The sequence below is a fragment of the Pseudomonas sp. TUM22785 genome, from assembly GCF_028198105.1.
In the GTDB taxonomy this organism is placed as follows: domain Bacteria; phylum Pseudomonadota; class Gammaproteobacteria; order Pseudomonadales; family Pseudomonadaceae; genus Metapseudomonas; species Metapseudomonas solani.
Genome location: NZ_CP116239.1, coordinates 1,679,386 through 1,734,161 on the forward strand (window position 1 = coordinate 1,679,386; position 54,776 = coordinate 1,734,161).

Annotated in this window: 53 protein-coding genes and 2 pseudogenes (2 of these 55 only partly in view); 40 read left to right on the forward strand and 15 right to left on the reverse strand. The window is 68.2% G+C overall.

The window, feature by feature from the left end; genetic code table 11:
- The 16 genes from PI990_RS07910 to PI990_RS07985 form a co-directional block, all read left to right on the forward strand.
- Positions 1–130, forward strand: the 3' end of a protein-coding gene (locus tag PI990_RS07910; protein WP_271660298.1) for an ABC transporter ATP-binding protein. 722 nt of this gene lie to the left of the window's left edge; 130 of the gene's 852 nt are visible here — the last part of the coding sequence; the start codon falls outside the window, past its left edge; its stop codon occupies positions 128–130.
- Between the two features lie 31 nt (positions 131–161).
- Positions 162–1,157 (forward strand): ABC transporter substrate-binding protein, encoded by a 996-nt coding sequence (locus PI990_RS07915; RefSeq protein ID WP_271660299.1) that lies wholly within the window; start codon positions 162–164, stop codon positions 1,155–1,157.
- A 9-nt stretch (positions 1,158–1,166) separates the two neighbouring features.
- Positions 1,167–1,943, forward strand: a complete 777-nt coding sequence (locus PI990_RS07920; RefSeq protein ID WP_271660300.1) for an ABC transporter permease — start codon at positions 1,167–1,169, stop codon at positions 1,941–1,943.
- Positions 1,944–1,948: 5 nt separating this feature from the next.
- Positions 1,949–2,710 (forward strand): SDR family oxidoreductase, encoded by a 762-nt coding sequence (locus tag PI990_RS07925; RefSeq protein WP_271660301.1) that lies wholly within the window; start codon positions 1,949–1,951, stop codon positions 2,708–2,710.
- 13 nt (positions 2,711–2,723) lie between these two features.
- Positions 2,724–3,254 (forward strand): cupin domain-containing protein, encoded by a 531-nt coding sequence (locus PI990_RS07930; protein ID WP_271660302.1) that lies wholly within the window; start codon positions 2,724–2,726, stop codon positions 3,252–3,254.
- Positions 3,255–3,261: 7 nt separating this feature from the next.
- Complete coding sequence (locus PI990_RS07935; RefSeq protein ID WP_271660303.1) at positions 3,262–4,137, forward strand: alpha/beta fold hydrolase; 876 nt, start codon at positions 3,262–3,264, stop codon at positions 4,135–4,137.
- Positions 4,124–4,957 carry an IclR family transcriptional regulator gene (locus PI990_RS07940; protein WP_271660304.1) on the forward strand — a complete coding sequence of 278 codons (834 nt, stop codon included), beginning with the start codon at positions 4,124–4,126 and terminating at the stop codon, positions 4,955–4,957. The genes PI990_RS07935 and PI990_RS07940 overlap by 14 nt, the downstream gene beginning before the upstream one ends.
- Positions 4,944–5,741, forward strand: a complete 798-nt coding sequence (locus PI990_RS07945) for an SDR family oxidoreductase (RefSeq protein WP_271660305.1) — start codon at positions 4,944–4,946, stop codon at positions 5,739–5,741. Before PI990_RS07940 ends, PI990_RS07945 begins: the two co-directional genes overlap by 14 nt.
- Entirely contained in the window at positions 5,734–7,416 is a 1,683-nt protein-coding gene (locus tag PI990_RS07950) for a thiamine pyrophosphate-binding protein (protein ID WP_271660306.1), read from the forward strand. Before PI990_RS07945 ends, PI990_RS07950 begins: the two co-directional genes overlap by 8 nt.
- A gap of 10 nt (positions 7,417–7,426) precedes the next feature.
- Positions 7,427–8,230, forward strand: coding sequence for an aspartate dehydrogenase (locus PI990_RS07955; protein WP_271660307.1), 804 nt, complete (start codon positions 7,427–7,429; stop codon positions 8,228–8,230).
- Between the two features lie 10 nt (positions 8,231–8,240).
- A complete protein-coding gene (locus PI990_RS07960; RefSeq protein ID WP_184491507.1) occupies positions 8,241–9,725 on the forward strand; it encodes an aldehyde dehydrogenase in 1,485 nt (494 codons plus the stop codon).
- A gap of 13 nt (positions 9,726–9,738) precedes the next feature.
- Positions 9,739–10,710 carry a VOC family protein gene (locus PI990_RS07965; RefSeq protein WP_184491504.1) on the forward strand — a complete coding sequence of 324 codons (972 nt, stop codon included), beginning with the start codon at positions 9,739–9,741 and terminating at the stop codon, positions 10,708–10,710.
- Between the two features lie 75 nt (positions 10,711–10,785).
- Positions 10,786–11,004 (forward strand): recombinase-like helix-turn-helix domain-containing protein, encoded by a 219-nt coding sequence (locus tag PI990_RS07970; RefSeq protein WP_184491500.1) that lies wholly within the window; start codon positions 10,786–10,788, stop codon positions 11,002–11,004.
- A gap of 23 nt (positions 11,005–11,027) precedes the next feature.
- A complete protein-coding gene (locus tag PI990_RS07975) occupies positions 11,028–12,047 on the forward strand; it encodes an aromatic ring-hydroxylating oxygenase subunit alpha (protein WP_271660308.1) in 1,020 nt (339 codons plus the stop codon).
- Positions 12,048–12,097: 50 nt separating this feature from the next.
- Entirely contained in the window at positions 12,098–13,057 is a 960-nt protein-coding gene (locus PI990_RS07980) for a PDR/VanB family oxidoreductase (protein ID WP_271660309.1), read from the forward strand.
- A 147-nt stretch (positions 13,058–13,204) separates the two neighbouring features.
- The gene (locus tag PI990_RS07985) at positions 13,205–14,413 is read left to right on the forward strand and encodes a hypothetical protein (RefSeq protein ID WP_271660310.1); all 1,209 of its coding nucleotides are present in this window, start codon (positions 13,205–13,207) and stop codon (positions 14,411–14,413) included.
- A 184-nt stretch (positions 14,414–14,597) separates the two neighbouring features.
- On the opposite strand, the gene pdeM is transcribed toward PI990_RS07985, so the two are convergent.
- The 4 genes from pdeM to PI990_RS08005 are packed head-to-tail and all read right to left on the reverse strand — an operon-like array spanning position 14,598 to position 20,426.
- Entirely contained in the window at positions 14,598–15,260 is a 663-nt protein-coding gene (gene pdeM / locus PI990_RS07990) for a ligase-associated DNA damage response endonuclease PdeM (protein WP_271660311.1), read from the reverse strand.
- Positions 15,257–17,752: a ligase-associated DNA damage response DEXH box helicase gene (locus PI990_RS07995; protein WP_271660312.1), complete on the reverse strand. Its 2,496-nt coding sequence runs from the start codon at positions 17,750–17,752 to the stop codon at positions 15,257–15,259. Before PI990_RS07995 ends, pdeM begins: the two co-directional genes overlap by 4 nt.
- Entirely contained in the window at positions 17,749–19,413 is a 1,665-nt protein-coding gene (locus PI990_RS08000; protein ID WP_271660313.1) for an ATP-dependent DNA ligase, read from the reverse strand. The genes PI990_RS07995 and PI990_RS08000 overlap by 4 nt, the downstream gene beginning before the upstream one ends.
- Positions 19,410–20,426: a ligase-associated DNA damage response exonuclease gene (locus PI990_RS08005; RefSeq protein WP_271660314.1), complete on the reverse strand. Its 1,017-nt coding sequence runs from the start codon at positions 20,424–20,426 to the stop codon at positions 19,410–19,412. Before PI990_RS08005 ends, PI990_RS08000 begins: the two co-directional genes overlap by 4 nt.
- A gap of 191 nt (positions 20,427–20,617) precedes the next feature.
- On the opposite strand from PI990_RS08005, the gene PI990_RS08010 reads away from it, so the two are divergent.
- On the forward strand, positions 20,618–21,775 hold the full coding sequence (locus PI990_RS08010; RefSeq protein WP_271660315.1) for a sterol desaturase family protein: 1,158 nt from the start codon (positions 20,618–20,620) through the stop codon (positions 21,773–21,775).
- Positions 21,776–22,088: 313 nt separating this feature from the next.
- Here the strand turns inward: PI990_RS08010 and PI990_RS08015 are convergent, their stop codons facing one another.
- The 4 genes from PI990_RS08015 to PI990_RS08030 all read right to left on the reverse strand — a co-directional run bounded on the left by PI990_RS08015 (position 22,089) and on the right by PI990_RS08030 (position 26,167).
- On the reverse strand, positions 22,089–24,629 hold the full coding sequence (locus tag PI990_RS08015; RefSeq protein WP_271660316.1) for a penicillin acylase family protein: 2,541 nt from the start codon (positions 24,627–24,629) through the stop codon (positions 22,089–22,091).
- An 83-nt stretch (positions 24,630–24,712) separates the two neighbouring features.
- Positions 24,713–25,363, reverse strand: a complete 651-nt coding sequence (locus PI990_RS08020; protein WP_043242801.1) for a glutathione binding-like protein — start codon at positions 25,361–25,363, stop codon at positions 24,713–24,715.
- A 96-nt stretch (positions 25,364–25,459) separates the two neighbouring features.
- Entirely contained in the window at positions 25,460–25,660 is a 201-nt protein-coding gene (locus PI990_RS08025; protein WP_021219202.1) for an SEC-C metal-binding domain-containing protein, read from the reverse strand.
- A gap of 6 nt (positions 25,661–25,666) precedes the next feature.
- Positions 25,667–26,167, reverse strand: coding sequence for an LEA type 2 family protein (locus tag PI990_RS08030; RefSeq protein WP_031287599.1), 501 nt, complete (start codon positions 26,165–26,167; stop codon positions 25,667–25,669).
- A 112-nt stretch (positions 26,168–26,279) separates the two neighbouring features.
- Between PI990_RS08030 and PI990_RS08035 the strand changes: the two genes are divergently transcribed.
- Positions 26,280–26,852, forward strand: a complete 573-nt coding sequence (locus PI990_RS08035) for a hypothetical protein (protein WP_271660317.1) — start codon at positions 26,280–26,282, stop codon at positions 26,850–26,852.
- Positions 26,853–26,916: 64 nt separating this feature from the next.
- Here PI990_RS08035 and PI990_RS08040 read toward each other — a convergent pair whose 3' ends face one another.
- From PI990_RS08040 to PI990_RS08050, 3 genes are read right to left on the reverse strand one after another with little or no spacing between them, the layout of a single operon-like run.
- Entirely contained in the window at positions 26,917–28,011 is a 1,095-nt protein-coding gene (locus PI990_RS08040) for a hypothetical protein (RefSeq protein ID WP_271660318.1), read from the reverse strand.
- Between the two features lie 51 nt (positions 28,012–28,062).
- A complete protein-coding gene (locus PI990_RS08045) occupies positions 28,063–28,533 on the reverse strand; it encodes a YchJ family protein (RefSeq protein WP_043242799.1) in 471 nt (156 codons plus the stop codon).
- A 4-nt stretch (positions 28,534–28,537) separates the two neighbouring features.
- Entirely contained in the window at positions 28,538–29,035 is a 498-nt protein-coding gene (locus PI990_RS08050) for a DUF6231 family protein (RefSeq protein WP_184491463.1), read from the reverse strand.
- Positions 29,036–29,169: 134 nt separating this feature from the next.
- Here PI990_RS08050 and PI990_RS08055 point away from each other — a divergent pair, with 134 nt between their 5' ends.
- The 4 genes from PI990_RS08055 to PI990_RS08070 all read left to right on the forward strand — a co-directional run bounded on the left by PI990_RS08055 (position 29,170) and on the right by PI990_RS08070 (position 31,852).
- Positions 29,170–29,868: an OmpA family protein gene (locus PI990_RS08055; RefSeq protein ID WP_031287601.1), complete on the forward strand. Its 699-nt coding sequence runs from the start codon at positions 29,170–29,172 to the stop codon at positions 29,866–29,868.
- Positions 29,869–29,968: 100 nt separating this feature from the next.
- Entirely contained in the window at positions 29,969–30,706 is a 738-nt protein-coding gene (locus PI990_RS08060) for an OmpA family protein (protein ID WP_021219209.1), read from the forward strand.
- A gap of 113 nt (positions 30,707–30,819) precedes the next feature.
- Positions 30,820–31,095, forward strand: coding sequence for a DUF1145 domain-containing protein (locus tag PI990_RS08065; protein ID WP_043242798.1), 276 nt, complete (start codon positions 30,820–30,822; stop codon positions 31,093–31,095).
- Complete coding sequence (locus tag PI990_RS08070; protein ID WP_271660319.1) at positions 31,088–31,852, forward strand: collagen-like protein; 765 nt, start codon at positions 31,088–31,090, stop codon at positions 31,850–31,852. Before PI990_RS08065 ends, PI990_RS08070 begins: the two co-directional genes overlap by 8 nt.
- A 27-nt stretch (positions 31,853–31,879) precedes the next feature.
- Here PI990_RS08070 and PI990_RS08075 read toward each other — a convergent pair whose 3' ends face one another.
- Positions 31,880–32,344 (reverse strand): CopD family protein, encoded by a 465-nt coding sequence (locus PI990_RS08075; RefSeq protein WP_271660320.1) that lies wholly within the window; start codon positions 32,342–32,344, stop codon positions 31,880–31,882.
- A gap of 93 nt (positions 32,345–32,437) precedes the next feature.
- Between PI990_RS08075 and dinG the strand changes: the two genes are divergently transcribed.
- The 8 genes and pseudogenes from dinG (at position 32,438) to PI990_RS08115 (ending at position 43,844) form a co-directional block, all read left to right on the forward strand.
- Entirely contained in the window at positions 32,438–34,582 is a 2,145-nt protein-coding gene (gene dinG, locus PI990_RS08080) for an ATP-dependent DNA helicase DinG (protein ID WP_271660321.1), read from the forward strand.
- A 138-nt stretch (positions 34,583–34,720) separates the two neighbouring features.
- Positions 34,721–36,991 (forward strand): annotated as a pseudogene (locus PI990_RS08085) (beta-agarase); the annotation flags it as partial.
- A gap of 310 nt (positions 36,992–37,301) precedes the next feature.
- Complete coding sequence (locus PI990_RS08090) at positions 37,302–38,447, forward strand: EstA family serine hydrolase (RefSeq protein WP_043242796.1); 1,146 nt, start codon at positions 37,302–37,304, stop codon at positions 38,445–38,447.
- Between the two features lie 141 nt (positions 38,448–38,588).
- Positions 38,589–39,290 (forward strand): annotated as a pseudogene (locus PI990_RS08095) (OmpA family protein); the annotation flags it as partial.
- Between the two features lie 48 nt (positions 39,291–39,338).
- Positions 39,339–39,986: a pyridoxamine 5'-phosphate oxidase gene (gene pdxH / locus PI990_RS08100; protein ID WP_184491446.1), complete on the forward strand. Its 648-nt coding sequence runs from the start codon at positions 39,339–39,341 to the stop codon at positions 39,984–39,986.
- Between the two features lie 58 nt (positions 39,987–40,044).
- The gene (locus PI990_RS08105) at positions 40,045–41,199 is read left to right on the forward strand and encodes a sugar diacid recognition domain-containing protein (RefSeq protein WP_271660322.1); all 1,155 of its coding nucleotides are present in this window, start codon (positions 40,045–40,047) and stop codon (positions 41,197–41,199) included.
- Between the two features lie 86 nt (positions 41,200–41,285).
- The gene (locus PI990_RS08110; RefSeq protein WP_021219219.1) at positions 41,286–42,644 is read left to right on the forward strand and encodes a GntP family permease; all 1,359 of its coding nucleotides are present in this window, start codon (positions 41,286–41,288) and stop codon (positions 42,642–42,644) included.
- Positions 42,645–42,695: 51 nt separating this feature from the next.
- Positions 42,696–43,844, forward strand: a complete 1,149-nt coding sequence (locus PI990_RS08115) for a glycerate kinase (RefSeq protein ID WP_271660323.1) — start codon at positions 42,696–42,698, stop codon at positions 43,842–43,844.
- Here PI990_RS08115 and PI990_RS08120 read toward each other — a convergent pair.
- Positions 43,829–44,065: a hypothetical protein gene (locus PI990_RS08120; RefSeq protein ID WP_043242791.1), complete on the reverse strand. Its 237-nt coding sequence runs from the start codon at positions 44,063–44,065 to the stop codon at positions 43,829–43,831. The genes PI990_RS08115 and PI990_RS08120 overlap by 16 nt on opposite strands.
- Positions 44,066–44,223: 158 nt before the next feature.
- Here PI990_RS08120 and PI990_RS08125 point away from each other — a divergent pair, with 158 nt between their 5' ends.
- From PI990_RS08125 to PI990_RS08170, 10 genes are all read left to right on the forward strand, one after another.
- Positions 44,224–44,688 (forward strand): glycine zipper 2TM domain-containing protein, encoded by a 465-nt coding sequence (locus PI990_RS08125; protein WP_031287607.1) that lies wholly within the window; start codon positions 44,224–44,226, stop codon positions 44,686–44,688.
- Between the two features lie 235 nt (positions 44,689–44,923).
- Positions 44,924–47,719 (forward strand): monovalent cation/H+ antiporter subunit A, encoded by a 2,796-nt coding sequence (locus tag PI990_RS08130; protein ID WP_271660324.1) that lies wholly within the window; start codon positions 44,924–44,926, stop codon positions 47,717–47,719.
- Positions 47,719–48,051 carry a Na+/H+ antiporter subunit C gene (locus PI990_RS08135; protein WP_021219224.1) on the forward strand — a complete coding sequence of 111 codons (333 nt, stop codon included), beginning with the start codon at positions 47,719–47,721 and terminating at the stop codon, positions 48,049–48,051. Before PI990_RS08130 ends, PI990_RS08135 begins: the two co-directional genes overlap by 1 nt.
- Positions 48,048–49,550: a monovalent cation/H+ antiporter subunit D gene (locus PI990_RS08140; RefSeq protein ID WP_271660325.1), complete on the forward strand. Its 1,503-nt coding sequence runs from the start codon at positions 48,048–48,050 to the stop codon at positions 49,548–49,550. The genes PI990_RS08135 and PI990_RS08140 overlap by 4 nt, the downstream gene beginning before the upstream one ends.
- On the forward strand, positions 49,547–50,047 hold the full coding sequence (locus PI990_RS08145; protein WP_271660326.1) for a Na+/H+ antiporter subunit E: 501 nt from the start codon (positions 49,547–49,549) through the stop codon (positions 50,045–50,047). Before PI990_RS08140 ends, PI990_RS08145 begins: the two co-directional genes overlap by 4 nt.
- Positions 50,032–50,301, forward strand: coding sequence for a K+/H+ antiporter subunit F (locus PI990_RS08150; protein WP_021219227.1), 270 nt, complete (start codon positions 50,032–50,034; stop codon positions 50,299–50,301). Before PI990_RS08145 ends, PI990_RS08150 begins: the two co-directional genes overlap by 16 nt.
- Positions 50,298–50,645, forward strand: coding sequence for a Na+/H+ antiporter subunit G (locus tag PI990_RS08155; protein ID WP_184491429.1), 348 nt, complete (start codon positions 50,298–50,300; stop codon positions 50,643–50,645). The genes PI990_RS08150 and PI990_RS08155 overlap by 4 nt, the downstream gene beginning before the upstream one ends.
- A 75-nt stretch (positions 50,646–50,720) precedes the next feature.
- Positions 50,721–51,626 (forward strand): DMT family transporter, encoded by a 906-nt coding sequence (locus tag PI990_RS08160; RefSeq protein WP_021219229.1) that lies wholly within the window; start codon positions 50,721–50,723, stop codon positions 51,624–51,626.
- A 12-nt stretch (positions 51,627–51,638) separates the two neighbouring features.
- The gene (locus PI990_RS08165; RefSeq protein ID WP_271660327.1) at positions 51,639–52,733 is read left to right on the forward strand and encodes a PLP-dependent cysteine synthase family protein; all 1,095 of its coding nucleotides are present in this window, start codon (positions 51,639–51,641) and stop codon (positions 52,731–52,733) included.
- A 53-nt stretch (positions 52,734–52,786) separates the two neighbouring features.
- Complete coding sequence (locus tag PI990_RS08170; protein WP_271661276.1) at positions 52,787–53,248, forward strand: GNAT family N-acetyltransferase; 462 nt, start codon at positions 52,787–52,789, stop codon at positions 53,246–53,248.
- A 3-nt stretch (positions 53,249–53,251) separates the two neighbouring features.
- Here PI990_RS08170 and gap read toward each other — a convergent pair whose 3' ends face one another.
- Positions 53,252–54,250: a type I glyceraldehyde-3-phosphate dehydrogenase gene (gene gap, locus PI990_RS08175; protein ID WP_271661277.1), complete on the reverse strand. Its 999-nt coding sequence runs from the start codon at positions 54,248–54,250 to the stop codon at positions 53,252–53,254.
- A 130-nt stretch (positions 54,251–54,380) separates the two neighbouring features.
- Positions 54,381–54,776 carry the 3' portion of a COG3650 family protein gene (locus PI990_RS08180; protein WP_021219233.1) on the reverse strand. Its footprint extends 267 nt past the window's final position, so only the last 396 of its 663 coding nucleotides appear in the window; its start codon lies off the right edge, out of view; the stop codon is at positions 54,381–54,383.

Genomic DNA, 54,776 nt, shown 5'->3' on the forward strand with positions numbered 1-54,776 from the left:
CGAGGAGATCGAGGTGAGCCTGCCCCTGCGGGAAAACCCCCTCGAACGCCGCAAGCTCCCGGAGATCGGCCCCCTGGTCGGGCGCCTGATGACGCTGTTGAAGGTCGGCGAGAGCGCCGAGTTGCACTGAGCCCGTTCCATCTCTTCGAGTGGAGTTGCAGATGTTCAGGAAACTGACCCGTGCCATGTTCTTCTACGCCGCCCTCGGCGCCAGCCTCCTCGTGCAGGGCGCGCCCAGGGAGATCACCTACCTGCTGCCGGCGCCGCCGAACTTACCGGCCTTCGCGCCCTGGATCATCGCCCAGCACAAGGGCTACTACCTCCAGCAGGGCCTCAAGGTCACCTTCGTCGCCGGCAAGGGCGGTGTGGATGTGGCCAAGCAGATCGGTGCCGGTAATGCCCTGGTCGGCGGCGCCATTGGTGATACCCCGATCATCGTCCGCGCCAATGGCGTGCCGGTAAAGGCGGTCGCGATGCTGGGGGCCCGTGGTGTGACCCTCATCGCCACCAACGCCCAGGCGGGCATCGATAGCGTCAAGGACCTGAAGGGCCGGACCCTGACCGTGATGTCCTACTCCGACACCACCTACTACGCGTTGCTGGCTTCCATGCGCAAAGCGGGCCTGGCCAAGTCCGATGTCGAGATCCAGGCGGCCGGCCCGTCCGGTGTCTGGCAGCTGTTCTCCTCCGGCCGGTCCCAGGCCATGGCCGGCGTACCGGATTGGGTGGTGAATGCCGAGGAGGCCGGCCTCGCGGTCAAGCTGATGCCGGCCGGCGAAGTCTTCGAGAGCATGGCCCAGGCCATCCTCGCTTCCGACGACGCCATCGAGAAGCAGCCGGACGTGGTCGCCGGGGTGGTCAAGGCCACCCTCATGGGCATGCGCGACATCATCGAGGACCCCAGGCGGGCCGCCGCCACCTTCGTCGAGGCGGTGCCCAGCTACCGGGGCAGGGAGGCCAGCCTGGAGAAGGTCCTGCGCCTCTATATCGAGCATGTCTACGCCAACCAGAAGCCCCTCGGGCGCATCGACCCCCAGCGCATGGACAGCGTGCGCACCTTCTACGTCAGCGAAGGCATCGTCGGCCGTGCAACCCCGTTGGACGCGCTCTACACCAACCGCTTCGTCGAGCCCGACGACCCGGCCACCCAGCCCTGAGGTGCCCCGATGAACAGCCTGAACAAACCCATGCTCGGCAGCGTCGTGCTGCTGGCCCTGTTCCTCGCCGCCTGGCAATGGGGCCCCGGCCTGCTCGGCATGCCCGAGTTCGTCCTGCCCCCGTTGAGCCGGGTGATGGAGGAGGGCGTGGCCATGTGGCGCTACGCCGGCCTCCTCGAACACACCGCCATCACCACCCTGGAGATCATCGTCGGCTTCGGTCTGGGTGCCTTGCTGGGGGTGGCGATCGGCGTCTCCCTGGGCCTGTCGCCCACCACCGAGGCGATGCTCTCGCCCTACATCCTGGCGTTGCAGATCGCACCGAAGGTGGCCTTCGCCCCGCTGTTCGTGATGTGGCTCGGCTACACCGTGTACCCGAAGATCCTCATCGCCGTGCTGATCGTGTTCTTCCCGGTGATGATCAACGTGCTCTCGGCCATCCGCACCGTCGATCCGGACATGATCAACCTGGTCCGCTCCATGAGTGCCAGCCGCTGGCAGATCTTCCGTCTCGTGGAATTCCCCTCGGCCATGGCTCCGCTGTTCTCCGGCCTGCGTATCGCCTCCACCCTGGCGGTCATCGGCGTCACCGTCGGGGAGCTGGTGGGGGGCAACAAGGGCCTCGGTTTCCTGCTGGTGGATTCCGAGGGCCAGGGCAACACCGCCGGGGTCTTCGTCGCCATCGTCATGCTCACCCTGATCGGCGTGCTGGCCTATGGCGCGGTGGTCTGGGCCGAGAAGCGGGTGTTGCACTACCTGCCCAAAGCCAACCTGAGCACGGTGTGAGCGCCATGAGCCTGAACACCCTGCTGCAAGAACGTCGCGTACTGATCACCGGCGGTGCCCGCGGCCTGGGCCTGGCCTTCGCCGAGGCGGCGGCCCGCGCCGGTGCCCGGGTGGTGATCGCCGACATCCTCGGGGAGCGCGTGCAGCGCTCGGCCGAGGCGCTGGCGGCCCAGGGGCTGGATGTCAGCGGCCTGTCCCTGGACCTGGCCGATCCGCTGGCCATCGAGCGCTGCGTGGCCACCACCGTGGCGCGGCTGGGTGGCCTCGACGGCCTGGTCAACAACGCCTCCGTCACCGACTCCGGCGGCACGTCCTGCGAGGCGCTGGAGATCGAAACGTTCGACCGCGTGCTGCAGGTGAACGTGCGCGGCACCTGGCTGATGACCCGCGCCTGCCTGCCGGCCCTGCGCCGGAGCGGTTGCGGCGCGGTGGTCAACCTGGCCTCCGACACGCCGCTCTGGGGCGCGCCCAACCTGCTGGCCTACACCGCCAGCAAGGGCGCGGTGATCGCCATGACCCGCAGCCTGGCCCGCGAGCTGGGTGGCGATGGCATCACCGTCAACGCCATCGCTCCCGGGCTGGTGGAGGTGGAGGCCACCCAATACGTACCCGCCGCCCGCCACCAGCTGTACCGCGACCAGCGCGCCATCCCGCGCGGCCAGGTGCCCGAGGACGTCTGCGGTGCCGTGCTGTTCGCCCTGTCCGACCTTTCCCGCTTCATCACTGGACAAACCCTGCCGGTCAACGGCGGGTTCGTCATGCCCTGATCAGGAGGCATCCATGACCAACCTCACCCCGCGTTCACCCAAATCCTGGGACCGCCCCGAAGGCGCCAGCTTCGAGGAGTGGTGCAGCAGCCGCATCGCCCGCTATGCCACCCGCCAGTACGACTGGGATGCGCTGAAGTTCCAGGCTGATCACGATCCCAAGTTCCGCCGGGCGCAGATGCGCTACATCGGCACCGGTGGCACCGGCGTGAGCCGTGACGCGAACACCATCCCGTCCGAGCACTTCACCTTCTCCACCATGGTGATCCCGGCCGGCCACGAGGGCCCACCGCACCTGCACATCGATGTCGAGGAAGTCTTCTTCGTCCTGCGCGGCAGGCTCAAGGTCGTTCTGGAGAAGGACGGCGAGCGCTTCGAAACCATCCTCACCGACCGCGACGTGATTTCCGTGCCGCCGGGCGTGTACCGCGAGGAGATCAACATCGGCGATGAAGACGCGCTGATGTGCGTGATGCTCGGCGCGAAGAAGCCCATCACGCCCACCTACCCGCCGGAGCACCCTCTGGCGAGCATCAAGCGCTGAGGTCGTGATGGACATGGCGCAGCCCCCCATCCCCACGACCCGCTTGCAACAGTGCTTCCCGGAGCGGCTGGTGACCGTCGCCGAGGGAGCCCGGGTGGCCATCCGCGAGTGCGGCCAGGGCCCGGTGGTGGTGCTCCTGCATGGCATCGGTTCCGGTGCGGCGTCCTGGCTGCATTGCGCCCAGCGCCTGGCCGGGGACCACCGCGTGATCGCCTGGGATGCCCCCGGCTATGGCCGGTCCACGCCACTGCCCGAGGCCCGGCCACGGGCGCTGGATTACGCCACCCGCCTGGATGGGCTGCTGGCGGCCCTGGATATCCAGCGGTGCCTGCTGGTGGGGCACTCCCTCGGTGCCTTGATGGCCACCGCCTATGCGGCCAGCAGCGGCGCCCGGCGTGTGGCCCGGCTGGTGTTGTTCAGCCCGGCTCGTGGTTATGGCGCCGAGCCCCTGCGGGAGGCTGGAAGGCGAGTGCGGCAGCAGCGCCTGGACAGCCTCGAGCGGCTCGGCATCGGCGGCATGGCCTGCGAGCGTTCTGGCCGCCTGCTGGGGCGCAACCCCAGCGAGGATGCCCAGGCCTGGGTGCGCTGGAACATGGCCCGGCTGAACCCGGAAGGCTACCGCCAGGCGGTGGAGCTGCTCTGCGGTGACGACCTGCTGGGCCAGGGCCTGCCGGCGATGCCTTGTGAGGTGCACTGCGGCGAAGAGGACGCCATCACCGTGCCCGAAGCCTGCGGCGTCCTTGCTCGGGCACTGGGTGCATCGTTCTCGCTGATTCCCGGGGCCGGCCATGCCTGCCCCATCGAACAACCCGAGGTGGTCGCAGGACGCATTGGCCACGCGCAACGCCTCATCGTTGAAGGAGCCGCCTGTGGAAAAGCCTGACGACCCGCACGACAGGTACATCGTGCCCGGCCTGGAGCGCGGCCTGCGGCTGCTCTGCGAGTTCAGCCGGAAGAACCGTACCCTCACCGCCCCCGAGCTGGCTCGGCGCCTGAAGTTGCCGCGCTCGACCCTCTTCCGGTTGCTGGCCACGCTGGAGGCCATGGGCTTCGTCTGCCGCAACGGCAACGAATACCGCCTGGGCATGGCCGTGCTGCGCCTCGGCTTCGAGTACCTGGCCTCCCTGGAACTCACTGAGCTGGGGCAGCCGCTGCTGAACCGGCTCTGCGACGAAGTCCGCTACCCCTGCAACCTGGTGGTCCGCGATGGCCGCTCCATCGTCTACGTGGCCAAGGTCTCGCCGTCCACCTTGCTCACCAGCACCGTCAACGTCGGCACCCGCCTGCCGGCCCACGCCACGGTGCTCGGCCGCATCCTGCTGCAGGACCTGCCCTTCACCGAGTTGCGCGAGTTGTACCCGGAAGAGCGGCTGGAGCGTTTCTCGCCTAACACCCCGGCAACCGTGCTGGAGCTGTTCGACCTGGTGCAGGCCGACCGCCTGCGTGGCTTCGTCCAGGGCGAGGGCTTCTTCGAGGCGACCATCTCTACCGTGGCTGCACCAGTGCGTGACCACAGCGGCCGGGTGGTGGCCGCCGTCGGCGCGACCATCCCCTCGGGGCGCATCGAGCCGGACCTTCTCGATGGCCTGGTGAGCAGCGTGCGCCATCACGCAGACGAACTCTCCCGCCTGCTCGACTACACCCCGGACGGCCGCGACAAGGTGGCTTCCCACCATTGGAGCAAGCAGCATGAACCGGTTTGACCTTTCCAGCGCCGTGGCGGTAGTCACCGGCGGCTCGTCCGGTATCGGCCTGGCCACCGTCGAGTTGCTGCTGGAAGCCGGCGCCGCCGTGGCCTTTTGTGGCCGTAACCGTGAGCGCCTGCAGAACGCCGAAAGCGACCTGCGCCAGCGCTTTCCCGAGGCGCGGTTGTTCGTGTGGCCCTGCGATGTGCTCGACGCCACCCAGGTGGCTGTCTTCGCCGAGGCCAGCCAGCGAGCGCTGGGCGCTGCCAGCATCCTGGTGAACAACGCCGGCCAGGGCCGCGTCTCCACCTTCGCCGATACCACCGACGCTGCCTGGACCGAAGAACTGCACCTCAAGTTCTTCTCCATCATCCACCCGGTGCGCGCCTTCCTGCCGCAACTGCAGGGGCAGCCGGATGCCGCCATCGTCTGCGTCAACTCGCTGCTGGCGAGCCAGCCTGAGCCGCACATGGTGGCGACCAGCGCCGCTCGCGCCGGGGTCAGGAACCTGGTGCGTTCCATGGCCACCGAGTTCGCCCCCCAGGGCATTCGGGTCAACGGCATCCTCATCGGCCTGGTGGAGTCCGGCCAGTGGCGTCGCCGCTTCGAGGCCCGCGAGAACCGCGGCCAGGACTGGGCCAGTTGGTGCAGCGAGCTGGCGCAACACAAGCAGATCCCCCTCGGGCGCCTGGGCAAGCCGATCGAAGCGGCTCGCGCCATCGTTTTCCTCGCGTCTCCCCTGTCGGCCTACACGACGGGCAGTCACATCGATGTTTCCGGAGGTTTGTCCCGTTATGCGTAACGAAAACCAGGTCACCGTCGGCGCCGCCATCGCCGCCTTCCTCGAACGGTGCGACGTAAAGGCCGCGTTCGGGGTGATTTCCATCCATAACATGCCGATCCTCGATGCCATTGCCGCCCGGGGGAACATCCGCTTCGTCATGGCCCGTGGCGAAGCCGGTGCGGCCAACATGGCCGACGCCTATGCCCGTACCAACGGGGGGCTCGCGGTGTGCCTGACCAGCACCGGAACCGCCGCCGGCAACGCTGCCGGGGCGATGGTCGAGGCCCTCACCGCCGGCACGCCGCTCCTTCACCTCACCGGGCAGATCGAAACACCCTATCTGGACCAGGGCCTGGGCTACATTCACGAGGCGCCGGACCAGTTGACCATGCTCGGGGCCATCTCCAAGAAAGCCTTCCGCGTGCGCAGCGCCGGCACCGCCATCAGCACCATCAAACTGGCCGTGCAAACCGCCCTGGCCGCGCCCGCTGGCCCGGTGAGCGTGGAAATCCCCATCGACATTCAGTCGGCATTGATCGACATGCCGGCGGACCTCTCGCCGCTGTCGGTGCCGGTGGTCGAGCCAACCGAGCAGGGGCTGGACGAGCTGGCCAAGCGCTTTGCCAGGGCCAGGCGCCCGATGCTCTGGCTCGGGGGCGGCGCCCGCCATGCCGGTGCGCAGGTCAGGCGCCTGCTGGACCTGGGCGTGGGCGTGGTCACCAGCACCCAGGGGCGCGGCATCGTCGCGGAGGATGACGAGCGATCCCTCGGTGCCTTCAACCTGAACCCACCCGTTGAGCAGTTCTACCAAGGCTGCGATGCCATGTTGGTGGTCGGCTCGCGCCTGCGTGGCAACGAAACCCTCAAGTACGAACTCGGGCTGCCCCGCCCGCTCTACCGCGCCGACGCCGATGCCACGGCGGAAGGCCGCGGCTACCCCAGCGACTTCTTCGTCTGTGGCGACGCCGAGCGGGTCCTCAAGGGCCTGGCCGACCGCCTCGAAGGGCGCCTGGCGGTGGACCCGGCCTTCGCTGCCGACCTGGCGGCCGCGCGGAACCAGGCCCGCGCCCAGCTGGTGGATGGCCTGGGGCCCTACGCCTCGCTGGTCGAACAGTTGCAGGCCCTGGCTGGCAGCGACTTCAACTGGGTCCGCGATGTCACTGTTTCCAACAGCACCTGGGGCAACCGCCACCTGAAGATCTTCAGCCCGCGCGCTGGCGTCCATGCCCTCGGCGGCGGCATCGGCCAGGGCCTGGCCATGGGCATCGGCGCAGCCGTGGGCGCGGCGGCGACGGCACCGGGGCGCAAGACCTTCGTGCTGGCTGGCGACGGCGGTTTCATCCTCAACCTGGGTGAGCTGGCCACCGCCGTGCAGGAGCGTGCCGACATGGTCGTCGTGCTGATGAACGACCAGGGCTACGGGGTGATCCGCAATATCCAGGATGCCGCCTACGGTGGCCGTCGCTGCTACGTCGACCTGCACACGCCGGACTACGCCCAGCTGTCGGCTGCCCTTGGCCTGCGCCACGCCAGGGTCAGCGACCTGAAGGACTTCAGCCGCGTGCTGGACGGCGCCCTGGCCGAGCCCGGCCCCTTCCTGCTGGAGGTGGACATGCTCGCGGTGGGGCGCTTCAAGACCCTCTTCGCCGGCCCGCCGGTCAACCAAACCAAGGCCATCAAGGCCGCCGTCTGAGGCAGAAGCCATGTTGCATATCGCCATGATCGGTTGCGGCGCCATCGGCGTCGGTGTCCTGGAACTGCTGGAGAGCGACCCGCAGCTGTGCATCGATGCGGTGATAGTCCCGCAGGCGTCCCAGGGGCTGGTTCGCCAGCGCCTGGCAGGTTTGCGCAAACCGCCCCGGGTGCTCACCGAACTGGATGCCGGCGCTCGCCCCGACCTGCTGGTGGAGTGCGCGGGGCACCGGGCCATCGAAGAGCACGTGCTGCCGGCACTGGCCCGGGGCATTCCCTGCCTGGTGGTGTCGGTGGGGGCGCTGTCCGAGCCGGGCCTGGTGGAGCGCCTGGAAGCTGCCGCCGAAGCCGGGCGCACCCGAATCGAACTGCTACCGGGCGCCATCGGCGGCATCGACGCCTTGTCGGCCGCCAAGCTCGGCGGCCTGGAGTCGGTGCGCTACACCGGGCGCAAGCCGGCTCGCGCCTGGCTCGGTACGGCGGGCGAGGCGGTCTGCGACCTGGAGCGCCTGGAGGCAGCGCGGGTGATCTTCGAGGGCAGCGCCCGCGAGGCGGCGCGGCTGTACCCGAAGAACGCCAACGTCGCCGCCACCCTGTCCCTGGCCGGTCTTGGCCTGGACCGTACCCAGGTTCGCCTGATCGCCGATCCCGCCGGCAGCGAGAACGTGCACCACGTAGAGGCCAGCGGTGCGTTCGGCGCCTTCGAGCTGACCCTGCGTGGCAAGCCCCTGGCGGCCAACCCCAAGACTTCGGCACTCACCGTGTTCAGCGTGGTACGCGCGCTGGGCAACCACGCCCATGTGATTTCGATCTAGGACGACGACCGTGATTGACCTCGACCCGATCCAACCCATCTGCATTGCCGGCCAGTGGCGCCAGGGCGGTGGCGACCTCTACCACAGCCTCTACCCGGCCACCGGCGAAGCCATCGCCCGGCTCCATGCCGCCAGCCTGGAGGATGTGGAGGCGGCCATCGTCGGCGCCGACCGGGCCTTTCGCGAAAGCGGCTGGGCCCAGCGCAAGCCCCATGAGCGCGCGGCGGTGCTCTACCGCATCGCGGCGCTGATCCGCGAGCGCAGCGAGGCCCTGGCCCAGCTCCAGCGCCTGGACAACGGCAAGCCGATTCGGGAGACGCGCAACCTGGTGGCCAGCGCGGCGGCTACCTTCCAGTTCTTCGCCGCTGCCTGCGAAACCCTGGAGGAAACCATCACCCCCTCCCGCGGCGACTTCGTCACCCTGAGCGTCTACGAACCCATGGGCGTGGTGGCCGCCATCACCCCCTGGAACTCGCCCATCGCCTCCGAGGCGCAGAAGCTGGCGCCGGCGCTGGCCGCCGGCAACGCGGTGGTACTCAAGCCGGCGGAGGTCACACCGCTGGCGGCCCTGGCGCTGGCTCGCATCTGCATCGATGCCGGCCTGCCGCCCGGCCTGGTCAGCGTACTGCCGGGCAAGGGCTCGGTGATCGGCGACGCGCTGACCCGGCATCCGCTGGTCAAGCGCGTGTCCTTCACCGGCGGCACCCGCACCGGCAAGCACATCGCCCGCATCGCTGCCGACAAGATGATGCCGGTGTCCATGGAGCTGGGCGGCAAGTCGCCCACCCTGGTCCTGGCCGACGCCGACCTGGACCACGCGGTGGCCGGGGTGCTCTACGGCATCTTCAGCTCCAGCGGCGAGTCCTGCATCGCCGGCTCGCGGCTGTTCGTCGCCCGCGAGCTATACGCGCCCTTCATGGAGCGCCTGGTGGCCGGTGCCGCGGCCCTGCGGGTGGGCGACCCGGCGGACGAGCGAACCCAGATGGGCCCGCTGATCACCGCGCAGCATCGCGAGTCGGTCGAGCGATACGTGCAACTGGGGCTGGAGGAGGGCGGTCGCCTGCGCACCGGTGGCGCGCGCCTCCAGGGCGCGGCCTTCGAGCGCGGCTATTTCTACCCCCCGACCCTGATCGAGGGCCTGGGCAACGCCGCGCGCCTTTGCCAGGAGGAGGTCTTCGGCCCGGTGCTGGTGGCCATGCCCTTCGACAGCGAGGACGCGTTGATCGAGGACGCCAACGACAGCTGCTACGCCCTGGCCGCCGGCATCTGGACACGCGATTTCCAGCGTGCCTGGAGGCTCGGGCGGGCGGTGCAGGCCGGCACCGTGTGGATCAATACCTACAAGCAGTTCTCCATCTCCACGCCCTTCGGCGGCTGGCGCGACAGTGGCCTGGGCCGTGAGAAGGGCCGCCTGGGAATCCTCCAGTACATGGAGCAGAAGAGCCTCTACTGGGGCCTGAACGAACAGCCGCTGGCCTGGGCCGGCAGCCACTGACGAGGAGAGCGCCATGAGCGTATTGGGCATCGACGAAATCACCTATGGCGTGGAAGACCTGGCCAGCAGCCGGCGCTTCTTCGCCGACTGGGGGCTCGAGGAGGTGTTGGCGAGCCAGGACGAGGTCGTCTTCGAGACCCTCAACGGCTGCCGGGTGATCCTGGTCCATCTGGACAAGCCCGGTCTGCCACCCGCCATCGAGGCTGGCTCCACTTTGCGCGAGGTGGTCTGGGGCGTGGCGAGTGCAGCCGACCTCGAGCGCTACGCCGAGCGCATCGCGGGCGACCCCGGCTTCGTCGAGGGCGAAGGCCGTATCGGCTGCACCGACCCCAACGGCCTGGCGGTGCGCTTCCAGGTCACCCGCAAACGGGACATCCAGGTGCAGTGCGGCCAGTCCAATACCTGGCAGTTCAAGGGGCGCATCAACCGGGCCAGCCCCATCTACGAGCGCGCCCAGCCCATCGAAGTCGGGCATGTGGTGTTCTTCGTCAGGGACGTGAACGCCTGTGAGCGCTTCTACAGCGAGCGCTTCGGTTTCGTCTGCTCCGACCGCTATCCCGACCGTGGCGCCTTCATGCGCTGCGCAGAAGAGGGCGGCCACCACGACCTCTTCCTTCTGCAACTGCCCCAGGCTCGCGCCGGCCTGAACCATGTGGCCTTCACCGTGCGCGACATCCACGAGGTCTTCGGTGGCGGCATGCACATCGCCCGCTGTGGGTGGGACACCGAGATCGGCCCGGGGCGACATCCCGTGTCCTCCGCCTACTTCTGGTACTTCCGCAACCCGGCGGGCGCCCTGGTGGAGTACTACGCCGACGAGGACCAGCTCACCGGCGAGTGGCAGGCGCGGACCTTCGAGCCCGGCCCCAGCGTATTCGCCGAGTGGGCCATCGCCGGTGGCCTCGACGGCCACACGCGGCGGCAGAAGAGCGCCGAGGCGCCGCAAGGCCGCTTCCTTACCGAGAAGCCGGCCACCGGAACCTGAGTGAGTGCCATCCAACCCACGACTTCCCCGTTCACCCAGCCGTTCGTGAACGGGTCATCCATGGAGGCCCATGACATGCAAGACCGCTACCTCGAACCGCACCAGGCCCGTACCCGCGAGCCGAACACCTTCGAAGACCTGCTCGGTGATTCCATCGAGCGTGCCTACGCCGCCGGCCTGCACGACCTGCCTGGCCTGCTGGGCTACCTCAACCAGGCCGGCCCCACCTGCCCGGGCGGCGTCCCCTGGACCGAAGCGACCTATGCCGCCCTGATGGCCCGTCTGGGTGAGTGAATTCCCTCCAAGAGGAAAACGATATGAGTACCGTGGACCCTGTTGAAAACCTCCTGGCCAATGGCCTGAAGAACCTCTGGTTTCCCATTTGCCCGGTCGGCTTCATCGCTGACAGGCCGGTCTCCCTGCGTCGCCTGGGCCACAAGCTGGCGCTCTGGCGCGACACCGACGGCACCCTGCACGCCCTGGAAGACCACTGCCCGCACCGCGGGGCGCCACTGTCGCGCGGGGTCAACCTGGGCGACCGCCTGCAGTGCCCTTACCACGGCGTGGAGGTGCGCTGTGATGGCGTCGCCACCCGCGTGCCTGGCAGCCCCGGCTGCAAGCTGGAGGGCAGCCAGGCGACACGCTGGTTCCATGTCACCGAGGCGGCGGGTGCGGTCTGGCTCTACAACTCGGCACAGAACGTCGAGCAGGCACCGCCGCTGGTGTTGCCGGAACAACTGACCGACCCGGGCTTCTCTCACTTCCTTTGCTACGCCGAATGGCGCGGCGACTACCGCTACGTGCTGGACAACGTCATGGACCCCATGCACGGCACCTACCTGCACAAGCAGTCCCACTCGATGTCCGAAGGCGCAGGCCAGGCGAAGTTCGTCACCCGCGATACCGACACCGGCTTCATCTTCGAGAAGGAGGGCCAGCGCGGGGTGAACTTCGACTGGACCGAGTGGGCCGACTCCGGTGTGCACTGGATGCGGCTGGAAATTCCCTATCCCAAGACCGGCGGCCCGGGCGGCAACTTCCATATCGTCGGCAGCTATACGCCCGTCGGGCACGACCTCGCCGCCGTGTTCCATTGGCGCTGCCGGGCGCTCACCGGCTGGCAGCGCGACACCTGGCGCTTCCTCTACAAGAATCGCCTGGAGGCTCGCCACTGGGCGGTGCTGGAGCAGGACCGGGAAATGCTCGAATTCATGGAGGCCGACGCCAACCAGCGGGAGAACCTCTACCAGCATGACCTGGGCCTGGTACGCCTGCGCCGCCACCTGAAGAGCCTGGCCAGGACCCAGGTGGAGCTGATCGAGGCCCGACAACTATGACCCCGGGCCTCGATCCGTACCGCTGCGACCCCGCCTCGAGGAGTTAGCCCATGACACAGCACAGCAAGGTGATGGCCTTCGTCCATACGCTTCGCTACGAGGCGGACGGCATCATCAGCATGGAGCTGCGGCCCCAGGGTGGCCAGGTGTTCAGCCCTTTCACCCCGGGGGCGCACATCGACCTGCACCTGGGCAACGGCCTGGTGCGCAGCTACTCGCTCCTCAACTCGCCGGAGGACTGCAGCCGCTATGTGGTCGGTGTCCTTCACGACCGCAACAGCCGGGGCGGCTCGGCCTATGTGCACCAGCAGCTGCGGGTGGGCATGACGCTGACCATTTCGCCGCCCCGCAATCACTTCCAGCTGGACGAAGGTGCCGGGCACTCGGTGCTGGTAGCGGGCGGCATCGGCGTCACCCCCATCTACTGCATGTTCAACCGCCTGCGCGCCCTCGGGCGCTCGGTGGAGCTGCTCTACTGCGCCCGCTCACGCAAGGAGGCGGCCTTCGTCGCCGAGCTGGCGGCGGTCACCGAGGTGCCGGTGAAACTGCACTTCGACGACGAGCAGGGCGGCCCCGTCGACCTGCGGGCCTTCCTTGGCGAACGTCCATCCAGCGCGCACTTCTACTGCTGTGGCCCGGCGCCGATGATCGAGGCGTTCGAGAGCCTCTGCGAAAGCCTGGGTCACGACGCCGTCCATGTCGAACGTTTTGCCGCCGTGCCCCAGGCGCTTGAGGCTCCGCGAGGCGCCTATGAGGTGCAGCTGGCGCGCTCGGCCAGGGTCATCGAGGTGCCGAGCGGCAAGTCCCTGCTGGAGGCACTGCTGGAGTCGGGGGTCGAGGTGGACTGCAGCTGCCGCGAGGGTGTTTGCGGTACCTGCGAGACGGCGGTGCTGGAAGGCGAGCCGGACCATCGCGATGCGGTGTTGACCCAGGCGGAGAAGGCCGCCAACCGGACCATGATGGTCTGCGTATCCGGCGCCCGCAGCGCGCGCCTGGTGCTGGACCTGTAGGCCTGGAAAGGCCGCACAACACAAAAAAACGGCAGTAAGCGAAGCACCTGGGTTTCCGGCTCGGCGACGGTCATGTCGCCGGGTCGCCCAGGTGGTGGTTTCGGCTTGCTTGAAGCGCGCCTTGGCGCATTCGTAGATGAGGTCGGAATGAACAAGTCTCTGCTCCCCCTGTCCCTGAGTATCGTCCTGGCGGTCCCGGCCGCTGCCATGCCACTGGCCGAACCGTCCAAGCCTTTCCCCCATGTCAGCCTGCGCAGCGACGATGGGTTGAGCACGCTGGATATCGGCGGGGCGCTGCGGGTGAACTACCGCGACGAACACTGGAAGACCTCCGAGAACAAGGGGCGCCTCCTGTTCGACACCTTCCGCGTCGATGTACAGGCCACCCACGGGGATTTCTTTTCCGACCTGGGCTACTGGTTCCAGGATGATGGCAAGCGATCCATCGATCGCGGCTTAGTCGGCTACAGGTTCAGCGATACCTCCAGCCTGGAACTGGGCGCGCCGCTCAAGCCCTTCGGCCTGGCGCCCTACCCGCAGTTCGGCTGGAGCTTCCACATCCCCTTCTTTCTCGGTTATGGCGTGAGCGCCGGGGCGGGGGCCAAGTACGTCTACCAGGATGACGGCTGGCACATCCAGGCGGGCTATTTCCCGCGCATGCTGCCCAGCGACCTCCGTTACTCGCCGGAAGTGGGGCGCTACGCCGACCTGAACGACAACGCCATTCCGGCCATCCACTCGCGCCAGGACAACGAAAAGCGCGACCAGGTGAACCTGCGTGTGGCTCACCACGCCGCAGGTGAGGGGTGGAAGGCCGAGCTGGGAGGCTCGCTCGCCACGGCGCGCCTGCACAACGGCACCACTGGCGACGATGGTGACTACTGGGCCGCCGGCCTGCATGCGGTGTTCAACACCGGCCCCTGGACCGTCACCACCCAGGGGATTCGCTACGCATTCGATGCGCAGAACCCGGTCGGGGCCAGCGACGACGTCATCCTGATGGGGGGCAACGGCCTGACGCCGGCCTACCTCATCGCCGCGCGGGCGTCGGTGCTGGCCCTCAACGTCGCTTATGAGGTGCCGACGTCAGGCATGGGGATGCTGAAGAAGCTGCGGTTCTACAACGACTACAGCCGGATGCTCAAGGACAGGCACGAATGGGATGACTCGCAGATGGTCACCGCCGGGGTGCAGTTCATCGCCGTGCCGATCGTGGCGTGGCTGGACTGCACCTGGGGTCGCAATGCCAACCCCTTCGGCGGGGCGGAAAGCGGCAGCGGATTCACCAGCGCCACGTCCTCCCGCAGCAACCAGTGGATTTTCCGTACCAACCTGAACCTGGGTTACTACTTCTGAAGGCTGCCACCAGGGCTACGACAGCCGGTGGGCGAATTTTGGGCAAAAAAATAGGCGCCAACGTGGGCGCCAGGGAGCAATGAACAATGCATAGGTTCTGAGTGCTCCCTGGCGCGTAAGTTCAGAAAAACAGCAAAAAAGACGACATCCTGCGGCCATCCATAGGCCATCAAGCCAGGCGGCGTCAGCCGGGGAAGGCGGGCCAGACGCCGCCGTCGCCGCAGACGAAGACCCGCGTCGCGTTATCCATGGCCTGGTCCATGCCTCCGGTGAACTCGCCGAAGGCCGGCAGCAGGCTCAGCTGTTCGCCGAGGCGGAAGCAGGGCAGGCGCAGGCTCTGGCGGCCGGGGCCGCGCAGGCGGACGGTCGGGTGCAGGTGGCCGGCCAGTACATGCAGCGTCGGGTGCGGCTCGGGCTCGTGCTGCAGGGCGAAGGGCCCGAGGGCCAGCGGTTCGTGGTGCAGGCTGAAGCCGAGCGCGGTGGGTGGGTCGCCGGCGTGGCGGTCGTGGTTGCCGCGCACCAGGTCGATGGCCAGGTGCGGATGCCCGGCGCGCCAGGCGGTGAGCACCGGCCAGAGCGGCGCCTCGGCGCCCTGGCGGGCATGCAGGAAGTCGCCGAGGAAGACCAGGCGGCGGCAGCCGCGCTCGTGCAGCAGCCGGTCCAGGCGGCGCAGGTTCTCTGCCGTGGTGCCGCTTGGCACCGGCTGGCCGAGGCGACGGAAGCTGGCGGCCTTGCCGAAGTGGATATCGGCCACCAGCAGGCAGCCTTCCTCGGGCCAGTACAGCGCGCGGTCGGCCAGCAGCAGGACGCGGGTGCCGGCCAGTTCCACCTCCAGCGCGGCGTTCATCGCGCCCGGCTCCGGCGCGGTGGCTTGTCGGCGGCGCGCTCCAGCTGTTCCACCATGCGAGCGATACGGTCGGCCAGCTTCTCGCTGCTCAGTCCTTCGCGGAAGCGCTCCACCAGCAGCGGGAAGGCCAGGGGCGTGGGGCGCGGCACCTCCACCAGGCGCAGCTCGCGCTCGCGGATGCGTTGCAGGCAGGCCTCCAGGCGCGGCAGGTCCAGCTCCTGGCGCAGCACCTCCTCGCGGGCCTGGTGCAGCAGCAGGTTGTCCGGGTCGTACTGGCGGAACACGTCGAAGAACAGCCCGCTGGAGGCCTGCAGCTGGCGGGTGCTCTTGCTGGCGCCGGGGCGGCCGGCGAACACCAGCCCGGCGATGCGGGCGATCTCGCGGAAGCGCCGGCGCGACAGCTCGCTGGCGTTGAGGCTGTGCAGCAGGTCCTCGAGCAGTTCGTGCTCGCTGAACAGCTCGGGACCCAGGCATGCGGCCCAATCCACCTCGGTGGCTGCCAGCAGCTCCAGGCCGTAGTCGTTGACGGCGATGGAGAGGCTCACGGGGCGCTGCCGGGCCAGGCGCCAGGCCAGCAGGCTGGCGAGGCCCAGGTGCACCTGGCGGCCGGCGAAGGGGTAGAGGAACAGGTGCCAGCCCTCGCGGCTCTTCAGGCGCTCGGCCAGCAGGTTGTGCTCGTCGGGCAGCGCCGACCAGGCCTGCTGCAGTTCCAGCAGCGGGCGCGCCAGTTTCAGCTCGAGGCTGTCGTAGCGGCCCCGCGCGGCCTCGCCCAACTGGTGCACCAGGGCATCGGCCAGTTCGCTGGAAAGGGGCATGCGCCCACCGTTCCAGCGCGGGATGGCGGCCTTGCGCGCGGCGCTGCGGCGCACGTAGGCGGTCATGTCTTCGACCCGCACCAGCTCCAGTGGGCGGCCGGCGAAGAGGAAGGCATCCCCTGGGCGCAGGCGCGAGATGAAGCCTTCCTCGATGCTGCCCAGGGAGCCGGCGGCACCGCCCTTGCCCCAGAAGCGCACCTGCAGGCTGGCGTCGCTGACGATGGTGCCGATGCTCTGCCGGTGCCGCCGCGCCAGCTGCGCACTGGGCACCTGCCATAAGCCACTGGCATCGGGTTCGGCGCGGCGGTACTCGGGGTAGGCGGTGAGGGAATGGCCGCCGTGGCGGATGAAGGCCAGGGCCCAGGCCCATTCGTCATCGCCCAGGGCGCGATAGGCCCAGCAGCTGCGCACCTCGGCGAGCATCGCCTCGGCCTGGAAGCCGCCGCCCAGGGCCATGCTCACCAGGTGCTGGACCAGTACGTCCAGCGGCTTCTCCGGGCTCAGGCGCGCTTCGATGCGGCGCTCGGCGATGGCCTGGCGCGCGGCCACCGCCTCCACCAGTTCCAGGCTGTGGGTGGGCACCAGGGTCACCCGCGAGGCGCGGCCCGGCGCGTGGCCGGAGCGGCCGGCCCGTTGCATCAGCCGCGCCACGCCCTTGGCGGTGCCCACCTGCAGCACCCGCTCCACGGGGAGGAAGTCCACCCCCAGGTCGAGGCTGGAGGTGCACACCACGGCCTTGAGGCGGCCCTGCTTGAGGCCGTTCTCCACCCACTCGCGCACCTCGCGGGACAGCGAGCCATGGTGCAGGGCGATCAGCCCGGCCCAGTCCGGTCGTGCGGCGAGCAGGGCCTGGTACCAGGTTTCCGACTGCGCGCGGGTGTTGGTGAACACCAGGCTGCTGGCGCTGCCCTCCAGCTCCGCCACCACCTGCGGCAGCATGCGCAGGCCCATGTGCCCGGCCCAGGGGAAGCGCTCGACGCTGGCCGGCAGCAGGGTGTCCACCTCCAGGCGCTTGCGCTGCTCGCCCTGCAGCAGCAGGCCGTCGCCGCCGGGCACCAGCACCTGCAGCGCGTGCTCCAGGTTGCCCAGGGTGGCGGACAGGCCCCAGGTGGCGAGCGCGGGGTTCCACAGGCGCAGCCGTGCCAGGGCCAGTTGCAGTTGCACGCCGCGTTTGTTGCCGAGCAGCTCGTGCCATTCGTCGACCACTACCATGCGCAGCCCGGCGAAGGCTTGGGCGGCGTCGGCGCGGGTCAGCAGCAGGGTCAGGCTTTCCGGCGTGGTGACCAGCACGCTGGGCAGGTTGCGCGATTGCCGGGCGCGCTCGGCGCTGCCGGTATCGCCCGTGCGCAGGCCCAGGCTCCAGGGCAGGCCGAGTTGGTCGATGGGCGCCTGCAGGGCGCGGGCGGTGTCGGCGGCCAGGGCGCGCATGGGGGTTATCCACAGCACCGAAAGCGGCAGCACCTGGCCCTTGCCACGCTCCTTGCGGGTGGGCGTGGCGCCGGTCAGCAAATCGAGGGCGGCGAACCAGGCGGCGTAGGTCTTGCCGGCGCCGGTGGTGGCGTGGAGCAGGCCGGAGCGGCCCTGGGCGACGGCGCGCCAGAGGCTTTTCTGGAAGGCGAAGGGGCGCCAGCCACGGTCGCCGAACCAGCGCGAGGAGGGGCGGGGGGCGCGGCTCAAGCCTCGGGCTCCGGCGCGGCATCGGCCAGCAGGGCCTGGAGGCTGGCGAGGGTGTCGGCCTCGGCCACCGGTTTGTCCTGGCGCCAGCGCAGCATGCGCGGGAAGCGCACGGCGACGCCGCTCTTGTGGCGCTTGGACAGGGCGATGCCCTCGAAGCCCAGCTCGAACACCAGGGTGGGGGTGACGCTGCGCACTGGGCCGAACTTCTCCACCGTGGTGCGGCGGACGATGGCGTCGACCTTGCGCATCTCCTCGTCCGTGAGGCCCGAGTAGGCCTTGGCGAAAGGCACCAGGGCGCGCTCGGCGCTGGCGTCGTCGCCATCCCAGACGGCGAAGGTGAAGTCGGTGTAGAGGTTGGCGCGGCGCCCGTGGCCGCGCTGGGCGTAGATCAGCACGGCGTCGACGCTGTAGGGGTCGAGCTTCCATTTCCACCAGGTGCCCTGGTCCTTGGTGCGGCCGACGCCGTAGAGCGCGTCGCGGGCCTTGAGCATCATCCCTTCGACGCCCAGGGCGCGGGCGCCTTCGCGCTGGCGGGCGAGGTCGGGCCAGTCTTCGCCGCGCACCTCGGGGGACAGCTCCAGCACCGGGTCGCTCAGCTCCTCCAGCAACTGCTCCAGGCGTTCGCGGCGTTCGGCCAGGGGGCGCTGGCGCCAATCCTCGCCGCGCCATTCCAGCAGGTCGTAGGCCACCAGGCGCACGGGGGCGTCGTCGAGCACCTTGCGGGTCAGGCGCTTGCGGGCGATGCGTTGCTGCAACAGGGCGAAGGGCTGCACGCGGCCGTCCTTCCAGACCAGGATCTCGCCGTCGATCACGGTGCCGTCCGGCAGCGCGTTGGCCAGGCCGTGGAGTTCGGGGAAGCGCTCGCTGACCAGCTCCTCGCCCCGCGACCAGATCCACAGGTGGCCGTCGCGGCGCACCAGCTGGGCGCGGATGCCGTCCCACTTCCACTCGATCAGCCAGTTCGCCGGGGAGCCGAGCAGGTCGGCGAAGGACGCCACCTCCGCCTGCAGCGGGTGGGCGAGGAAGAAGGGGTAGGGTAGGCCGCCGCGTTCCAGGTGCTCGGCCTCGCTCTGTGCGGCGATGAGCCGGGCATAGCCCTGGGCACTGGGCGGGCGCGAGGCGTCGGTGTAGCCGACCATGCGCTGGGCGACGCGCTTGGGGTCGAGCCCGGCGAGGTTGGCCAGGGCGCGGGTCACCAGCAGGCGCGAGACGCCGACGCGGAAGGCGCCGGTGACCAGCTTCAGGCACACCAGCAGGCTCAGGCGGTCGAGCCGTGCCCAGAGCGGCGGCAGGCGGGCGGCCAGTTCCGCCGGCGGCAACCCGCGCAGGGGTAGCAGGTGGTCCTCGACCCAGGTGGCGAGGCCCTCGTCGGAGCGATGGACGCTGGGCGGCAGCAGCAAGGAAAGGGTTTCGGCCAGGTCGCCCACTGCCTGGTAGCTCTCCTCGAACAGCCACTCGGGCAGGCCGGTGATGGCCAGGGTGATTTCCCGCAGCTGGCGCACCGGCACCAGCTGGCGCGGCTTGCCGCCACTGAGGAAGTACACCGCCCAGGCGGCGTCCTCGGGCGCGGCGTTGGCGAAGTAGTCCTGCAGGGCGGCCAGCTTGGCGTTGTTCGAGGTGCTGGCGTCGAGGCGGCCATAGAGCTCGGCGAAGTCCTTCACGGGGTCGCCTCCGCGGCCGTGGCGGGTTCGTCCTCGTCGCCGTATTCGGTGCTGAAGCCCTGGGCGTCCAGGCCCTGTTCGCAGAGGTAGCGCACCAGCACGTTGACCGAGCCATGGGTGACGAACACCCGCTCGGCGCCGCTCTGCTCGATGGCCCAGAGCAGGCCGGGCCAGTCGGCGTGGTCGGAGAGCACGAAGCCGCGGTCCACGCCGCGTCGCCGGCGGGTGCCGCGCAGCATCATCCAGCCGCTGGCGAAGGCGTCGCTGTAGTCGCCGAAGCGGCGCATCCAGGTGCTGCCGCCGGCCGAGGGCGGGGCCAGCACCAGGGCCTGGCGCAGCAGCGGGTCGTTGCGAGGGATGTCACCGGCGTAGCGGGTTTCCGGCAGGGCGATGCCGGCTTCGCGGTAGACCCGGTTGAGCGGCTCCATGGCGCCGTGGGCGAGGATCGGGCCGATGCTGGCGTCGATGCCGTGGAGGATGCGCTGGGCCTTGCCGAAGGCGTAGCAGAACAGCACGCTGGCGCGCTCGGCGGCCTGGTTGGCGCGCCACCAGGCGTCGATTTCGGCGAACAGCGCGGCTTGCGGCTGCCAGCGATAGATGGGCAGGCCGAAGGTGGATTCGGTGATGAAGCAGTGGCAGCGCACCGGCTCGAAGGGGGCGCAGGTGCCGTCGGCCTCGGTCTTGTAGTCGCCCGAGGCGACCCAGACTTCGCCCTGGTATTCCAGGCGTACCTGGGCGGAGCCGAGCACGTGGCCGGCCGGATGCAGGCTGAGGGTGACGCCGCCGTGCTCCAGGCGCTCGCCGTAGTCGAGGGTCTGCAGGCGGATGTCGCCCAGGCGCGCCCGGAGGATGCCTTCGCCGGCGGCGGCCGCCAGGTAGTGGCCGTTGCCGGTGCGCGCGTGGTCGCCGTGGCCGTGGGTGATCACGGCACGCTCCACCGGTTTCCAGGGGTCGATGTAGAAATCACCGGGCGGACAGTAGAGGCCTTCGGGCCTCGCGACGACCAGGTCCATGGGCACGCCTCGCTGTGGGCTCATGGTTATGAGCATGGTCGGGTTCGGTTGGTTCGGCTGGCAAGTTCGCCTCGGGATCGCGACACAGGTCACGGAAGTCCCGGGCGTTCGTCGGAACAGGTGGCCTGGGGCCAGGTGGTGACGTCAAGATTCGGAGCGGCTCTTCTGCCGACTTCATGGAGGATGTGCGAATGCAGGCGATCAAGGCCTATTTCCAGCGCCACGGCCACGATTCGTTCCGGATCGGTGAGGGGCGTATCAGCGGTTACATTTCGGCAGCGCTGGGGCTGCTCAGCCTGTGCGCGGTGCTGTGCTTCCTGTTCCCCGAGTGGCTGACCTTCGCCGAGTTCCGCAAGGTCTACAGCGAGCAGTTCGCCCGTACCGTCCTGCTGGTGGGGCTGGTGGCGTCGTTCTCCCTGGGCACCCTGAACATCCTGCTCAACCGCCGCAAGCGCCTGGGCTTCACCGGCATCATCGCGTCCGGGCTGGCGGTGTTCCTCGGTGGCAGCAACATCCAGTTCGAGACCATCGGTGAGACGCCCTATTCCCTGGGGCTGGACTGGTTCGTGCTGGCGCTGCTGGTCTCGGCCATCGTCTTCATCCCTCTGGAGAAGCTCTACGCCAAGGACCCGCAGCAGAACATCCTGCGCCCGCACTGGCGCACCGACCTGGCGTACTTCTTCGTCAGTCACATGCTGGTGCAGTTCATCCTGATCTTCGTCACCGCCTCGTCCACGCTGCTGGGTGGCTGGGCGGTGTCATCTTCGTTCCAGGCCGGTGTGCAGGCGCTGCCGATCTGGCTGCAGTTCATCCTCGCGGTGCTGGTGGCGGACCTCGGCCAGTACTGGCTGCACCGCCTGTATCACGTGGTGCCCTGGCTGTGGCGCTTCCACGCGGTGCACCACTCGAGCACCTCCATGGACTGGCTGGCCGGTTCGCGCATCCACTTCGTGGAAATCCTGCTGACCCGCACCGGGGTGCTGGTGCCGCTGATGCTGATGGGCTTCTCGCCCCAGGCGATGAACGCCTACGTGATCCTGGTGGGTGTGCAGGCGGTGCTGGCCCACGCCAACGTGCGCATCGACGGCGGCTGGTTCAACTACCTGCTGGTGCTGCCGCGCTACCACCATTGGCACCACGCCCGGCACCCGGACTACATCTACAAGAACTACGCGATCCACCTGCCGATCGTCGACATGGTGTTCGGCACCTTCAAGCTGCCGCCCAAGGAGTGGCCGACCCGCTACGGCGTCTTCGGCAAGCCGCTGCCGGACGGCATCCTGCGCCAGCACCTGTACCCCTTCCAGAAGCCGGAGCCCAAGGCGCCGGTGAAGCCGAAGGCGTCCTGACCTTCGACGGCGGCCCATGTGCAATGCATGGGCCGCTATGTTCCCTGTCTTCCGGTTTCTTCTCTCCCTTTCCTGCACACCTGCTCCCGGACAACGTCCGTAGGTTGGCGCCGAGCTTGCGAGGCCCAACATCGCGGCTGGGACGGGCTTCGATGCGTTGGGCTTCGTGCCTCAGCCCAACCTACGGAGCATCGGTGGCCTTTTCGCGGGCAAAAGAAAGGGCGCCGGTGAGGGCGCCCTGAAAATGATGTGATCTATGGAGTAAGTCCGCTTACATAGACAGCCGTGGGGCGGTTAGTTCCCGCCCCGGCGATCATTTTTGCGGGGTGAGCGTCAGCCGCTTGGTGCCGTAGACCTTGTCGAGGTTCTGCGACTGGAAGGGGAAGCTCATGTAGCGGGCCTTGAGCCAGGCGTCGATGCCGTCGGCGTAGTTGGGGCTGGCCGGGTTGCCGGACTGGCCGGAGCTGTTGAGCCCGATCATGGGTTCCGGCTGGCCGAAGTCGACGATGATGCGCATGGCCGGGATCAGCCAGGTGTCGAAGTTGTTGCCCCACTCGTAGGCCGAGACGTTCAGCGTGTTCATGTCGCCGCCGGCCTGGTACGGGCCACGGTCCAGGTAGCCCTGGATGGCGTTGATCCCGGTGCGCTGGCTGGCGCTCATGAAGGGCGCGAGCTTGGTGGTTTCGGTGGCCCAGGTGTAGCTGTGCAGCTTGCCCCATTGCCAGGCCTTGCGGTCGGCACCGAGCTTGCCTTCGGCGAAGCTGACGGCAGCGGCCAGGCTGCGGGCGAGGATGGCGGGCTTGTCTTCCTTCTGCGGGGTGCGCACGTCATCCCAGAAGGGGCTGTCGGCGCGGCCCAGCAGGTGGTCGGCCTGGGCCGAGTAGGAGAGGTTGGCGGTTTCCACCAGCGCCTGCCAGGCCGGGCTGCCTTCGGGGCCGAGCTCGTCCTGGAAGATCTGCTTGGCGCTTTCCTGCAGGAAGGCTTCGTAGAACACCGCGTCGGTGGAGGTCGGGCGCAGGTCGCCGTTGAAGGCCAGCAGGCGGCTCAGGGCTTCGCGGGCCTTGTCGCGCTCGGCGGCGGGCAGGGCGTCGATGGCCTGCTTGAGCGGCTGGGCCATGGCCGGGTCTTCGAACATCGCCTTGAGCTTGGCGGCGAAGGGCGTGGTCTGGTCGTACTGCATGGCGATGGTGCTGCGGGTGTCGTGCTTGCCGCTGCCGGCGAGCTGGGCGATGCGCTCGGCCCGCTCCGGGTAGAACCAGGAGTTGGACAGCTGCACGCCGTAGCCGCCCTGCACGGTGCGGTGGTTGGCGGTGCCCAGCCAGCTCTGACTCGGGTCCTGGTCGTAGGGGTGCAGCATGGGGTCGGCGTAGCCGTCCCATTCGTAGCGGCCGTCCCAGCCGGGGGAGGGCATCAGGCCACGGCCTTCGCGGCGGTTGGGGTAGCGGCCGGTGACCTGCCAGGCGATGTGCTGGGCATCGGCGGTGAGCAGGTTGAGGCCGATGGCGCGGATCGAGCGGGTCGCCTCGCTGGCCTGCTCGACGGATTGCGCGCGGGACAGGTCGAAGAAGGCGTCCAGGGTCTGGTCGCTTTCGAACTGGGCGGTCTTCAGGGCGATGCCCAGGCCGCTCTTGATCTCGATCGGTTGCAGCGGGTGCTTGCGCTGGCCGAGCACGGAGTTGAGCAGCGGGCCGTGGCGGGTCTCGTAGAGGGTTTCGCGGATCGGCCGCTCGCCCTTGATGAAGAAGGTCTCGTTGCGCTCGATGGCCGGCTGCCATTTGCCGTCGGCCAGGTAGTAGAGGCGGCTGCCTTCGCGCTTGACCTTCTCCAGGTAGAGGTCCTGGTTGTCGGCCATGACCATGGTCATGCCCCAGGCCAGCTTGCCGTTGTAGCCGGCGACCACGGCGGGCACGCCGGCGATGGTGACGCCCGCGGCCTGGAACTTCGGCGAGCGGATCTGCATGAAGTTCCAGTACGAGGGCATCGACAGCGGCAGGTGGGTGTCGTTGGCGAGGATGCTCTTGCCGTTGCGCGTGCGTTCCGGGGCGATGGCCCAGTTGTTCGAGGCGGCGACGCCGAGCATGTTCAGGCCCGCCAGTGCGCCGGCGGCCTGGTCGATGGCGGCGAGGCCCTGGATCTGCCCGCCGAGGTTGAGGCCCTTGAGCTTGTCGGCCTCGTCGAACGGCAGGTTCTCGTCCGGGTAGGTGGGCAGCAGCCAGGCGACCTTGTCCGCCCCGACCTTCTGGGCCATGACCAGCGAGGCGATCTCTTCCTGCAGGTTCACCGCCAGGCCGAAGTTCAGCAGGGTGAACACCAGCACCGAGTCCTCGGGTTTCCAGTACGCGGGTTTGTAGCCGGACTCGGCGAGGTCCATCGGCAGCTTGTCGCGGTACTGGAAGAGGTAGGCGTTGACGCCACGCGCGTAGACCTCGAAGAAGGACTTCAGGCGCGGGGAGGCGTTCTTGTAGAGGATGTCGGCGCTCTTGCGCAGGTTCACCGCGCGCATGAAGCGGTCGACATCCAGCACGCCGGGGCCGGCCATTTCCGCCAGGCGGCCTTCGGCCATGAGGCGCAGGCCGATCATCTGGCTGAGGCGGTCGGTGGCGTGCACGTAGCCCATGGTGAACAGGGCGTCGTGGAAGGTGGTGGTTTCGATCAGCGGCATGCCCAGCGGGTTGCGGCGGATCGAGACGCTCTGGGCCAGGCCCTTGACCGGCTTGAAGCCGGAGGTGGGCGGCAGGCTGTCGGAATAGCGGCTGTCGAGCCAGGACTGGCAGCCAGTGAGCGCGACCATGGCGCCGAGGGCGGCGGCTAGGCAGAAGCGGGGCAGGAAGCGCTGGGGCGCAGGCGAGGCCATGGAGCGGTATCTCCCGAAGAGGCAGCGGTTTTCAAACGCGCTACGTTAGAGAGCGGCCTCGCACTGCGCAAGCGGCGGAGGCCCTACTTTTTAGCGGCAGCGGGGTTGATCTTTTCCACCAGGTCATAGGCGCGAACGGTGGCCGGGCGGGCCTGGATGCTCTGGAACCAGCGCTTGAGGTTGGGGAAGTCGTCGAGGTCCTGTTCCTGGAAGGTGTGTGGCACGATCCAGGGGTAGATGGCCATATCGGCGATGCCGTACTCGGCGCCGGCGACGAAGGGGCGATCGGCCAGGCGCTTGTCGAGCACGCCGTAGAGGCGAGCGGTTTCCTTCACGTAGCGCTGGATGGCGTAGGGCACCTTCTCCGGGGCGAAGCGGTTGAAGTGGTGGTTCTGCCCGGCCATCGGGCCCAGGCCGCCCATCTGCCAGAACAGCCACTGCAGGGTCTCTTCGCGGCCGCGCAGGTCCTGCGGGATGAAGCGGCCGGTCTTTTCGGCGAGGTAGAGCAGGATGGCGCCGGACTCGAACAGCGACAGCGGCTCGCCGCCGTCCGCCGGGGCGTGGTCGACGATGGCGGGAATGCGGTTGTTCGGGGCGATCTTCAGGAAGTGCGGCTGGAACTGTTCGTCCTTGCCGATGTTGATGGGGTGGATCCGGTAGGGGAGGCCGGTCTCCTCGAGGAACAGCGTGATCTTGTGGCCGTTGGGGGTGGTCCAGTAATACAAGTCGATCATGGTGGGACTCCTCAGGAAGCGGGCGGCCAGCCTAAAGTATTCCCGGCACCCACGAAAAGGCCCGTGCTAGACGGGCCTTGGTCGTGCTGGCGCGAATCAGGCGCCGTGGCACTTCTTGAACTTCTTCGCGCTGCCGCAGGGGCAGGGGTCGTTGCGGCCCACTTCCTTCAGCGGGTTGCGCACCGGCTCCTGGGGGCCGTGGTTGCAGTGCGGGCCGTGCACATGGCCGTGATCGTGGTGGTCATGATCATGGTCGTGGTTGCAGTCGGGGCCATGGACATGGGGTTCTTGACTCATGGAACGTCACTCCGGGATGTAGTTGCCCGGGATTATCTCGCCATTGCGCGAGAGGTGCACGCTCTTGCCGAACATCAGGCCGGTCTTCACTTCGCCTTCGAGGCGGTAGCGAATGGCTTCGTCGGGTTTCTCCAGGAGCTTGACGATGTACTTCATGTGGCGCCAGAGGTTGGTACGCACCGGGACATCGAAGGTTTCGTGGCCGTTGGCCGGGACGGTGAACCAGGTGCTGGATTCGCCGGAGGCGAGCTTCACGTCGTTGAGGTGGACGGTATAGACCAGGCCGCGCACGGGCAGGCTGACGTCATTGGGGTTGTCCACACGGAAGCGCAGCAGGAACTGCTGCTCGAGAAGCTTGGCCTTGATTACATCGACTTTCACCAGCTGTACGTCCGGATCGCGGAAGCCGCCGGTCATCCAGGTGGAACATCCGGTCATGCCCGAAAAAGGTAGGGCCAGTAACATCAGTAGGCTGAGAATTCTTATCGTTTGCGCCTGAGAAAACATTGCATTACTCCATCGACGCTCAAGTGTAACAAGCAACTGCTTGGCTGCAACTTGTTGTTTGCAGAAAAAAACCTGCGCCATACTGCTGTCTGTTTCGGACAGGAGTGTGACCATGAGCCGCTACGAGATCGCTTTCTCCGGCCAACTGGTTCCGGGAGCCCGGCTGGAGCTGGTGCAGGCCAACATGGCCAAGCTCTTTCAGGCTGACGCGCAACGTATCGCCATGCTGTTCTCCGGCAGGCGCATCGTGATCAAGAACAACCTCGATGAGGCTGCCGCCGAGAAATATCGTGCAACGCTTGAGCGTGCCGGTGCGGTGGTGGACGTGGTGTCGATGGACGTCGAGATCGAGGAGGTGGAGCTGGCTCCACCGCCGCCGGAGTCGCCGGTGGCCGCCCCGGTGCGTGCCGCCGTCACCCAGCCGGCCGGCGAGCCGGCAGCGGTGGGTCGCCTCAAGGTGGCCCCGCGCGACGAGTACATGGCGGCCTTCATCGATGTGGAGGCGCCGGACTTCGGTATCGCCCCGGTGGGTGCCGACCTGCAGGACGCCAAGGCCGACGCGCCGCCGCCCAAGGTCGACCTGAGCCAGTTCAGCCTGGCGCCGGTGGGCAGCGACATGGGCCAGGCCAAGGCCGCTCCGGCCGGCCCGCCGCCGGACATCTCGCACCTGCGCCTGCAGGAGTGAGTGCCTGATGTGAAAAGCCCGCCGATCGGCGGGCTTTTCATTGGTGCGGAGTAGCAGCGGCGCTTCAGGAGGCCGTGCACTTCTCCTTGGCCTTGTCCGCGTCCAGCTTGCGGATGGAGGTGTAGAACAGCTCGCAGGTCTGCACCTTGTCGGTCACCTGCCACTTCTGCTTGCAGCTATCCAGGGTGCTGCTCGGGTTGGCGGAATGGTCCTTGCCCATGCCGGCTTGCCAGCAGGCGGCGGAGAGGTCCTGCCCCATCACCTTGAGCCCGGTGGCGTCGGCCTTGGCCTGGTCGCCGTCGTAGTTCTCCGGGTCGGCGGCGTACCAGATGTAGCTGGGGTGGTTGCTGCCCAGCACCGGCACCTTCTGTTCGGGCGTGGGGCTGATGGTGCCGAGGCCGAGCACGCCGATGGTGGTGCCGTACTGCTGCTTGATCCAGCTGCGCACCGGGCCGCCGAAGGCCACCATCGGCAGCGCCGGCTTGCCTTTGGTGAGCTGCTCGACCATGCGCGTCTGGTAGGGGGTGAAGTAGCTGTAGACGCCTTCCAGGTCGCTGCCGGCGCTGGCGGGGGCGGCGATGGGGGCGATGTCGATGATGGTCTGGTAGCCGGGTGTGTCGTCGGTGGCGACACCGTTCTGCACCAGCAGGTCGGCCCAGCGATCGGTGGTGGCCGACTCCAGGTAGTCCTGGGCCTTGGTCAGGGAATAGTCCGGCGGGAAGTGCAGCAGCTCGATGCTGCGGCGGTTCTCCAGGGCCATGCCCAGGGGCAGGAAGAGGTACCAGCTGTACTGCCACTTGCCGTCGCTGTTGAGCTGGCTGGCGCCCTTGTAGGCGAGGTCGCCGTTGTCCAGCAGTTGCACCAGCGGCACGCCGTAGTCGGCGGGCACGCCGCTGAAGCGGGCATAGAGGCCCTTGTCGTCGCGGCCTACCTTGACCTGGCCGCCGGCGATGCCGTCGCGCTTCAGGCTTTGCCCGAGGTAGTGCTCGACGGTTTGCTCCAGGGTCCAGTCGCGGTAACAGATGACGTTGCAGTTGTTGGGGTAGGCGAACAGGCGGGTGACCCGTTCCTGGCTGCCCAGGCTGACCTGGACTTCAGCAGCCTGGGCGAGGCCGGCGAGGCCCGCGAGAAGCGGGACGAGCAGGGTGCGCATGTGCATGGACATCTCCTTGTTGTCGGTTGGCGAATCCTTCCGGGGCGGGGCGCTCGGTCAGAGGTACCCCGCACAGCATTTCTTGAATTTCTGCCCGCTGCCGCAGATGCAGGGGTCGTTGCGCCCAGCCTTGGTTTCCACGGTCGGGTCGATGAAGTACCAGCGCCCGTCGTTCTGCACGAAGGACGAACGCTCGCGGTGGCTGTGCTCGCCAGCCTGGTCGTGCCAGCGGGCGACGAAGGTGACCAGTGCGTGCTCGGGCTTGCCGCCCAGCAGCTCGAAGGCTTCCACCTCCAGGCCCAGCCAGGTGCTCTGCAGGCTCCAGGCCTTCATCGCCTCGCGGTCCAGGCCCTCGCGCTGGGCGGGGAGGGTGGTCTCCACCAGGTAGTCCACCAGGCCCAGCACATAGGCGCTGTAGCGCGAACGCATCAGCGCCTCGGCGCTGGGGGCGGGGTGGCCGCCGTGGTGACGGCCGCAGCACAGGTCGAGGAGGTTGCCGCTGCCGCAGGGGCATGTGCTTGCGCTCATGGCATCACCACCAGTACTTGCCGAAGTTCTCGGGGTTGGCCCAGAACTTCGCGTTCAGCCAATCGGGCACCTGCTTGTATTCGCGCAGGTCGTAGGTGAACAGGTTGAGCACCTGGTCATCGCGCTGGAAGCGTTCGGTGGCCTGCAGCGCCAGGGCGAAGAAGTCGGTGTCGGTCCAGTCGCAGGCGCCGAGGTCCACCAGCACGGCGATGCGGCTGGCGTTGAGGTTGCGGATGCCGCCCAGCAGCTCCAGGGCGGTGCGCTTGGGCAGGTGTTCCAGGCAGTCGGCGACCAGCGCCAGGTCGAAGCGTTGCGCCGCCTGTTCGGCCGGCAGCGGGCCGGCGGGCACCTGCACCACCTGGCTGTCGGGGTGGGCGCTGGCGAAGGCCTCCAGGGCCGGGAGCGGTGAGTTGCCCACCAGCAGCAGGCGGGCCGGTGCATAGCGGTCGAGCAGGGCGGCAAGGGCCTGTTGCGGGGTGCGGGAGGAGAAGCTGGCAGTCATCGAAAATCCTCGGACAAGTTTGCGAAGACTAGCCTGCCGCCCGCTGCTGGCCTAGTGCTGGCGGTTTTTTAATCACCCGTCTTTACTCCCAAGTTATCGGTTTCCAAAGGCCGATATCACGAGGAGACATGCATATGAGCATCACAAGGACAGCAATACCCTTGCTACTTGTGTCGACCCTGCTGACCGGTTGCGCCGGCCTGCAGAAGACCGACTGGCCCAAGTGTGCAGCAGTAGGCGGTGTAGGCGGTGCAGCGTTGGGTGCGATTGAAAGCAGTTCCTGGGCGGGTTGGGGGGCGCTGCTCGGCGGCGGCATGGCCGCCGGCTACTGCTGGGTCCATGGCGATGGCGACGAGGATGGCGATGGCGTGCCTGACAGTCGCGACAAGTGCCCGGGCACTCCGCCGGGCGTGCAGGTGGATGCGAACGGTTGCCCGCCCGAGCCTGCCGTAGTGGAAGAGGTCGAGGAAGTGGTGGTGGTCGAGGACGAGACCATCGTCGTCCGTGACCTGCTGTTCGCCTTCGACTCCGCCGCGCTGGACCCGGCCGACAAGGCCAAGCTGGACACCATCGCCAGCCGCCTGCGCAACGAGGCCCCGACCGCCAAGCTGACCATCACCGGTCACACCGACAGCGTCGGCAGCGACAGCTACAACCAGAAACTCTCCGAGAAGCGCGCCCATTCCGTGACGGACTACCTGGTCTCGACCGGCATACCCAAGGGCAGCATCGCCGGCGTCAGTGGTGCGGGCGAAAGCCAGCCGGTCGCTGACAACGGCACGGCCGACGGCCGCGCGCTGAACCGCAGGGTGGAAATCCTCATCGACCGCTGAATCCCGCAGCCGTTGCGGCGCGCGGCTTGTGCGCCGTGACGGGCGGGTCTTTACTCCTGTGTTACCGGTATGGGACCGGTGACACAGGAGATCCCTCACCATGAGAACCTTCTCACGGGCTGCTCTACTTCTTCTGGTCGGCAGTGTTCTCTCGGGTTGCGCCTCGACGTCCAGTACGGGCGACGCGCCGCTCAACCAGGGGAACTGGCCTCTTTGCAGTGCGATTGGCGGTCTGGCCGGCGGTGGGCTGGGCGCTATCGAGAGTTCCGCTTGGGCTGGTGGAGGCGCCGTTGCAGGTGCCATCGTCGGCGGTCTGATCTGTTACGCCCAGGATGGCGACGAGGACGGTGACGGGGTCTTCGACCGCCGTGATACGTGCCCCAATACTCCAGCCGGGACCCAGGTCAACCACAATGGCTGTCCGCAGAAGACCTACCCGGCCGTGGTCAAGGCCGAGGAGCCCATTCCTCCGGCTCCCGCACCGCAGAGCGAAGTCATCGTGCTCAGCGACCAGGGCAAGGTGCTGTTCGCCTTCGACTCCGCCGAGCTCACCAGTGACGCGAAGACACAGCTGAATGATGTCGCTACACGCCTGACGGGGGCCGCCATGGTCAGCGTCAAGGTCGTGGGGCACACCGACAGCGTCGGTTCCGATACCTACAACCAGGGGCTTTCGGAACGGCGTGCCAGGAGTGCGGCGGATTACCTCATCAGCCAGGGCGTCCCGGCGGACAAGGTCACCACCGAAGGGCAGGGCGAAAGCCAGCCGGTGGCGGACAACGGCACGGATTCCGGGCGCGCGCAGAACCGCCGCGTGGAGATCCACGTCGCTCGCTGAACACCCGGTGCAACACCGAAGGGGCCCTCGTGGCCCCTTCTTTCTGCCCGCCATTTGGCAGCGACGATGACGAGGAGTAAGGTCGGCGGACTAAAAAAACAGAGGGGGGTGGCATGAAACTTTTCCTGGGGGTGGGCAAGCTGGTTGCCCTGGTGTTCTGGCTGGCGGTGCTGGCCAATCTGATCGAACCGTTTGCCCGACCATTCGCGTCACTGCTCAATGCCGTCGCCGCCCTGGTGCTCGGCCTGCACCTGCTGGAACTGGTGGTGTGCAACAGCCAGCTGCGCGCTCGCCCGCGCCCCTGGAACGACCGCCTGCAACTGCTGCTGTTCGGCGTCTTCCACCTGCTCGGCCTGCCCCGTTCCCAGGGAGGCCGCGAACATGCGTAAGTACTGCCTGCTGGCCCTGTTGGCCAGCCCTGTCGTCCTGGCCGAAAGCGGCGTCAGCGTCGATGCCAACAGCCTGCTCAAACTGCCGGCCCGGGTCGGCTCCCTCAGCCTCGACCGCGTGGTGGTCAACGATTACGGCACCCTGGTGATCCCGGCCAGCGTCACCGAGCTGCGCATTGGCGAGCTGGTGATGGGCCGCGACGCGCGCATCGGCATCGCCCCGTCCGACCAGCCCTTCAGCCTGGTGGTGCGCCAGGGTGAGATTGGCACCGGTGGCCACATCACCGCATCCGGCGCGGCCGGCAGCATGAAGAAAGGCGCCAGCGCCGGGCGCGACCTGAGCCTGCGCCTGGAGCAGGTGCGGGTGGACGAGATCACCCTGGATGTCCGCGGTGGCATCGGAACGCCCGGCTACAGCGGGCTCGCCGGTGCCGATGGCGATGCCGGCGGCTGCCTCTGGGGCACTGCCAGCCGTGGCTATGACGGCCAGAACGGCGGTGACGGCCAGGCCGGCGGCGCAGGTGGCCATATCCGCCTGGAAGTGCCGACGGACTTCCCCGTCGAGCAGGTGAAGGTGCGCCTGGAAGGCGGCGCCGGTGGTCCGGCGGGTGAAGCCGGCGCGGCGGGCAGTGGCGGTTCCGCCAAGGGTTGCCTGTTCTACCGCACCGCTGCCGGCGCCAAGGGCCGCCCGGGGCAACCTGGCCAGCCGGGCAGCGCGGGTGCTGCCGGCCAGCTCGATGTGGTGCGTATCGAATAAGCGCTCGAAGAATCGCTGCGCCGCGTCTTAAAACGTGGGGCGCGCTGCAGCGATAGTCACCAGGAACAAACCCAGCAGCAGGTTGCTGCCTACCAGGCGGCGGATGCGGGCCAGTACCGCACCGCCTGCCGGCCAATCCTCGGCGGCCACGGCGCGGCGCAGCTCGGGCAGCTGCAGCGCGTTGACCCGCAGGAACAGCGCCAGCATGGCGATGTACAGGCCCATCATGATGTGCACGTAGCGCGGCGCACCGTCGAAGCCGGCGAAGCGCATGTGCATCATCCCCACGCCGCTCACCGGTAGCAGCACCACCGCCACCCAGACCCAGAGGAAGAAGCGGCGGAACACCTCCACCCACAGCTTCAGCCGTGCCGGCGCGTCGAGCGCCTGGACTGCGGCGGGGCGCAGCACCATCCACGCGAAGAACATGCCGCCGACCCACACCAGGGCGGCGAGGACGTGGACGGCGTAGAGGGCGGCGAAGGGCGTCATCGGGTTTTCTCCAGTCGGAAACAAGGCGCGCTATGATAGCCGCCCTGTTAAAGTACTGAAAATTTATCCAGCCTTTCGCGCCCGCAAGAAGCCATGCTCAGCACTGAACTCAAGTCCCAGATCCAGGGCGCCTACTCCCGTTTTCTCGAAGCCAAGGGGCTCAAGGCCCGCTATGGCCAGCGCCTGATGATCGCCGAAGTGGCTAAGGTGCTGGGCGCCATCAAGACCGACGACGAAGGCCATCGCGATGGCGAGCCCGCCGTGGTCGCGGTGGAGGCGGGCACCGGCACCGGCAAGACGGTCGCCTACAGCCTGGCGACCATCCCCTCGGCCAAGGCCGCCGGCAAGCGCCTGGTGATCGCCACCGCCACGGTGGCGCTGCAGGAGCAGATCGTCCACAAGGACCTGCCCGACCTGATCCGCAACAGCGGCCTCAACTTCAGCTTCGCCCTGGCCAAGGGGCGTGGCCGCTACCTGTGCCTGTCCAAGCTCGACATGCTGCTGCAGGACGGCCAGGCGCAGAACGCCACCGCCCAGCTGTTCGCCGATGAAGGCTTCCGCATCGACGTCGACGAGAGCGGCCAGAAGCTGCTCAACCAGATGATCGAGAAACTCGCCGGCAACCGCTGGGACGGCGACCGCGACTCCTGGCCCGAGGCCATCGAGGACCAGGACTGGGCCCGCGTCACCACCGACCACAGCCAGTGCACCAAGCGCCATTGCCCCAACTTCCAGCAGTGCGCCTTCTATAAGGCACGCGAGGGCATGACCAAGGTGGACGTGATCGTCACCAACCACGACATGGTCCTCGCCGACCTGGCCCTGGGCGGCGGCGCGGTGCTGCCGGACCCGCGCGAAACCCTCTATGTGTTCGACGAAGGCCACCACCTGCCGGACAAGGCCATCGGCCACTTCGCCCATTTCACCCGCCTGCGCTCCACCGCCGACTGGCTGGAGACGGTGGCCAAGAACCTCACCAAGCTCCTCGCCCAGCACCCGCTGCCGGGCGACCTGGGCCGCCTGATCGAGAACGTGCCGGAACTGGCGCGGGAAATCCGCACCCAGCAGCAGTTCATGTTCACCGCCTGCGAGGAGGTCGCCGACTTCCGTGCCGGCGAAGACATGGAAGGCCGCGAGCGCCCGCGCCACCGCTTCGAGGCCGGCGTGGTGCCCGAGCACCTGATCGAAATGGGCATCGAGCTGAAGAAGGGCTTCGCCAAGCTCAACGACGTCTTCACCCGGCTCACCGAACTGCTCAAGGAAGCCATGGACGGGGAGGCCGGCGTCGGCATCGCCAGCCACCAGGCCGAGGAGTGGTACCCGCTGTTCGGCAGCCTGCAGACCCGTGCCCAGGGCAACTGGGAGCTGTGGACCGCCTTCACCGCCGAAGACCCGGAAGAAAGCCCGCCCATGGCGCGCTGGCTGACCCTGGCCGAGTTCGGCTCGGCCTACGACATCGAGGTCAACGCCAGCCCGATCCTCGCCGCCGAGACCCTGCGGCGGAACCTGTGGAACGTCGCCTACGGCGCCCTGGTGACCTCCGCGACCCTCACCGCGCTCGGCACCTTCGACCGCTATCGCATGCGCGCCGGCCTGCCGAAGAAGGCGGTCACCGCCGTGGTGCCCAGCCCCTTCCACCACGCCGATGCCGGCGTGCTCAAGGTGCCGGACCTCAAGGCCGACCCGCGTGACGCCGCCGCCCACACTGCGGCGATCATCCGCGACCTGCCGCAGTTGGTCGAAGGCTCGCGGGGCACCCTGGTGCTCTACGCCTCGCGCAAGCAGATGCAGGACGTCTTCGATGGCCTCGACCGCGACTGGCGCAAGCGCGTGCTGATCCAGGGCAACCTGTCCAAGCAGGAGACCCTGAACAAGCACAAGCAGCGGGTGGACGACGGCGAGACCAGCGTGCTGTTCGGCCTGGCCAGCTTCGCCGAGGGCGTCGACCTGCCCGGCGCCTACTGCGAGCACGTGGTGATCGCCAAGATCCCCTTCGCCGTGCCTGACGACCCGGTGGAAGCCGCGCTGTCGGAGTGGATCGAGGCGCGGGGCGGCAACCCCTTCATGGAGATCGCCGTGCCCGACGCCTCGCTGCGCCTGGTGCAGGCCTGCGGTCGCCTGCTGCGCACGGAATCCGATCGCGGCACCATCACCCTGCTCGACCGGCGGGTCGTCACCCAGCGCTATGGCAAGGCGATTCTCAACGCGCTGCCGCCCTTCCGCCGCGAGATCGGCTGAAACAGACCACCGCGGCGCTTGACGCCGGGCCCGCCTCTGCGATCATTGCCGGCTTGCGCGGGCACGGTTTTGCAGATCGCGGGCAACATTCGCCCATTCCGCTGTCTATGCACTGACTTCATGTGGGGAATCGGTTTCATGTCATCCAGAACCAAACCAGCGCTACTGCTGCCCATCCTGCTCGCCATCGGTGGCTTGAGCACGGCGGCACAGGCCGAGACACTGTTCAACTTCGTACGCCCGCTGGACTCCGTCACCGTCACCACCCAGGACGCGGGCCTGCCCAGCGTGACCGCCGAGAACACGCCCGAGGGCGAAATCCTCCGCCGCCTCAATTTCAACCAGGCCGACAAGCCCAGCCTGCGCCTCGCGCCGCAGAACGGCACCTGGGACTGGAGCAAGGCCGGCGCCATGAGCCTGCGCCTGCAGAGCGCCATGGACTGGGCCCTGACCCTGGACGTGACCATCGAAAGCGCCGACGGCAAGACCGTGCGCACCCGCCTGGCCCTGCCGGCCGGCCCGGCGCAGACGCTGCTGGTGCCGCTCACCGCCACCTCGCCCCGCGCCCATGGCATGCGTGCCGCGCCGCCGCAACCCTGGAGCCGCGACGGCAAGCGCTACCTGCTGGCCACCGAGGTGGAAGGCGAACTAGACCTGACCAAGGTCAGCGCCGTGACCCTGTCCCTCGACCACCCCAATGCCGTGCAGAGCGTCCTCCTGGGCCGTTTCGGCACCGCCGAGCAAAGCCTGCAGGACGACTACTACAAGGGCCTGATCGACACCTACGGCCAGTACACCCGCGGCGACTGGCCGGAGAAGATCAAGAACGACGAGCAGCTCAAGAACGCTGCCCAGCAGGAGCAGAAGCAGCTCGACGACTGGCAGAAGAAGCTGCCCGAGCAGGACCCCTACGGCGGCTGGCTGGCCGGCCCGAGCTTCGAGGCCAAGGGCTTCTTCCGCACCGAGAAGCGCGACGACCGCTGGTACCTGGTGACCCCGGACGGCCATCCCTTCTATTCCCTCGGCGTCAACGCCGTCACCCCCGAACACAGCCAGACCTATGTCGAAGGCCGCGAGGCGATGTTCACCGCGCTGCCCAAGGACGGCGAGCCCCTGGTCGCCTGGTACGGCAATGGCGACAGCCGCCGCGACACCGGCTCCACCAAGGGCCGCAACTTCGACCACGGCCGCTGGTACGACTTCTACGGCGCCAACCTCGAACGCACCTACGGCAAGCAGGACAAGGCCCGCTGGGTCGACCACAGCATCGCGCGCCTGAAGGCCTGGGGCTTCAACACCGTCGGCAACTGGAGCGCGGGCGAGTTCAACACCAGCCAGCGCATGCCCTACACCATCCCGCTGTCGATCCATGGCGACTACGCCACCATCAGCACCGGTCTCGACTGGTGGGGCGGCATGCCCGATCCCTTCGACCCGCGCTTCGCCATGGCCGCCGAACGTGCCATCGCCATCGCCGCCCGCGACCACCGCGACGACCCCTGGCTGATCGGCTACTTCGCCGACAACGAGCTGGCCTGGGCCGGCCCCGGCGCCGATCCGAAATCCCGCTACGCCCTGGCCTACGGCACCCTGCGCCTGACCACCGACGTGCCGGCCAAGCGTGCCTTCCTCAAGCAGCTGCGTGACAAGTACCGCAACCAGCAGGGCCTGTCCCAGGCCTGGGGCATCGAGCTGCCGGCCTGGGAGCTGATGGAGGACCCGGGCTTCGAGGCGCCGCTGCCGAACCCCGAGCACCCGGCCATCGAGGAAGACCTCAAGCGCTTCCAGCGCTTCTTCGCCGACACCTACTTCAAGACCATCGCCGAGTCGATGAAGTGGCACGCGCCGAACCACCTGCTGCTGGGCGGCCGTTTCGCCGCGAGCGTGCCGGAGGCGGTGGAGTCCTGCGCCCAGTACTGCGATGTGCTGAGCTTCAACTTCTATACCCGCGAGCCGCAGCACGGTTACGACTTCGAGTACCTGCGCCAGCTGGACAAGCCGCTGATGGTCACCGAGTTCCACTTCGGCTCCCGCGATCGCGGCCCGTTCTGGGGCGGCGTCGCCGAGGTCTACAAGGAAGAGGAGCGTGGCCCGGCCTACGCCAACTTCCTCAAGAAGGCCCTGGAGGAGAAGCTGATCGTCGGCGCCCACTGGTTCCAGTACCTCGACCAGCCGGCCAGCGGCCGCTTGCTCGACGGCGAGAACGGCCACCTTGGCCTGGTGGGCATCACCGACCGTCCCTACGACGGCTTCATCAAGGCGGTGCGCAAGGCCAACCTGGAAGTCGCCGCCCAGCTGGCCAAACCCGCAGAAGCCAAGCCCGCCGAAGCCAAACCGGCCGACAAGCCGGCGGAGAAGGCAGCGGCCAAGCCCGAGCAGAAGCCTGCCGCAGCACCTGCCGCCAAGCCCGAAGCCAAGCCTGAGCCGAAACCCGAGCCGAAGCCTGAGGCCAAACCGCAAGCCAAGCCCGCTGCGGCCACGCCTGCCGAGCAGCCCGAGCAATCGGAGAAGCCCGTCGGCAAGCCCACCGACGAGGCCACGCCCAAGCCGGACCCGGCGCCCAAGGTCGAGACCGACCCGGCGCAGAAGCGGGATGCGCCTGATGCATCCTGATTCATTCGACTGACCGATGGACCCTGCGCCGAACTTCGGCGAGGTTCCCAAAAGACGGCGGCATTGGTAACAATGCCGCCGTCATTTTTTTCCGAGGAGAGTGCCGGTGCAGACCCAGGGTTACTTCGATTTGCGTTTCGAAGCGGTGCGCGACGCGTTCGCCGCCCTGTTCGACGACTCCCAGGAGCGCGGCGCCGCGCTCTGCGTCCAGGTGGGCGGCGAGACCGTGCTCGACCTCTGGGCCGGGGTGGCCGACAAGGACGGCCAGGAGGCCTGGCAGACCGACACCATCCTCAACCTGTTCTCCTGCACCAAGACCTTCACCGCCGTCACTGCGTTGCAGCTGGTGGGCGAGGGCAAGCTCGAGCTGGACGTCCCCGTGGCCCGCTACTGGCCCGAGTTCGCCGCCGCCGGCAAGGAGCGCATCACCCTGCGCCAGTTGCTCAGTCACCGCGCCGGCCTGCCGGCGATCCGTCAGCCGCTGCCGGCCGAAGCGCTCTACGACTGGCAGGCGATGACCGCCGCCCTGGCCGCCGAGGAACCCTGGTGGACGCCCGGCGAGGAACACGGCTACGCCCCCATCACCTACGGCTGGCTGGCCGGTGAGGCGATCCGCCTGGCCGATGGCCGTGGCCCGGGTGAATCCATCGCCGCGCGTATCGCCCGCCCCCTTGGGCTGGATTTCCACGTCGGCCTGGATGACGCCGAGTTCCACCGGGTGGCCCATATCGCCCGCGCCAAGGGCAACATGGGCGACGCCTCGGCCCAGCGCCTGCTCAAGTGCATGATGACCGAGCCCACGGCCCTCAGTACCCGCGCCTTCACCAACCCGCCGTCGATCATGACCAGCACCAACAAGCCGGAATGGCGGCGCATGCAGCAGCCGGCGGCCAACGGCCACGGCAATGCCCGCAGCCTGGCGGGTTTCTACGCCGGCCTGCTGGACGGCCAGTTGCTTGACTCCGCGCTGCTCGCCGAGCTCACCCGCGAGCACGCCATCGGCGACGACCGCACCCTGCTGACCCGCACCCGCTTCGGCCTGGGCTGCATGCTCGACCAGCCGGACGTGGCCAACGCCACCTACGGCATGGGCCGCCTGGCCTTCGGTCACCCCGGTGCCGGTGGCTCCATCGGTTTCGCCGATCCCGAGCGCGAGGTCGCCTTCGGTTTCGTCACCAACACCCTCGGCCCCTATGTGCTGATGGACCCGCGCGCCCAGCATCTGGCCCGCACCCTGGCGAGCTGCCTGTAGCGGAACCGCTCGTCAGTTGCACGGAATATCCCTTTGCGGATGAAGGGGTTGCGTCCAGAATTTCAGCCTGTACCTGAGATTGATGCGCCATCATGCGATGGCGTATCGCCTTCTCCTTTTACCTGTTACGGGGGCCCCGCGATGAAGCTGCTCAAGTCGTCCACCTTGATCCTCTGCATGACCGTTTCCGGTTGCAGCACCTTCAGCCACGACAAGCCGGCTGCGGAAGCCCACGCGCAGAACAGCGGCACCAGCCATTGGTGGTGGCCGTTCGGTGGCAGCGACGACAAGGTGGCCAAGGCCGAGGTGCCCAAGGTCGACCAGAAGCTCACCCAGGCCTGGCTGGACCAGTACGAGCCGCGCCTGCGCGAGGCGGTGAAGGACAGCAAGCTGGAAGTGGAGCGCCGCGACAACCTGCTGGTGGTCACCGCGCCGGTGGAAGGTTCCTTCAACCCTGATCGCCCCAGCATGCTGCTGCCCATCACCCTCGGCCCCTTCAGCCGTGTCGCCAAGCTGGTGGAAGGCGATCCGAAGACCGGTGTTCTGGTTCTCGGCCATGCCGACACCTCCGGCGAAGACGCCCTCAACCGCAAGCTCAGCCAGGAGCGCGCCCAGGCGGTGGCGGCGATCTTCCGCCTCAGTGGCCTGCAGCGCGACCGCCTGTCGCTCAAGGGTGTCGGCTCCGACATGCCCCGTGCCGCCAACGACAGCAAGGACGGCCGTGCCCTGAACCGCCGCGTGGAAATCCTCCTCACCCCGCAGGACACCCTGGTCGCCCTGCTGGCCCGCTACAACCAGCCGCCGAAGGTGGCCCAGCAAGTGGTTGCGGCAGATCAAGGCAAATGAGCCTTGCTTGGGTAAGCTAGGCCTTTCCTTTTGCAGGACGCCGAGATGACCCAGACCCTCGCCGACATGCGTCGCGACTACACCCGCGACGGCCTCAGCGAAGCCCAGGCTCCCCAGGAGCCTTTCGCCCTGTTCCAGCAATGGTTCGGTGACGCGGTGAAGACCGAGCAACTGCCGGTCGAACCCAACGCCATGACCCTGGCGACCGTCGACGCCGACGGCCGCCCGCACTGCCGGGTGCTCCTGCTCAAGGGGCTCGATGCGCGGGGCTTCACCTTCTTCAGCAACTACGACAGCGCCAAGGGCGAGCAGCTCGCGGCCCGCCCGTTCGCCGCCATGACCTTCTTCTGGCCCAGCCTGGAGCGCCAGGTGCGCATCGAAGGCCGGGTGGAGCGGGTCACCCCGGAAGAGTCCGATGCCTATTTCCAGGTGCGCCCGCTGGGCAGTCGCATCGGTGCGTGGGCTTCACCCCAGAGCCGGGTGATCGCCGACCGCGCCGAGCTGGAACAGCTGCTCGCCGAGACCGAGCGACGCTTCCTCAACCTGGCGCCCACCTGCCCGCCGCACTGGGGCGGCTACCGCCTGCTGCCGGAGCGCGTCGAGTTCTGGCAGGGCCGTCCGAGCCGCCTGCACGACCGCCTCAACTACCGCCTGGTCGATGGCCAGTGGATGTTCGAACGCCTCGCCCCCTGAGGCTTTCCTGAGCGGCATGCGCGCCCTGTAGACTGGCGGCTTCCCCTGGAGGCCGCCCATGCTCGAACTCGATTCCACCCTGGCGCAGCACATCGTCGACCGCGCCATGGCCATCCTTCCGTACAACATCAACGTCATGGATGCCCAGGGCATGATCATCGGCAGCGGCGACCCGCTGCGCGTGCATACCCGCCACGAGGGTGCCCAACTGGTGCTGGCCAACCGCCGTGTGGTGGAGATCGACGAGCAGGCTGCCGCCTGCCTGCGCGGTGTGCGTCCCGGGGTGAACCTGCCGCTGTTCCATGCCGAGCGGCTGATCGGCGTGCTCGGCATCACCGGCGAGCCGGATGCGGTGCGCCCCTATGCCGAACTGGTGCGCATGGCTGCCGAGATGCTGGTGGAGCAGCGTCAGCTGCAGGCCGAGCGGCACTGGCAGCGCCACCAGCTGGACGCCTGGCTGAACCAGCTCGCCGATTCGCAGACCGACCTGGTGCACCTGGCCGCCGAAGCCGAGCGCATTGGCCTGCAACTGCCTTGGAGGCAGCAGGTCTGCGTGCTGGAACTGGTGGAGGAGGGGGACCTGCAGGAGCGTCGGGCACGGGTGCTGGATGGCCTGGCCCGACAGGGGATGCTGTGTGCGGCGCTGTCGGCCCGCGAGCTGATCTGCTGCCGCCTCTTCAGTGCCGAGCGCGATGACGATACCTGGCTGGCCCAGGCCGACGAACGTGGCTGGGGCATCGCCCGCCTGTGCATCAGCGACCCCCAGGCCGGCATCGGTGACCTGCGCGAAGCCGCCCTGGCGACCCGGTCGCTGCATGCCTTCGCCCGTGCCTGCCGAGCGCAGCAGCGCATCTTCCACCTGGAGGAGCACCGCTTGTCGACGCTGCTGTTCAGCCAGCGCAGCAACTGGCTGCTACGGCGCTGGCTCGGCCCGCTGCAGGCGCTGGTCGATGCGGATGACGACGGCGTGCTGTGTCGCACCCTGCAGTGTTGGCGCGAGCACGATGGGCACGGCAATGCCTGTGCCCAGGCCCTCGGCATTCACCGCAACACCCTGCGCTACCGGCTGGAGCGCATCGCCGAACTGGTGGGGCTGGAGCGCCCGCGTCACGACCAGTTGCTGTTGCTCGGCCTGGGGCTGGACCTGCTGGGCTGGCCCAAGGTCGATTGTGCGAATGCACGGATGGGTGGCATCGAAGACGCTGTCCGTTAGGTCGTATGCATAAGGCTATTGCGCTCGGGATCGCGCAGAATCGGGCGGCTATCCGGCATCCATAACAACAACTAAGGAGTCCGCACATGGGCCTGGTCCTGATCCTGGCGGCGTTGATCGCCTTCATCGTGCTGTCCACCACCCGCTTCAAACTGCACCCCTTCCTCGCGCTGCTCGCCGCGGCCTTCATCGCCGGCTTCGCCTACCAGGTGCCCACCGGCGAGATCGTCAAGACCATCACCACCGGCTTCGGCAGCATCCTCGGCTACATCGGCATCGTCATCGTCCTGGGGACCGTCATCGGCGTGATCCTCGAGCGCAGCGGCGCGGCCATCACCATGGCCGAGACGGTTATCCGCCTACTGGGCGAACGCTTCCCCACCCTGACCATGTCGATCATCGGCTACCTGGTGTCCATCCCGGTGTTCTGCGACTCCGGTTTCGTCATCCTCAACTCGCTGAAGAACGCCCTGGCGGCGCGCATGCGCGTCTCCACCGTGGCCATGAGCGTGGCCTTGGCCACCGGCCTCTATGCCACCCACACCTTCGTGCCGCCCACCCCCGGCCCCATCGCCGCCGCCGGCAACCTGGGCCTGGATGCCAGCCTCGGGCTGGTGATCGCCGTCGGGTTGGTGGTGGCACTGGCCACCGCCCTGGCCGGCATGTGGTGGGCCAACCGCTTCATCGGCCGTGAGGTGGAGTTGGAGGACGACCCGCTGTCGCAATCGGCGGACCAGGACTTCGCCGCCCTGCGTGCCGGCTACGGCAAGCTGCCCAGTGCCTTCCAGGCCTTCGCGCCGATCTTCGTGCCCATCCTGTTGATCTGCCTGGGCTCCATCGCCGCCTTCCCCGCCAAGCCCTTCGGCAGCGGCACTTTCTTCGGCCTGCTGAGCTTCCTCGGCCAGCCGGTAGTGGCCCTGCTCGTGGGTGTCGCCCTGGCCTGCACGCTGCTCAAGAGCGACGACAAGCGCAAGGAATTCCATGATCGTGTGGTGGAGGGCATCGTCTCCGCTGCGCCCATCCTGCTGATCACCGGTGCCGGCGGCGCGTTCGGTGCCATGCTCAAGGTCACCCCCCTGGGCGACTACCTGGGCAGCACCCTCTCGGCGTTGGGCATCGGCCTGTTCATGCCTTTCGTGGTCGCCGCCGCATTGAAGACCGCACAAGGCTCGACCACCGTGGCGCTGGTCACCACTTCCGCCTTGGTGGCGCCGCTGCTCGGCCAGCTGGGCCTGGACAGCGAGATGGGCCGTGTGCTCACCGTGATGGCCATCGGCGCCGGCGCCATGACCGTGTCCCATGCCAACGACAGCTTCTTCTGGGTGGTCACCCAGTTCAGCCGTATGCCGGTGTCCCTGGCCTACCGTGCGCAGACCCTGGCGACCCTGGTACAGGGTATCGTCGGCATGCTCGTCACCTGGCTGCTCAGCCTGATCCTGCTCTGACCGCAGTACCGCCCGGAGCTCCGTGCTCCGGGCACATCCCGAGGTAACCCGATGAAGATTGTGATTGCTCCCGATTCCTTCAAGGAAAGCCTGAGCGCGCCCGAAGTGGCTGCCGCCATCGGGCGCGGCTGGTCGTCGGTATTCCCGGCGGCCCAAGTGCTGCTGCGGCCCATGGCCGATGGCGGCGAGGGCACGGTGGATGCCGTGCTCGCGGCCAGTGGTGGCGAGCGGCGTATGGCGACCGTGCGCGGGCCGCTGGGGGATGAGGTCAAGGCGCACTGGGGCTGGCTGGGGGAGGGCAGCGCCATCATCGAAATGGCTGCCGCCAGCGGGCTGCATCTGGTGCCCGCCAGCGAGCGGGACGCTACCCGCACCAGCAGCTTCGGCACCGGTGAGCTGATCCGCCAGGCCCTGGACGCCGGCGTCACGCGCATCATCCTCGGCCTCGGTGGCAGCGCCACCAACGATGGTGGGGCCGGCCTCATGCAGGCCCTGGGGCTGCGCCTGCTGGATGCCGACGGGCGCGAATTGCCACCCGGTGGTGCCGCGCTGGCCGACCTGGCACGGATCGATCGCAGCGGCCTCGATTCACGTCTCGCCCATGTGCAGTTCGAAGTCGCGGCGGATGTGGATAACCCGCTCTGCGGTCCCCGGGGCGCCTCCCACGTCTTCGGCCCGCAGAAGGGCGCGAGCCCGGCACAGGTCGAGCAGCTGGATGCGGCGCTGCAACGTTATGCACAGGTGGTCGCCCAGGAACTGGGGCAGGACCACAGCCAGCAACCCGGCGTCGGTGCGGCCGGTGGGCTGGGCTTCGCTGCCCGGGCCTTCCTCGGGGCGTGTTTCCGTCCGGGGATCGAGCTGGTCGCTGAACTGGCCGGGTTCGCCGAGGCGGTGCAGGGCGCCGACCTGGTGATCACCGGAGAAGGGCGTCTCGACTCCCAGAGCCTGCATGGCAAGACGCCGGTGGGCGTGGCGCGTGTCGCACGGGCCGCCGGCGTGCCGGTCATCGCCCTGGCGGGCAGCCTGGGGGAGGGTTACCAGCGCCTGCGCGAGGCGGGTATCGAGGCGGCCTTCAGCCTGGTGCCCGGGCCGATGACGCTGGAGCGGGCGATGGCCGTGGCCGGCGATGAACTGGAGGCGCGTGCCGCCGATATCGCCCGGCTCTGGGCCTTGGCGGGGCGGGCTCAGGCCCCGGGGTAGCGTTGGGCGGCGCGCTCCAGCCAGGCCGGCAGGTCCTTGCGCTTGACCTTCTCGCGGCGGGCGGCCTGCAGCTGTTCGAGCATGTAGTCGCGGCGAGCGGCGTCCGCGCCGGCGAGGGACAGCGCCAGGTCACGGTCCATCCAGCGCTTGATGCGCACGTAAATCCACCAGTGGAAATACAGCCCCGCTGCGGTGGTGGTGACGATGATGAAGTAATCCATGAACTACCCTTGCTCTGGCGGCACCCGGGCGCCTTGGCGTTGTCCGAGTGGTGAGTCTGTATGGAAACTGAACGGGTCGGCAGTTTGTTCAGGCGCCGGGTGACAGTTTCCGCCGCTGCGGAGTCTAATGGACGAGCATCCAATCTGGAGGAAATGCTATGCGTAAATCCGTTCTGCTAGTCGCTTCGTTCTCTGCGGTAGCGATGCTTCTGGGCGGCTGTCAGTCGAGCCTGACCGGAGACACCTATTCGCGCGACGAAGCACGCCAGGTGCAGACCGTGCGCATGGGCACCATCGAATCGCTGCGTCCGGTGAAGATCGAAGGCACCAAGACCCCGATCGGCGCAGGCGCCGGTGCGGTCGTCGGCGGTGTCGGCGGCAGCGCCATCGGTGGCGGGCGTGGCAGTGTGGTAGCGGCTGTGATCGGTGCGGTTGCCGGTGGCCTGCTGGGCGCTGCGACCGAAGAAGGCCTGACCCGTACCCAGGGCGTCGAGATCACCGTTCGCGAAGACGACGGCTCCATGCGCGCCTATGTGCAGGAAGTGCAGGAAAACGAGATTTTCCGTGTAGGCGAGCGCGTTCGCATCATGACCGTCAACGGTACCAGCCGCGTTTCCCACTGATTCCGGTTCGCCTGCAGGAGCGAGTCGGCCCCCGTTTCGTCTCCCGTCTGCATCGCTGCCTTCCCAACGCGGCTGCCCCTCATGGGGTAGCCGTCGTCGTTTCAGGGAGACGGGTTTCGCTAGTTTTTTGAAATAATTCAATGCATGTCCGGCAATCGATAGTTATGGATAATCGTCGAGTTTTCGCCTTGCCGGACTTCAGCGCTGGACGGGGCCTAGTTTGGGAGGGTCATCGATGTTTCTGGCGCTGATTGTCGCGCTGCCTTTTATGGGCGCTCTGTTGCCTTTGCTCGCCGAACGCCTGGGACGTAACCAGGCGTCGCTGGCGGCTGCCTTCGCGCCGCTGGCCGGGCTGATCCTGCTGCTGATGCAGGCCCCCTCCGTGCTGGGTGGGGAAACCCTGAAGCTGATGCTGCCCTGGTTGCCGGGGCTGGGCCTGAACTTCAGCCTGCGCCTGGATGGCCTGGGTTTTCTCTTCGCGTTGCTGATCCTCGGCATCGGCCTGCTGGTCATCCTCTACGCCCGCTACTACCTGTCCGAGCGCGAACCCATCGGCCGCTTCTTCGCCTTCCTGCAACTGTTCATGGGCGCCATGCTCGGCGTGGTGCTCTCCGAGAACCTGCTGCTGATGCTGGTGTTCTGGGAGGTCACCAGCCTCTCGTCCTTCCTGCTGATCGGTTTCTGGGGCCATCGTTCGGATGCCCGCAAGGGCGCGCGCATGGCGTTGACGGTGACCGGTGCCGGCGGCCTGGCGCTGCTGGCGGGCATCCTCCTGCTGGGGCATGTGGCCGGCAGCTTCGAGCTGACCGACGTGCTGTCGGCGGGTGACCACATCCGTGCCCACGCGCTCTATCCGGTGCTGCTGTGCCTGGTGCTGCTGGGCGCGCTGACCAAGTCCGCGCAGTTCCCCTTCCATTTCTGGCTGCCCCACGCGATGGCGGCGCCGACGCCGGTGTCCGCCTACCTGCACTCGGCGACCATGGTCAAGGCCGGGGTCTTCCTCCTGGCGCGCCTCTACCCGGCCCTGGCCGGCACCGACTGGTGGTTCTACCTGGTGAGCCTGAGCGGGCTGTCGACCCTGCTGCTGGGCGCGACCCTGGCGCTGTTCCAGCACGACCTCAAGGGCCTGCTGGCCTACTCGACCATCAGCCACCTGGGCCTGATCACCCTGCTGTTCGGCCTGGACTCGCCCATGTCCAACGTCGCGGCGGTGTTCCACATCATCAACCACGCCACTTTCAAAGCCTCGCTGTTCATGGCGGCGGGGATCATCGACCACGAGACCGGCAGCCGCGACATGCGCCTGATCAACGGCATGTGGCGCTACCTGCCGCACACCGCCGTGCTGGCAATGGTGGCGTCCCTGGCGATGGCCGGGGTGCCGCTGCTCAACGGCTTCCTCAGCAAGGAGATGTTCTTCGGCGAGGCCCTTAGCCAGAACATGGCAGGCGGGCTGCACTGGCTGCTGCCGCTGGGGGCGACCCTGGCGGGCGTGTTCTCGGTGGCCTATTCACTGCGCTTCGTGCATGACGTGTTCTTCAATGGCGAGCCCAAGCCGTTGCCGAAGTTCCCGCCCCACGAGCCGCCGCGCTACATGAAGGTGCCGGTGGAAATCCTCGTGGCACTCTGCGTACTGGTGGGCATGGCGCCCAACTTCACCGTGGCGCCGCTGCTGGCGGTGGCCGCCAGCGCCAGCCTGGGTGGCGAGCTGCCCGAGTACAGCCTGGCGATCTGGCACGGCTTCAACCTGCCGCTGGCGATGAGCTGCATCGCCCTGGTCGGCGGTGTGCTCCTCTATATCGGGCGCAAGCCGCTGTTCCGCTGGTACGCCGGCTTGCCGGATGCCGATGCCAAGCTGGTGTTCGAGGGGGTTATGCAGCGCCTGGTGCGGGGCGCCACCCGCCTGACCGCCAGCCTGGAGAACGGCTCGCAACAGCGCTACCTGGCTCTGCTGCTGCTCGCGGCAGTGGTGGTGGTGGCCGTGTCGCTCTGGCCCCTGGCGCAGTTGACCGGCTCGCGCCCGGCGATACCGCTCGATGGCGCCAGCGTGGTGGGCATGCTGGTGCTGTCGGTGGCGGGCGTGCTCACCGCCGTGTTCCATCGCCAGCGCCTGGTGGCCCTGCTGATTCTCGGCGTCGGCGGCCTGCTGGTGGCCCTGGCCTTCGCTCGCTTCTCCGCCCCCGACCTGGCGCTGACCCAGCTCTCGGTGGAAGTGGTGACCATGGTCCTGCTGATGCTGGCCATGTATTACCTGCCTTCGCGCACGCCGAACGAAAGCACCCTGGGCCGGCGTACCCGCGACCTGCTGCTGGCTATAGGCGGCGGCGGTGTGGTGGGGCTGCTGACCTACGGGGTGCTGACTCGGCCCTACCAGACCATCGCCGACTTCTTCCTGGAGAACGCGGTGAGCGGTGGCGGCGGCCACAACGCGGTGAACGTGATACTGGTGGACTTCCGCGGCTTCGACACCCTGGGCGAGATCACCGTACTGGCCATCGCCGCAGTGGGCGTGCATGCGTTGCTGTCCGGCCTGCGCCTGACCAACCCCACCTGCGATCCCCAGGGCCGCAACTGGGCGCGCTCCAGCCGGCCGCTGATCCTCGAGACCCTGTCGCGCCTGCTGCTGCCTCTGGCGCTGCTGGTGTCCGCCTTCATTTTCCTGCGTGGGCACAACCTGCCTGGCGGTGGCTTCATCGCCGGGCTGATCACCGCCTCCGCGCTGATCCTGCAGTACATCGCCACCGGTTCGGCTTGGGTCGAGCAGCGCCGGCCGCTGCGCTACCAGCGCCTGGCCGGTGCCGGGGTGATGATCGCCGGTCTCACCGGGCTGGGCAGCCTGGTGTTCGGCGCCCCCTTCCTGACCTCGGCCTTCGATCACTTCCACCTGCCGCTGGTGGGCGAGATCGAGCTGGCCACCGCGCTGTTCTTCGACCTGGGCGTATACCTGGCCGTGGTCGGGGCCGTGATGCTGATGCTGGCCGGCCTCGGCAAGCTCAGCCTGCACCCGCCAATCACCGAGGAGATCCACTGATGGAGGCCCTGTTCGCCGTCACCCTTGGCCTGCTCACCGCCAGCGGCATCTACCTGCTGCTGCGGGCGCGCACCTTCCCCGTGGTACTGGGGCTGACCCTGCTGTCCTATGCCGTCAACCTGTTCCTCTTCGCCATGGGCCGCCTGGCCGGCGACGCGGCGGTGATCGGCAGCGGCGGCCAGTACGCCGACCCGCTGCCCCAGGCGCTGGTGCTCACCGCCATCGTCATCGGCTTCGCCATGACCGCCTTCGTGGTGACCCTGGCGCTGCGCGGCGTGGGCGAGCTGGGCAATGACCACGTGGATGGCCGCGCGGACGGGGAGGGGCGATGAGTCACCTGTCCATCCTGCCGATCCTGATTCCGATGCTCGCCGGGGCATTGCTGCTGATGTTGCCCTCCCTGGAGCGGCTCAAGCGCAGCATATCGGTGCTCGCCACCCTGGCCCTGGTGCCCCTGGCGCTGGTGCTGATGGCCCGCGCCGACGACGGCCAACTGCAGGTCTATGCCCTGGGGGGCTGGCAGCCGCCGTTCGGCATCGTCCTGCTGCTGGACCGCTTCGCCGCGCTGATGCTGCTGGCCACCGCCGTGCTCGGCAGCGCCGTGGTGCTCTATGCCATTCGTGGCGACGACCGCCGTGGCCTGCGCTTCCATGCGTTGCTGCAGTTCCAGCTGCTGGGCATCAACGGCGCCTTCCTGACGGGTGACCTGTTCAACCTTTTCGTGTTCTTCGAGGTCATGCTGATCGCCTCCTACGCGCTGCTGTTCCACGGCGGCGGTGCGGAGCGGGTGCGTGCCGGGTTGCACTACGTGGTGCTCAACCTGGTGGGCTCGGCGTTCTTCCTGATCGCCGTCGGCGTGCTCTATGGCATCACCGGCACCCTGAACATGAGCGACCTGGCCAACAAGGTGGCCCTGGCCGATGCCGACAGCGCGCCGCTGCTGGCCGCCGCCGGGCTGCTCCTGCTGGTGGTGTTCGCCCTCAAGGCGGCATTGCTGCCGCTGCACTTCTGGCTGCCACGCGCCTACTCGGCTGCCAGTGCGCCGGTGGCGGCGCTGTTCGCGATCATGACCAAGGTCGGCGTCTACTCCATCGTCCGCGTCTACCTGCTGGTGTTCGGCGCCGGTGCCGGGCAGCTGGCCGATCTCGCCCTCGACTGGCTCTGGCCCCTGGCCCTGGCCACCATGGCGCTGGCCGCCATCGGTGCCCTGGCCGCCGACCGCCTGCAGGGGTTGGTGGCCTACCTGGTGCTGCTCTCCGCCGGCACCCTGCTGGCCGCCGTGGCCCTGGGGACCCCCGAGTCCCTTGCCGCCGCGCTGTTCTACCTGCTGCACAGCACCTGGGTGGCCGGCGGGATGTTCCTGCTCGCCGACCTGATCGCCCGCCAGCGCGGCGACAAGGCCGGCCTGCTGGTGCAGGGCCCAGCGCTGATGACCCCGCACCTGCTGGGCGGCGCCTTCTTCTTCGCTGCCATCGCCGTGGCTGGCCTGCCGCCCCTGTCCGGTTTCATCGGCAAGGTGCTGCTGCTCAAGGCGGTGGCGCCGGGCATGCAGGCGGCGCTGCTGTGGTCGGCGCTGCTGGGCGGCAGCCTGCTCGGCCTCATCGCCCTCAGCCGTGCCGGCAGCACGCTGTTCTGGCGGGTCGGCAACGACAGGCTCGGCAGCGCCGAACTGGACCGTGGCCGCCTTCTGGCGACCTTGGCCCTGCTGGCCACCGCCGTGGCGCTGGTGGTCTTCGCCGCGCCGCTGCTGGAGTACGTCCAGGCTACCGCCGCGCAGCTGCATGACGTCGGCCTCTATCGCCAGGTTAGCCTGCAAGGAGTGGCGCCATGATCCGCCGCCTGCTGCCCCATCCGACCATGAGCCTGCTGCTGTTGCTGGTGTGGCTGCTGTTGTCGAACTCCATCGCCTTCGGCCACTGGCTGCTCGGCGGCCTGCTCGGGGTGGCCATCCCGCTGCTGTGCAACCCGCTGATGATCGACCGCCCCCGGGAGTGGCACCCGACCCGTCTGGGGCGTTTCGTGCTGCTGGTGATGTGGGACATCCTGGTGGCCAACTTCCAGGTCGCGCGCCAGACCCTCGGCCCGCTGCAGCGGCTGCGCCCGGCCTTCGTCGAGGTGCCCATCGACCTGGACGACGAGATGGCCATCAGCATCCTGGTGTGCGTGGTTTCGCTGACCCCGGGCTCGGTCTCCGCCGACCTCTCGGCCGACCGCCGGACCTTGCTCGTGCACGCCCTGGACGTACCGGACGACGCCGCGCTGATCGCCGAGATCAAGTCGCGCTACGAGGCGCCCCTGAAGGAGGTCTTCCCATGCTCGCCTACGTGATCCCGCTGTGCCTCGTGCTGCTGGTCATCGCCCTGCTGCTGACCCTGGCGCGCCTGGTGCGCGGCCCCTGCCTGCCCGACCGGGTACTGGCCCTGGACACCCTCTACGTCAACGCCATCGCCCTGCTCATGCTGCTGGGCATCTGGCAGGGCACCAACCTCTACTTCGAAGTGGCGCTGCTGATCGCCGTGCTCGGCTTCGTCGGCACCGTGGCGGTGGCCAAGTACATGCTGCGAGGAGACATCATCGAATGAACGCCGAGCCCCTGGCCCTGTGGGTCGAGATCCTCATCTCGCTGTTCCTCCTGCTCGGCGCGGCCTTCGTGCTGATCGGCGCCATCGGCCTGTTCCGCCTGCCGGATTTCTTCATGCGCCTGCACGGGCCGACCAAGGCCACCACCCTGGGTGTCGGCAGCCTGGTGGTGGCCTCGCTGATCTACTTCTCGGCTACCCGCGAGGGGCTCAGCGTGCATGAGCTGCTGATCAGCCTGTTCCTCTTCATCAGCGCCCCGGTCAGCGCCTACATGCTGGCCAAGGCGGCGGTGCTGCAGCAGCTGCCGCTGACCCGCAAGACCCGCGGCAAACCCTGGGAGCAGTAACAGTTTCATCGCCCCGCTGTGCCTGTCGCGGCGCCGTCCTGGCGCCTAGACTTGGGTTTTCCCCGGAGGCAGTCGATGGCGCAGCAAGGTCGTTGGGTGGCGGTTGCCTGCCTGGTGCTGGCCATGGCCCTGTGGGGCAGTTCCTTCATCGCCCTCAAGCTCGCCTTCCGCGAGGTCGCGCCCATGTGGGTGATCTTCGCGCGCATGGCCCTGGGCAGCCTGATCTTCCTGCTCGCCTGGCGCTGGCGCGGTGACTGCGATCCACGGCCTGGCGACTGGAAATACTTCCTTGGCCTGGCCGCCTGCGAACCCTGCCTGTACTTCATCTTCGAAGCCCTGGCCCTGCAGCACACCAGCGCCGCCCAGGCGGGCATGATCACCGCGCTGCTGCCCCTGCTGGTGGCCGTCGGCGCCTACGTCTTCCTCCGTGAACGCATCACCCGCACCACCCTGGCGGGCTTCCTCCTGGCGGTGGCCGGTGCGGTGTGGCTGAGCCTGGCCAGCGAGGCGGACCCCCACGCCTCGGCGCCCCTGCTGGGCAATTTCTACGAATTCCTCGCCATGGTCTGCGCCACCGGCTACACCCTGCTGCTCAAGCACCTGTCGGCGCGCTATTCGGTGTTCCTGCTGACGGCGATGCAGGCCTTCATCGGCGCGCTGTTCTTCCTGCCGGTGGCGGCGCTCTCGGCGCCCCTGCCCGAAGCGCCCAGCGCGCTGGCCATCGGCGCCATGGTCTACCTGGGCGTGGTCGTCACCGTCGGCGCCTATGGCCTGTACAACTTCGGTGTGGGCCGCCTGCCGGCCAGCCAGGCGTCGGGGTTCATCAACCTGATTCCGGTGTTCACCCTGATCTTCGCCATGCTCCTGCTGGATGAGCGCCTCAGCCCCATGCAGCTGGGCGCTGCCGCCCTGGTGTTCGCCGGGGTGGCCCTGAGCCAATGGCGCAACGCTCCGCCGGCCCCCGCCGGCATCCTGGATTGAGAAGAGGCTGACATGAACGACCCCCGCACCTGGACCCAGGAAGCCATCCGCATCATCGAGGCGGACTTCCAGCGCAGTGCCGACACCCACCTGATCCCCCTGTCGCTTCCCGGCCTGCCGGGCATCGAGCTGTACTTCAAGGACGAGTCGAGCCACCCCACCGGTAGCCTCAAGCACCGGCTGGCGCGCTCGCTGTTCCTCTATGCCCTGTGCAACGGCTGGCTCAGGGCGGGCGCGCCGGTGATCGAGGCGTCCAGCGGCTCGACGGCGATCTCCGAAGCCTATTTCGCCCGCCTGCTGGGGTTGCCCTTCATCGCCGTGATGCCCGCCACCACCTCGCCGGAGAAGATCGCCCAGATCGCCTTCTACGGCGGCAGGAGCCACCTGGTGAACGACCCGACGCAGATCTACGCCGAGTCCGAGCGCCTGGCCCGCGAGAGCGGCGGCCACTTCATGGACCAGTTCACCTACGCCGAGCGCGCCACCGACTGGCGGGCCAACAACAACATCGCCGAGTCGATCTTCCAGCAGATGCGCCACGAGCACTTCCCCGAGCCGGCCTGGCTGGTCTCCAGCCCCGGTACCGGCGGCACCCTGGCGACCCTGGGCCGTTACGTGCGCTATCGCCAGCACTGCACCCGGGTGTTCTGCGCCGACGCCGAACGCTCGGTGTTCTTCGACAGCTACCGCAGTGGCGACCGCAGCCTGACCCTGGAGCTGGGGTCGCGCATCGAGGGCATCGGCCGTCCCCGGGTGGAGGCCTCCTTCCTGCCCCAGGTGATCGATGCCATGGCCAAGGTGCCCGATGCCCTGTCCCTGGCCGCCATGCACTACCTGGCCCAGCGCCTGGGCCGGCGTGTGGGCGGTTCCAGCGGCACCAACCTGGTGGGCGCATTGCTGGTGGGCCTGCGTATGGTCGCGGCGGGGGAGAAGGGCTCGGTGGTGGCGATCCTCTGCGATGGCGGCGAGCGCTACGCCACCACCTATTACGACGACGCCTGGCTGCAGTCCCAGGGCTACACCCTGGAGCCCCTGGTGGCGGCCATCGCCGCCTGCGCGGAGCAAGGCGCGGCGTTGCCCGACTCGATCCAGGTGGCGGGCCTGTGAGCCTGGATGACGGCGTGCAGCTGCGCACCGCGCGGGCTGGGGATATCGAGGCGATGGCCGCCTTCATCTTCGAGCACGGCCCCAACCCCTGGAATTTCCTCCCGGAAGACGAAGTGCGCGAGCACCTGGCGGGGATCGCCGATGGCCGCGTGCAGGCGTTGCTGGCCGAGGAGCGGGGCGTGCTGGCCGGTTTCATCACCTTCTACTTCAGCACCGGCTTCGCCGAGCACCAGGAGGCTGGCCGCGATGACTCGCCCCGCGCCTATGTCTGCGAGGCGGTGGTGCACCGCGAGTTGGCCGGGCGCGGCTTGGGCTCGCGCATGCTGCGGGCAGTGGTCGAGCGCCTGGCGGAGCAGGGCGTGGGGGATGTCTATATCGAGCGTCACGAAGAGAACGCGGGCTCGGCAGGGATGATGCGCAAGGCGGGCTTCCGCGAGCTGCGCACCTTCGATGACCCGCAGCGCCGTGCCACCGGTTCGCGGCGCACGACGCTCTGTCACCTGCGGCTGGACTGAGGCTTAGCGCTCCAGCCAGGCCAGCATCACGTCCAGCATGCGGTTGGCGAAGGCCCATTCGTTGTCGTACCAGGCCAGCACCTTGACCAGGTCGCCCTGCACGCGGGTGTGGGCGAGGTCCGCCACGCAGGACACCGGGTGGCCGTTGAAGTCCACGGACACCAAGGCCTCTTCGTTGCACTCCATCACCCCCGCAGGCATGCGCGCGGCTCCTTCGCGCAGGGCGGCGTTGACCGCCTCGCGGGTGGCCGGGCGCTCGGCGATGAAGCTCAGGTCCACCAGCGATACGTTGGGCGTCGGCACCCGCACCGCCATGCCGTCCAGGCGTCCGGCCAGCTCGGGGATGACCAGGCCGATGGCCCGCGCCGCCCCGGTGGCGGTGGGGATCATCGACAGGGCGGCGGCGCGGGCGCGGTAGAGATCGTCGTGGGTCTTGTCCAGCAGGTTCTGGTCGTTGGTGTAGGCGTGCACCGTGGTCACCAGGCCGCTGCGGATGCCGAATGCCTGGTGCAGCACCTGGGCCAGGGGCGCCAGGCAGTTGGTGGTGCAGGAGGCATTGGAAACGATGCGCTGCTCGCCTAGCAGCCCATGGTTGACGCCGTAGACCAGGGTCAGGTCGGCGCTGTCCAGCGGGTGGGAGAGCAGCACCCGGGGGGCGCCAGCGGCGAGGTGGCGTTCCACCTGTTCGCGGCTCTTCATGCGGCCGGAGCATTCCACCACCAGGTCCACGCCCAGCTCGCTCCAGGGCAGGCGTACCGGGTCGCTCTGGGCGAGCAGGCGGATGGATTGCAGGCCGATGTCCATGCAGTCGCCGTTGAGCTTCACGGGGCAGGCGAAGCGGCCGAAGGTGGAGTCGAAGCGGGTCAGGTGGGCGAGGGTGGTGGCGTCGCCGAGGTCGTTGATCGCCTCGATCCGTACGCGGGCGTCGAGGCCCCGTTCGAAGAGGGCGCGGACCAGGGCGCGGCCGATGCGGCCATATCCGTTCAATGCGATGCGCAGCATGTCGTTCTCCTTGTGCTTGTCCATGGACAAGCTTAGGAGGTCGCCGCCGGTGGCGCGCCCCGACCGCCCGGTTATGGCGGCCGAGTGTGCAGCGGGAAAGCGGCCCGGCCGGGGTCGGCCGGGCAGGGGCTCACTCGTTGCGCGAGCCGCCGAAGTAGGCGCAGCCACGCAGGGGCTTGCCGTCCAGGCGCAATTCGGCGGTCAGGTGCTGCACCGAGCCGCTCATGGCGTCGACGCAGCGCTGCGGGGCGACCCAGAGCTCCACGCGCTTGCCGTTGGCTTCGCTGGTGAGGTTGAAGCGGCCGTCGGGCAGCTGTTCTTCCATGTAGGGCAGGGCGACGGGCTCCTGGCCGAGCTGCTCCAGCACCAGGCCCTTGGCGTTGACGTTGATGTTCCACTCCGGCTCGTGGCCGCTGGCGCGCAGCAGCAGGCGCTTGAAGTTGAGGTCTTCGCAGCCATGGCCTTCGCGCTGCAGGCGATAGAGCTGGGTGACGTCCATCTGGCCGTCGGCGCCCTTGCTGGCGCC

Bases quoted from the DNA above. Each gene is read 5' to 3' on its own strand.
- PI990_RS08050 (WP_184491463.1), bottom strand. From the start codon at position 29,035: ATGACTGCCAGCTTCTCCTCCCGCACCCCGCAACAGGCCCTTGCCGCC.
- PI990_RS08170 (WP_271661276.1), top strand. From the start codon at position 52,787: ATGGCCGCCTTCATCTTCGAGCACGGCCCCAACCCCTGGAATTTCCTC.
- PI990_RS08055 (WP_031287601.1), top strand. From the start codon at position 29,170: ATGAGCATCACAAGGACAGCAATACCCTTGCTACTTGTGTCGACCCTG.
- PI990_RS08020 (WP_043242801.1), bottom strand. From the start codon at position 25,363: ATGATCGACTTGTATTACTGGACCACCCCCAACGGCCACAAGATCACG.
- PI990_RS07945 (WP_271660305.1), top strand. From the start codon at position 4,944: ATGAACCGGTTTGACCTTTCCAGCGCCGTGGCGGTAGTCACCGGCGGC.
- dinG (WP_271660321.1), top strand. From the start codon at position 32,438: ATGCTCAGCACTGAACTCAAGTCCCAGATCCAGGGCGCCTACTCCCGT.
- PI990_RS08130 (WP_271660324.1), top strand. From the start codon at position 44,924: ATGTTTCTGGCGCTGATTGTCGCGCTGCCTTTTATGGGCGCTCTGTTG.
- PI990_RS08060 (WP_021219209.1), top strand. From the start codon at position 29,969: ATGAGAACCTTCTCACGGGCTGCTCTACTTCTTCTGGTCGGCAGTGTT.
- PI990_RS08035 (WP_271660317.1), top strand. From the start codon at position 26,280: ATGAGCCGCTACGAGATCGCTTTCTCCGGCCAACTGGTTCCGGGAGCC.
- PI990_RS08110 (WP_021219219.1), top strand. From the start codon at position 41,286: ATGGGCCTGGTCCTGATCCTGGCGGCGTTGATCGCCTTCATCGTGCTG.
- PI990_RS08025 (WP_021219202.1), bottom strand. From the start codon at position 25,660: ATGAGTCAAGAACCCCATGTCCATGGCCCCGACTGCAACCACGACCAT.
- PI990_RS08015 (WP_271660316.1), bottom strand. From the start codon at position 24,629: ATGGCCTCGCCTGCGCCCCAGCGCTTCCTGCCCCGCTTCTGCCTAGCC.
- PI990_RS07935 (WP_271660303.1), top strand. From the start codon at position 3,262: ATGGACATGGCGCAGCCCCCCATCCCCACGACCCGCTTGCAACAGTGC.
- PI990_RS08010 (WP_271660315.1), top strand. From the start codon at position 20,618: ATGCAGGCGATCAAGGCCTATTTCCAGCGCCACGGCCACGATTCGTTC.
- PI990_RS08075 (WP_271660320.1), bottom strand. From the start codon at position 32,344: ATGACGCCCTTCGCCGCCCTCTACGCCGTCCACGTCCTCGCCGCCCTG.
- PI990_RS08140 (WP_271660325.1), top strand. From the start codon at position 48,048: ATGAGTCACCTGTCCATCCTGCCGATCCTGATTCCGATGCTCGCCGGG.
- PI990_RS08105 (WP_271660322.1), top strand. From the start codon at position 40,045: ATGCTCGAACTCGATTCCACCCTGGCGCAGCACATCGTCGACCGCGCC.
- PI990_RS07955 (WP_271660307.1), top strand. From the start codon at position 7,427: ATGTTGCATATCGCCATGATCGGTTGCGGCGCCATCGGCGTCGGTGTC.
- PI990_RS07925 (WP_271660301.1), top strand. From the start codon at position 1,949: ATGAGCCTGAACACCCTGCTGCAAGAACGTCGCGTACTGATCACCGGC.
- PI990_RS07950 (WP_271660306.1), top strand. From the start codon at position 5,734: ATGCGTAACGAAAACCAGGTCACCGTCGGCGCCGCCATCGCCGCCTTC.
- PI990_RS08040 (WP_271660318.1), bottom strand. From the start codon at position 28,011: ATGCACATGCGCACCCTGCTCGTCCCGCTTCTCGCGGGCCTCGCCGGC.
- PI990_RS08160 (WP_021219229.1), top strand. From the start codon at position 50,721: ATGGCGCAGCAAGGTCGTTGGGTGGCGGTTGCCTGCCTGGTGCTGGCC.
- gap (WP_271661277.1), bottom strand. From the start codon at position 54,250: ATGCTGCGCATCGCATTGAACGGATATGGCCGCATCGGCCGCGCCCTG.
- PI990_RS07915 (WP_271660299.1), top strand. From the start codon at position 162: ATGTTCAGGAAACTGACCCGTGCCATGTTCTTCTACGCCGCCCTCGGC.
- PI990_RS08150 (WP_021219227.1), top strand. From the start codon at position 50,032: ATGCTCGCCTACGTGATCCCGCTGTGCCTCGTGCTGCTGGTCATCGCC.
- PI990_RS08070 (WP_271660319.1), top strand. From the start codon at position 31,088: ATGCGTAAGTACTGCCTGCTGGCCCTGTTGGCCAGCCCTGTCGTCCTG.
- PI990_RS07975 (WP_271660308.1), top strand. From the start codon at position 11,028: ATGAGTACCGTGGACCCTGTTGAAAACCTCCTGGCCAATGGCCTGAAG.
- PI990_RS08120 (WP_043242791.1), bottom strand. From the start codon at position 44,065: ATGGATTACTTCATCATCGTCACCACCACCGCAGCGGGGCTGTATTTC.
- PI990_RS07965 (WP_184491504.1), top strand. From the start codon at position 9,739: ATGAGCGTATTGGGCATCGACGAAATCACCTATGGCGTGGAAGACCTG.
- PI990_RS07980 (WP_271660309.1), top strand. From the start codon at position 12,098: ATGACACAGCACAGCAAGGTGATGGCCTTCGTCCATACGCTTCGCTAC.
- pdxH (WP_184491446.1), top strand. From the start codon at position 39,339: ATGACCCAGACCCTCGCCGACATGCGTCGCGACTACACCCGCGACGGC.
- PI990_RS08125 (WP_031287607.1), top strand. From the start codon at position 44,224: ATGCGTAAATCCGTTCTGCTAGTCGCTTCGTTCTCTGCGGTAGCGATG.
- PI990_RS08005 (WP_271660314.1), bottom strand. From the start codon at position 20,426: ATGGACCTGGTCGTCGCGAGGCCCGAAGGCCTCTACTGTCCGCCCGGT.
- pdeM (WP_271660311.1), bottom strand. From the start codon at position 15,260: ATGAACGCCGCGCTGGAGGTGGAACTGGCCGGCACCCGCGTCCTGCTG.
- PI990_RS08030 (WP_031287599.1), bottom strand. From the start codon at position 26,167: ATGTTTTCTCAGGCGCAAACGATAAGAATTCTCAGCCTACTGATGTTA.
- PI990_RS07920 (WP_271660300.1), top strand. From the start codon at position 1,167: ATGAACAGCCTGAACAAACCCATGCTCGGCAGCGTCGTGCTGCTGGCC.
- PI990_RS08165 (WP_271660327.1), top strand. From the start codon at position 51,639: ATGAACGACCCCCGCACCTGGACCCAGGAAGCCATCCGCATCATCGAG.
- PI990_RS08065 (WP_043242798.1), top strand. From the start codon at position 30,820: ATGAAACTTTTCCTGGGGGTGGGCAAGCTGGTTGCCCTGGTGTTCTGG.
- PI990_RS07970 (WP_184491500.1), top strand. From the start codon at position 10,786: ATGCAAGACCGCTACCTCGAACCGCACCAGGCCCGTACCCGCGAGCCG.
- PI990_RS08155 (WP_184491429.1), top strand. From the start codon at position 50,298: ATGAACGCCGAGCCCCTGGCCCTGTGGGTCGAGATCCTCATCTCGCTG.
- PI990_RS08115 (WP_271660323.1), top strand. From the start codon at position 42,696: ATGAAGATTGTGATTGCTCCCGATTCCTTCAAGGAAAGCCTGAGCGCG.
- PI990_RS07985 (WP_271660310.1), top strand. From the start codon at position 13,205: ATGAACAAGTCTCTGCTCCCCCTGTCCCTGAGTATCGTCCTGGCGGTC.
- PI990_RS08045 (WP_043242799.1), bottom strand. From the start codon at position 28,533: ATGAGCGCAAGCACATGCCCCTGCGGCAGCGGCAACCTCCTCGACCTG.
- PI990_RS07930 (WP_271660302.1), top strand. From the start codon at position 2,724: ATGACCAACCTCACCCCGCGTTCACCCAAATCCTGGGACCGCCCCGAA.
- PI990_RS08145 (WP_271660326.1), top strand. From the start codon at position 49,547: ATGATCCGCCGCCTGCTGCCCCATCCGACCATGAGCCTGCTGCTGTTG.
- PI990_RS08135 (WP_021219224.1), top strand. From the start codon at position 47,719: ATGGAGGCCCTGTTCGCCGTCACCCTTGGCCTGCTCACCGCCAGCGGC.